Below are 51,692 nucleotides of genomic sequence, written 5' to 3' on the forward strand. Positions count from 1 at the left end.
CGCTGTGTTGGTCCCAACCTACGTGAGGGTGATGGGATTTGGATGTTGGGAATCGCTGCGCTCGTCCCAACCTACGTGACCGCATGCCTGGATGTAGGTTGGGTTGAGCAACGCGATACCCAACACAAGCCTTCATATTGACCCGATCCCACAGCAATGCATCTGACTTTCACTCCGCACCGCTGACTGTGCTAGATTGATTCACACCTGATCGGATCAATCAGGATAGCGAAATTGAGGGTATGTGAATGTCGGTTAAGGCATTAAAAACGTTGTGTGCCATTGTGCAGCAAGGCAGCTTTGCGGCGGCGGGTGATAAGCTGGGACTGACGCAAGCCGCAGTGAGTATCCAGATCCGTCAGTTGGAGGAGCAGCTAGGTGCGCGCTTGTTTGACCGTGTGGGACGCAATCAGGTGCTCAACCATGATGGTCGCAAGGTGTTGGAGCGGGCGGAACAGATACTCACCCTGTACGACCAGTTGGGTGACGGTTTGGGTGCTGCGGGGCAGTTCAATGGTGAGTTGCTGCTCGGCGCTGTTTTCAGCGTACAAACAGGCGTCTTAGGGCCGGTGTTGGCGCGGCTTCGTGACCGTTATCCGCTGCTGAAGATCAAAGTGCTGCGTGGTATGTCGATCGATCTGGCGCAGCGGGTTGAAAGTGGTGAGCTGGATGCGGTGTTGATCACTGAACCCCAACACAGTATCCCACCGGATTATGAATGGGCGACGTTAGACTGTGAGCCTTTTTACGTCGTTGCCCATAAAGATATCCCTGTACAGTCGGATGCGGAAATGCTGAGGCGCTACCCGTTTATCCGGCTTGATCCCCGTGCGTGGGCCGGCAGTATGATTGATAGTGAGCTGCGTCGTCGGGGGATTGCTCCTGATGAAATGATGGAGCTGGATTCCTTGCAGGCTGCATTGATGATGGTCGAACAGAAGCTGGGGCTGACAATCATGGCGGTCGGTAACCATCGACTAGAGTATTTGAGAGAACGTTTTTGTCTGGTGCCCTTTGGCGATCCGGTCATTCACCGCAATGTCGGCTTGTATCAACGGCGTGATCATGGCCGTAAGGCATTGGCTCAGGTGTTAATTGAAGAATTTCTTAAGCTTTAATATATAAATATTTTTTAAGTTATCTATCAAAAAAGATAAATTTTTTTGTTGTTTCTCCACGCGTAAGCTAAGCGGTAGTTGCATTGGGAGAACATCATGCCTGTCGCTATCGAAGCGTTAATTCCTATTATTCTGACCGTCCTGATCGGTTACCTGGCTCGTCAGCATTTTGGTGTGGGGGAGTCGGTATGGAGTGGGTTGGAGAAACTGACCTATTTTCTGTTCGCCCCCTGTTTGCTGGTGGTCTCACTGGCCAACAAGCCGTTATCGGATCTCGCCTGGGGTGAAGTGCTTGTCACACTCGTATCCGTTTTGCTCTTTTGCAGTCTGCTTATCGTGATCTGGCAAAAGTTTGTCCGTCCCGTTGATCTGCCGTCGTTTACCTCGATGTTTCAGGGTGGGGTGCGCTTTAACAGTTTTATTGCATTGGCGCTGGTGGACAATTTGTTTGGTGATGAAGGCTTGATGGTCGGTGCGTTAGCAACGGTGGTGATTGTTGTATCGGTGAACATTTTAAGTGTGTCGGCTTTTTCTGTAGCAAACCGCACTGATGGCGGCTGGCGTAAGCTGCCGTATCAGTTGGTGACGAATCCGCTGATTATCGGATGCTTTATTGGATTATCACTCAATTTGAGCGGAGTAGGGCTGGCGCCTGCATTTGATAACTTGATGACGATGCTGGGTAAATCAGCGTTGCCAATGGCTTTGCTATCGGTGGGGGCTGCGCTAAGGTTGGGTGATCTGCGCAGCAGTGCCGATATGATCGCGTTTACATCGGTGGTGCAGTTTATCGCCAAACCTATTGCGGCCTTATTGGTGGGACAGTGGTTGGGGCTGGAAGGTCTAACTGCGGTAGTGGTGGTGATTTTTATGGCGGTCCCCACTGCGCCGTCTGCTTATGTGTTGGCACGTCAGTTGGGCGGCAACCATCAGGCAATGGCGTCGATTATTACCGTACAAACAGTGTTGGCGTTCTTTACACTGCCACTGACATTGGGTTTGCTGTTGCCAACCTGAGAGACAATAAAAAGGCCGCTGAACCATTTAGTTAGGCGGCCTTACTCGTCCTAGAGCGAAACCTACTGGGCTTCGGTGTCATATTGCTCTGGTTTCTTCGCTTTTTTGTGTTTATACATCGACCGGTCAGCTTCTTCGATCAGGGTATCCAGCGAAATTGGGTGGTTGCCGTGGCGACAGCAATATCCATAGCTGATGCCACTATCACTTAAAATATCGCTCTCCGAGCATAGGCGATTGAACTCGTTTTCTAAGCGTTGGCAGAGTACTTGAAGGTGATCATGAGTATCTGTCAGCAACATCACTACAAATTCGTCACCACCCAAACGGGCGATGATATCGTTTTCTCGACAGCAGTTTTTCATTGCTTGTGCCAGTGTAGAGATACAGACATCACCAGCCTGATGTCCATGTTCATCGTTTAGCGCCTTCAAATTATCGATATCAAGGTAAGCAATCCCGATACTCAGGCCAAAGCGTTTGGCATCTTTGATCCGCTGAGCCCCCAGTACTTTCAAGCCGCGCCGGTTGCTGACGCCGGTCATTTCGTCGGTGAGCGCCAGTGTTTTGATCTCTTCATACGCAAACATCATGCGCAGATCAGCGTCGATCATGTCGCGAAACTGTTCCAGCAGCTCTATCTGATTGGATTGATAGTCGCTGCTTTTTGTATCGATAACGCAAATTGTGCCGAAAAGCGTGCCATCTGGCCAAGTAATCGGCATACCCAAGTAGGAACGCACCGGGCCATCCTTTACCGGGTCTGCATCTTTCCATTTGTCTTCATTGGGTGCATCTCTCACATAGAGGCCTTCGCCTGTTTCTATGATGGTCCGGCAAAAACTCTTCATCTCCCAAGGCCATGACGAATCGCGCTGTAAAAAGTTGCCTTCATTGAGGCTGGCAACCACCGCATTAAATTCCTGCTGTCGAAATTGCACGATGGTGCCGCAGGCTGAGTCAAAGAGCTGTGACATCAGATCTACAGTGCGCTGCCACTTACTTATATCAATAGATGGGTGAAGGTGTCTGGAGAGGCAAGTTTGCGTATCTATCATCACATGCAGCCTGTTCTATAAAGTACGCCGCGTATTTAAAAATGGAGGGCGCCCTTTGTTCGAGTGAATCTTGTTAGACGGTACCAATATGTTCTTGGTGTAAACGCCAAAGCACCACAATCCCTCGTAATACTTCTTCTAAATCATACAGATTCAGAAATAATCATCTGTTTTATCAAACGTCTCTTTGGTTTAGCCGATCTCTTGTTAACTGGCAAATGCCGATTAAACCTGTTTCATCCTGAATAGATATTGAATGCTTCAAGTCAATCTAGCAGTTGTTACCCATAATGGGCAAATTGACGTGTAGGTCACACGTGATTTAAGCAAGATATCTTGCTTGCAGAGTCTTCAGATCTGTACACTTTTGGTTTTTCAGGGCGGATATTCAGCGGAGAGATACACGATGGCAGCAGCGATAGGTGATATGCAGTTTATGGAAGACAGCGAAGATCAGGCACAGTTTCTAACGCAGGTGTTGTCCGAGGATCAACTGACGGCCAGCAGTAAACGTTATGTTGTCTGGTCATCCGTGATGGCTGCCCGGGATAAAGCGTTAACAGACTTTGCTGCCCAATTAACCGATGCAGTACCTGATGCTGAAAAGCGAGATATACGTTTTGCCCTGAGCCGAATGGCGGTGACTAATCCGTATTTCTTTAGCCGTAATTTCGCGCAAGTGAATGCAGGTGGTTCGCTGGATGTACTGCATATGCGGGATTTTCAGAGTATACAGGTGCATGACGAGATCGGTTATCACTACGCATGTATAGCAATCTCAATGGTGAACGGTGGTTACAATTGCTTCCGCAGTCACGTGTCCAGTTTGCAGCAACTGGGTGAGTCGGATGAGGCGATAGATCAGGCGATGCGAATCACATCTGCATTGATGGCAGTACGTCAGGCGACGTTTACTCAGGAGCAGTGGGGCGTTTAACGCCTTTGTCTTATGAAGCGCAAGAGATTGAGTATTCCATAAAGGATATTCAACGCCGCGCTTCAAGGATCTATCAGCAGTAAGCCCAAGGTGTGTTGCTGGACTTGGCATAAACGGTGCTTAGTCGCCCCATGAAAAGAAACAGCTAATTCCCAGCACGCCCCATACCGTTACGCAGATCCAGTACAAACCTGGCTGAACGTCACGATATACGAAGTCCCACAACAGCGTGTAACCCGCATAAATATCCCAGGCAACCCACCCCAGTAATAACACACCCACGGTAAACCAGAACGATCTCATTAAACGACTCTCTTGTTTATTGTCAGTGTTGGTAGTTTATTATCAAATATTATTTATTGTCAATATTGATCATAAACTAATAACGGTCGCCCCGATGTTTACTCTGAGAGCCTTTTGAAAAACTGTTACGTAAGTAAATGCTTAAGGTAAGTTCAATACGTTTGAATTTAACAACCTATCAGTCAGTCCATAATGGATCGCATGTACTTGATCCTCGCTTTACAGCTACAAACCTTATGAGGTGGCAGATGAATAATAAAAATGATGACCTGTCTTTATGCGGATTGTCACAAGACCAGTTAGATGCTCACTGGATGCCATTTACCGGCAACCGTGATTTTAAGCAAGACCCGCGCATGATTGTTTCCGCAGAGGGTAATTATTACACCGCTGCGGACGGTCGTAAGATTTTTGATGGCCTGTGTGGTCTATGGACCTGTGGTGCTGGTCACAGCCGCCCGGAAATTACCGAAGCGGTCAGCAAGCAGGTTAAAGAGCTGGATTACTCGCCAGCGTTCCAGTTTGGTCACCCAAAATCTTTCGAATTGGCCCACCGCATTACGGAGTTTATGCCGCAAGGTTTAAACCGTGTGTTCTTCACCGGTTCCGGTTCTGAATCGGTTGAAACTGCGTTGAAGATTGCCCGTGCGTACTGGCGCAAGAAAGGTCAGGGCAGCAAAACGCGCCTGATCGGTCGCGCTAAGGGGTATCACGGTGTGAACTACGGCGGTATCAGTGTGGGTGGTATTGGTCCTAACCGTGCTATTTACGGACCGGGCATCGATGCAATCCATCTGCCGCACACCCTGTTGCCAGAGAATAAGTTCGTGCAGGGTATGCCGGAAACCGGCGTGTATCTGGCCGATGATCTGGAAGATCTGATCGCCACCCACGATGCCTCAAATATCGCGGCAGTGATCGTAGAGCCAATGGCCGGTTCTGCGGGTGTGATTCCGCCACCGGTGGGTTATCTGAAGCGTTTGCGTGAACTGTGCGACAAGCACAACATTCTGCTGATCTTTGATGAGGTGATCACTGCATTTGGTCGTGTGGGTTCTAAGACCGGCGCTGAAGAGTTTGGTGTGACCCCGGATCTGATGACCATTGCAAAACAGATGACCAACGGTGTGATTCCGATGGGTGCAACCATCGCCAAGCAGGAAATTTACGACACCTTCATGGAAACCGGTGGTCCGGATTACATGCTGGAGTTGCCACACGGTTATACCTATTCCGCGCATCCTGTTGCGTGTGCGGCGGGTCTGGCATCGCTGGATATTCTGGAAAACGACAAGCTGATCGAGCGTGTGAACGCGGTATCGCCTCAGTTCCAGGAGATGTTGCACAGCCTGAAAGGTACGAAATACGTATCGGATATTCGTAACTACGGTTTGGCCGGCGCATTAAGCATCGAAGCCGCACCGGGTGAGCCAGCACTGCGTCCCTATCAGATTGCGATGAAGTGTTGGGAGAAAGGTTTCTATGTTCGTTATGGCGGCGACACCATTCAGCTGGGTCTGCCGTTCACCGTTGAGATTGAAGAGATCGACAGCCTGATTAATGCGCTGGGCGACTCCATCAACGAACTGGATTAATTAAATAACGTACTGACGCATCACCGTCAGCCTGCTGGTCTCTTTTTGCGAATAGGGGCCAGCACACAATAAGAAAGCTCGAGGAAACATTATGACTATGATTGGCCACCTGATCGACGGCGCAATGCGCGATGACGCAGCCCGCATGCAGGACGTATACAACCCATCTACCGGTGCTGTGAGCAAGCAGGTTGCGCTGGCATCCGTTGAAACTGTAGAAGAAGCGATTGCGGCTGCAGAACGTGCGTTCCCGGCTTGGCGTGACACGCCGCCAGCGAAACGTGCGCAGGTGATGTTCCGTTTTAAAGCCCTGCTGGATGCGAATAAAGACAAGATCTGCGAGATGATCGGCGAAGAACACGGCAAGATCTCTCACGATGCTGCGGGTGAACTGCTGCGTGGTATCGAAAATGTTGAGTACGCATGTGGTGCGCCAGAACTGCTGAAAGGTGAGCACAGCCGTAATGTAGGTCCGGGTATCGATTCCTGGAGTGAGTTCCAGCCACTGGGTGTGGTTGCAGGCATTACGCCGTTCAACTTCCCGGCTATGGTGCCGCTTTGGATGTACCCAATGGCGATCGTATGCGGTAACACCTTCGTGCTGAAACCGTCTGAGCGTGATCCATCTTCAACCCTGTTTATTGCGCAGTTGTTGCAGGAAGCGGGTTTGCCAAACGGTGTTATCAATGTCGTAAACGGCGACAAAGAAGCGGTTGATGTGCTGCTGAGCGACGATCGTGTTAAAGCGGTGAGCTTCGTTGGTTCTACGCCAATTGCGGAATACATCTACAGCACGGCGAATGCTAACGGCAAACGTTGTCAGGCACTGGGTGGCGCTAAAAACCACGCGATCGTTATGCCGGATGCGGATATGGATAACGCTGTTAACCAGTTGCTGGGTGCTGCGTTTGGTTCCTCCGGTGAGCGTTGCATGGCGCTGTCTGTAGCAGTTGCTGTTGGTGATGAAGCTGCTGACACGCTGGTTGCGAAAATGCGTGAAGCTATGCAGCCGCTGAAAGTGGGTGCGTACAGCAACCGCGAGAACGACTTTGGTCCTGTGATCACTCGTGCACACCAGCAGAAAGTTAACGGTTACATCGACAGCGCAGAAGCTGACGGCGCGACGGTTGTCGTTGATGGTCGTAACCCTCAAGTTGAAGGCTATGAAGACGGTTTCTTCGTCGGTGCTACCTTGATCGACGGTGTCACTTCTGAGATGCAGAGCTATCAGGAAGAGATCTTTGGCCCTGTATTGCAGGTTGTCCGTGCGAACAGCATGGAAGAAGCGATGCAGCTGATTAACGATCACGAATACGGCAACGGTACCTGCATCTTCACCCGTGACGGCGAAGCGGCGCGTTACTTCTCTGATCACATTCAGGTTGGCATGGTCGGCATCAACGTACCGCTGCCAGTGCCAGTGTCTTACCACAGCTTCGGTGGTTGGAAGCGTTCTTTGTTTGGTGACCTGCATGCTTACGGTCCTGATGCGGTACGTTTCTACACCAAGCGTAAAACAATCACCCAGCGCTGGCCTTCCAGCGGTGTGCGTGAAGGGGTTTCTTTCGCATTCCCAAGCTAAGGGAGTACGAATAACCCTGTGAATTGGGTAAGTTGGGATACGCGATAGCGGTTCCTAACGCATTACCCAATGTGTGTTGGGCTGGGTTGAGTGAGCCTTGCCTAACACACGATGCACCACCCGATCTGACGTTTCACCGTTTTCTTTTTGGCGCATTGGGAGTCATGCGTTAAGGAGAGCTCTTCCGGGACCTCGTTGGTGATGAGGCACTTATGCTCTGTGCCTTCTTCACACCCCGTTTTGCAGACCTTGATTTGGATTGAGGTCTGCTTTTTTTGTTTAGGCGAGATGAAACATCTAAAGATGTCATCATGTATGGAGTGACTGGCCGTATTCCGGCTTAGTACTCCGCTTGCTTACATATCCACGCTTTAAATCTCACAAAAGCCTCTGATTCCGCACGTTGTTTAGACCACACCAGATAGTATGAGAATCGAGACGGTTTGTTCTGGTCGCAGGCAACCGCGAGCTGGTTATTGGCGATCTCCTGCTCGATCATCGATTTATCAACCAGTATAAACAGGTCGCTCAATGAGCATGCCTCAATTGCCTGTGCTGCGGTTTGTACCTTCATGACACAGATACGCCGGTCAGTGCGAATATCTGCCTGGGCAAACCACGCTTTCCAACGATCAGTATGTGCGACTGCATCTACCAGAGGTTTCTGAATCAGTTCTGCTGGTGAGAGTGTTCCCCCTAATTTCTCCAACAAACTGGTACGGCAGACGACGACCGGATGTTCGTTAAAGAGTTTCAAGCTGTTCACCTCCGGCCATGAGCCGTCGCCCTGACGAATCACACAATCCAGATTACTGCTATCGACATTGACTAAGTCCGTTGTGGCTTGAATGGAAAGTTCGATATCGGGATGTTGAGTCTGAAGCTGATCCAGTCTTGGCATTAGCCAGCGTGTTGCAAACATCGGCACTGAGCTGATTTGAACAGTTGGCTTCGGCGGCATTAATGCGTGTTCGGATGCTTGAAAGAGTTCATGCAGTGGGCGATTAATCGATTGGAAGAGTTGCTGTCCCTCTGTGGTAAGGCGTACTTGCTTATCTAGGCGCTCAAAGAGTTTGTAGTCCAGCTGCTGTTCCAGTTTTCGGATCTGATGGCTCACCGCAGACGGTGTGATATGCAGCTGTTCGGCGGCAAGCTGAAAGCTCTCTACACGTGCAGCGCAAGCGAAGGTGTTAAGGCTGTTAAGGGGGATTGTAAAATGCATCAGATGATTTTAACTCACTTGTGAGGCGAGAATATACCTTTTGTTAGCCGCTGGAAATCACCTTAATCTCCTGCCGAAACGGATTTAATCAAATTGAGGTTGTATGATGGAGAATCAGGAGTTTAAGGAAAAATTAACTGAAAATGGCCATGTTGATACTAACTATTATCTGAGTAAGGCGCGGCTTTTACGTGGGCAGGCGTTGATAGATGTACTGAATTGGACACGAATAAAATTCATCCGTTTGTTTCGCGCTTCTGCAGATTAGTGTGCGTCCATGTTAATCAGCCACTTCTGCGATGGAGGCCCGATCAGTGCCATAAACACAGTACTGTCCTTTACCCGCTCTTTTGGCTTGATACATCGCGGAATCTGCATTCTGGAGAATGGCCTTGATGTTCCGGTCGTTATTATCGGATAACGCCACACCAATACTGGTTGATACTTGAACGCTGTCTATACCGTTCGGTAGAGAAATAGGTTCAGCGATACCGTTAATTATTCGCAAGAACAGTTCGCGTAGCCGCTCACCATTGCTAAATCCGGGGAGTAACAAAACGAACTCATCACCACCCACTCTCGCGGCGGTATCTGACTCCCGAAGAAAGGATTGAAGCCTCTTTGCGACGGTCTTTAAAACTAAGTCTCCAACATGGTGACCGTAACAGTCGTTGATCTCTTTGAACTCATCCAGATCCAGAACGCAAATGGCTGAGAAGCTATCCAATCGGTGTTCTGTAGAGAGGGCGATCTTAAGGCGATCATTCAGTAGCAATCGGTTAGGAAGGCCAGTCAGTGCATCAAAGTATGCCAGTTCATCCAGGACTTTTTGTCTTTCGACGAGTTTGGCATTTAAGGCGGATAAGGTTTTCGCGTGCCGTGAAGATTTAGCCATGAGCACCACGATCATCAGAGTGAGAGCAATCAATGCGGCTAACAGTAACCAGGGGTGCTGACTCCTGTTAGCGGACAAAAATTCAGGTGACGCATGAAGTTCAAGTATCCACGTGCGGCCTGGAACATGAAGGGGAAAACTGGCTTTGACTGATGGTGGGCTGGTGTCGTCTGCATTGGGTGAGGTTGTATCGGCCGCTACCGTGCCCGCACCTAATCGGGGATAGATCTGAATGGGCTTTTCGGTAGAGACATCAAACAGCTTCATACCGATATCTCTTGTGCTTAACGCATCCTGTAACTTGAGCAATAGGATTTCCGGTCGCAGCATTAGGATGATGTAACCTTTTAGTGCGTTCCAGCGTTCTGTCTGTGTGTTGATGGGCTTTTCGTTGTTGTAGATAGGATGGTACATGGCGACCGCAAGTGGTCCATCAGGGTCCTGAACGATAGGGAAGGGCTGTGTGGTGTCTTTGGTACCATTCTTTGCTGCATCGCGGATGGTAATGGTATTAAAGGGGCGCGCTAATGGATCAAGGCCAACCGCTTTACGATTCGGTTCTAAAGGTTCTGCGTAAAAAATGGGGAAGTATTCCTGACGACTAGGGGCTCGTACAACTGTATCAGCCTCTTCAGATACATCGAATATTCCTAGTGGAGCCAGGCCCAATGAAGTCAGTCTGGCCTCGTAGTGCGTCCGTTGGGTGTCAGGTATGCGAGGTGCCCAATGAACGGCAGTAATTTCCGGATGTTTCTCCAGTACGGTATTTGCGAATTGTCGGTATTCCTCTCGAGAAGGTTGTGTCCGTGCCTCAAACAGGCCAGCGAACGAGGTTGATAGCATGGTTGATTGTTCAATCAGTCCCTGAACTCTCAGGCTTTGGGTTTGAGCGTATTGTGCGAAGTCGGCACGGATGCGTTCATCTTCGTAGGACCGACTAACGTGGAATGCACTTTGCGATAGCAGGATACCGAGTATGAAGACAAAAATTGCAGGTAGGAAGATTGCAGCGCCAAGAGGCTGGCATCCTTTCTCATTCTCTTGCTCAGTCAATTTATTTAACACCACTGCATTCCCAAAGTTGTCACACAATACATAGATATCAGTGCGTCTTGTTCTTTATCGTTTAATAATGAACTTGATTTAATGTAGACGAGATAAATGGGTTAAGCGCAATTAAACTGTAAAAAACATTAGTATCAATGGGATGTGATTGCTTTTTGTGTGTGGGGGGAGGCTTTTTTTCTATGGTCTCAAACGGTGTTTTTATTTTTTTTGTTTGAAAATATGTTGGGATACGATGATCTTAGCTTCCGTAAGAAGCGTTGGTGGGTTCTACTGCCAGGGAAAAAGGCGCCGTTGTATCAGAACAACGACGCAAAGGATGTCGCGGTAAAGCGATCTCAGCGGAGAGGTAGTGCGGTTAGTAACCGAGCAATAACTTCGGCAGGAACAGGGACAGTTCTGGGACAAACGTCACCAGGAATACCATCGGCAAGTGGCCAAAGCAGAGGAACTTCAATGTAGGGGTGATATAACGGTCGAGTGACAGTTTGCTGACCCCTCCTGCCATATAGAGCATCGGCGCACAGGGTGGCGAAACGTTACCCAAACCCAGGTTAACCCCCACAACGGCTGCAAAGTGGATCGGATCAATACCCAGTTCGTTGATGATTGGCAGGAAGATAATGGCTGCTAGAACGCTGCCGGAAATATCATCAACGATCATGCCGATCAGTAACAGCAGCAGATTGATCAGCAACAGAAGCACGTACTTGTTGTCTGAGATTTCGAGCAGGGCCAGCGCAAGATCACGTGGTACTTGCTCCAGAATCATCGCGCGACTCATGATGAACAGGAAAAACAACACTGCCATAATTGAACCGGTCATGGTGACTGCACGTACGGTTACTGCTCCCAGACTGCTCAGTGACATGCCTTTGTAAATAAACAAGCCCACAGGAATCGCGTAAATTACCGCAATGGCCGCAGCTTCTGTTGGCGTAGCGATACCACTATAGATGGCACCCAGAATGATCAGAGGCATCAACAATGCAAAGGCTGCGTGGCAACCGGTTGTAGCTACGCCTTTTGCCGCTTGTGCAAATGGTAGTGGTGCATCGACCTGAATATCTGGATTATTGCGCAGGAACCAGATGTTCAGACCACAATACAGCAGCGTAAGCAGAATGCCGGGAACAATGGTGGACAGGAATGCTGCACCAACGGACAAGCCGCCCGTAATCGAAAATACGATCATTGGAATGCTCGGTGGAATCAGCAAAGCCAGTACGGATGAACAAGCGACTAATGCCGTTGCGTGGCCTGCAGGATAGCCCTCGCGAACCATGCGCGGAATCATAATTTGACCGACCGCTGCGATCGCCGCAGAAGAGCTGCCTGAGATTGCGCCGAACAGTGCACAGGTCAGTACGGTGACGGCGCCAAGTCCGCCTTTGATGCGTCCGACAATAGAGTTAACGAAGTTCAGTAATCGTTCTGAGATTCCGCCTTCTGCCATTAACAGGCCGGCAAAGATAAACAGGGGCAGCGCCAGTAGCGCAAAACTGCTGGCGGTCTTAAAGCCATGAGGGATCAGGAATGAGATGTTGTTGCCTGTGGTGAACGCAAACATCACGGCGCCGATGCCAAAGGCAAAAGCCACCGGAATTTCGATCAGGATCAGGATGACAACAACGAGCATTGCGACAAGAAATAATGTCATTGCACAGCCTCCTTGGTGTTTAGTGATTTTCTAGCGCGATGTTTGCGGCGCAGATCGCGGAATTCATTGATTGTTTCGAGCAGGAAGTAGCCCACCATCATCGCAAAACCGACAATCATGCTGGTGCTCCATAAGCCACGTGGCCAGCGCAGGTTGATACTCAGGCGACCCCGGTCCAGCTCTTTAATCGCGTATTTACAGGCGAAATAGCCAAAAATACAGGCGGCGATCATGCAGGTAATCGAACCGATAAAGCGGATTATGTTGACCTTGTAAGGGTCTTTCACGATCAGGCTGACGATACCGCCGTGAATGTGTTCACGTTCACGGGTGGCATATCCCATACCAAGGAAATAGATCCAGACCGCAAGCAGGATGGAGGCTTCTTCAATGCCGGTAAAGGGCGACTCAAGCACATAGCGCATGATGACCTGAGAGAACATCAGGAAGGCCAGCCCCAGGCCTGCCAGCATCATCATAGAGCGGAACATCCAGTTAAGGATTCGCTCGAAACGAATCAGATAGCCGTCAACTTTGTTATTGGGTTGTTCTGGAATCGCGTGTAAGTGGGGAGGAATAGGGTGTTTACTCAGATCTGGATCATAATCGTAGATCTTGGTGTCACCCACGGATTTAACAGGTGTGAAAAGCTTGTCTTGTTGCATGGTACTGATCCTGAAAAGAGTATCCGGGAGGGGTATCGCCCTTCGGGCCCTTGCTGTCCCGATATTGGGGGTCAGGACAGCGAGGAGGGCGATACCAAAACGGTTAGAACAGGTCAGTTCTTACTTGATGCCCGCAATGTCGCGCATCATGGTCATGATTTCAGGACCTACGATGCCTTCCATGAACGGCCATTCGTTGGCGTACAATGCTTGCTTGGCGTTGTTCATCTGTTCTGGGTTCAGCTCAACGACTTTGATGCCAGCGCCGCGTACTTTATTCAGGAAGCCTTCATCGATCGCTTGTGCTTCGTCCCAGATTTTATTCAGGGTGACATCGGCCGCGGCCAGTACTTTCGCACGCTCATCCGCTGGTAGATCTTCCAACCAGGATTTGTTTACCACCCAGAATGCGTGTTCGAAGTAGTCGCGGGTCAGGATGTATGCAGACAGTACGTCGCGCATCTGCCAGATTTCCACGGATGGGCCAAAAGAACGGCCATCAACGGTACCCAGCTGCAGAGCGGTGTACAGCTCAGAGAATGGCATTGGAACTGCGGTGAAGCCCCAGTTTTTGAAACGCTCAATGCCGATTGGCACCGGTGGTACGCGCATCTTGATGCCTTGGGCATCAACCGGGAAGTTGGTTGGGATGCGGTCAACACCTTTACGGATTGCAACGGAGCCGAAACCGGTTGGGATTGTACCCAGTACCACCAGATCCAGGTCATCCATAATCTCGTTGTATACGTCGGTCATTTTGCCGTTAGGGCCGTACACTTTGCGTGCATCATCCCAGTTATCGACAACATAACCCAACCAGGACAAGTCGAGGCGAGGATCATATTCAGATGCACCGAAGCTCATGCTCATCGGTACAACACCTTCCATGCTCTGCTCGAAAATAGACGCCCAGTCACCCAGATCACCACCCGGATGGTAGTCAACGCTCATGGTAGAGCCTTGCTTCGCCAGTTGGTCGGTGAACGTTTCGGATGCCAGATGGAAGATATGATCAGTCGGGTAGGCGTGTGCGAGCATGAACTCGTCACCAGCCTGAGCAGACTGCATGGTTGGAAGTGTCAGCGCTGCGGTGATGACGCATGCAGACAGTGTAGATTTAATGGTGCTTTTGATTGTCATAGTGACCTCTAATATTTTTTGTTGTGGTCATTCTTATCACCCTCGGTGCAAGTCCGTTGATAAACAGATCTGAAGGCGTGAGATTGATTCTGGCCTATGACATTGTTTCGTTAAATTTGAAATAATTTTAACCAAGTTAAGTGATTGGTTAACTTAATGGGATTGAAGTGTAAGTAGTGTAAAGAGGGGTAAGTGAGAGGGTTTGTTGGGAATCGCTTTGCTCGTCCCAACCTACACAAATCTTAAGCACTACCACCCGTAGGTTGGGACGAGCGCGAGCGATTCCCGACGTTACCGCTCACCGAAACAAGTGGTGTCGATCTCGCCGCTTGCTGCCCAATCGTTATCGATCCACCCCCGCTGGATATAGCGATGAATGCTCGAATACGGCCATTCCGAAGGATTTCCAACATACCCGTGCTTCACCGGATTGAAATGGATGTAATCCATATGTCGTTCTAAATCATCATTGTTGCGGATGAGGTGCTCCCAATATCGACGCTGCCACACACCACGTTCACCCCTTGATTGACGGCTCTGCGATATCACTTCTGACTTGGGTAGCTTGCGGGAAAACGATGTTTTGATCATTCGCCATCGAGAGGCATAGGCGCTGTCATTGGTGGGCAATGTCCAGATCGCATGAAGATGATCAGGCAGCACAACCATCGCATCAATACGAAAAGGGTGCCGCTGTTTTACAGACGCCACGCAATCGCGTAACAGATCGATGTGATCTGTCAGCAAAGTGTCCTTGCGGTTGTTGATATTTACGGTGAAGAAATAGGTGCCGCCAGCTTGTGACGCACGTCGATACAGCATCATTAACATCCTTGTTAATTGGCTTGATTGATAAATGCTGAGTGTAGCTTCTTTTGGCTCTGTGTTGGGAATCGCTTTGCTCGTCCCAACCTACACAATTACCACCCGTAGGTTGGGACGAGCGTTAGCGATTCCCAACAAAAACAGGTGTACTAGCTTTCACCCATCAGGTGCTCAAGATAGGTTTCTAACACGAGATTGGAGCGGGCGCCTTTGCGGGTGATGACGGAGAAGTCAGTTTCGTAGTGGTGTTTGTCAGGATCGATGGCGCGCATTTTTCCAGCCGCGACCCACTGGTGCGCAAGATGCTCCGGCAAGTAGCCGAGGTACTGACCGGTGAGGATCAAGAAAGCGATCCCTTCGCGGTCGGTGGCGGTGGCGGTGGCTTTGAGCTGCTGGTGGCAGGCTTTAATCAGTGCGGTTTGCGCATAGGCGGGGACAACCGCGTCCCATGCACTCAAGTCTATTTCGCTGTCGTCCACGTCAAACAATGGATGGTTGTGGGAGCAATAGAGTTTAGAGCGTTCTTCGTATAACGGGTGATAGTTCAGGCCCGCCAGCGCGCGTAGAGTTGGAACAATGCCCACATGCAGTCTGCCATCCAGAACGCCCAGCTCGATGTCATTAGGCGGGATCATACGGATATTGATGATCACTTCCGGGCCTTGCTGTTTCAGTTCGGACAATGCGTTGGTGATCAGCATCTTGGGCATGGTGACCAGGTTGTCCGTGATGCCGATGTTCAGTTCACCTTTGAGCTGCGTGTGCAGGGTGTTCACCTGCGTGCGAAAGTCCTCGATTGATGAGAGCAGCTGCAGGCTGTAGTTGTAGATCTGTTGCCCCTCTTCTGTCAGCGAAAACCCCGAGCGTCCACGTTGGCAGAGGCGAAATCCCAACCGGCTTTCCAAGTCTGACATGGCGATGCTGATGGCCGCACGGCTGATATTCAGTTCAACCTCGGCGGCAGAGAAGCCGCCGCACTCGACCACCACTTTGTAGATACGCAGCATGCGCAGATCTACATCGCTGATCTGCCCCTTGAATTCACTTTTCTTAGCCATGTCGATGGTGTGCTCAATCTAATATGTTTAGCAAATGCTTATGTAATAGATGTTCATTTATACATTGTATGAACATAGAGCGCCGTCGTTTCGCTGTCAACTGCGAGTAGAGTGGGTTATTCACCCCACGCCAGCATCTGCTCTGGATGATCAATTACACCCTCAATACGTTTGCGTAGCAGTTCGGCGAATTCGACGGTGATCATCGATGCCGGCGTATCTGCCGGGAACATCAAGCCAATCCGCAGGAATACATCGGGCTGAAAACGGCGGAAGACGACCTTTCCAGGCTGCGCGTAGGTGGTATAGCTGTAGGCAGATAGCGGATCGAGTACTGACACGCCCAGCCCACGCTCGACAAATTTCAGCGCAGGAATAAAGAAGCGAGTTTGCAAACGTACATTCATACGATGCCCGCTGGCTTCGAACAACTGCATCAGATCGTGAAAGATCATGTGATCCGGGTGCAGGGTGATCATCGATTGACCGTCCAGCATCTCAGGGGTAATCACCTCGTTGCCCGCCAGCGGGTGATCGGCGGGGAGGGCGCAGAGGCAAGGGAGTTCGAACATCTGGTTTTTACCGATCTGGGATTGATGCTTCGTCATCTCAGCGATACCCAGATCGTACTGATTGGACGCGATCCACTCGACAACCGCGTCAGAGGTGCGGGTTTGCAGCGAGGCCTGAACCTTGGGGTGGTCTTCCAGAAAGTCTGCCAATATATCGGGGACGAAGAAGTTGGATGGGCCAGGCATACAACCAATTCGCAGGAAACCGTACTGTTTGTTCTGGATGTCCTGCACCGTTTGGCTGACGTCCTGAATACGGTTAAAAATTGCTTCAACCTCTTTGTACAGATAGTTAGCTTCAGGAGTCGGGTAAAGACGTTTCTTATGACGTTCAAACAGCTGAAAACCGATCTCACTTTCCAATGAACTGATCATCATGCTGACCGCCGGTTGGGTTCGGAATAGCTGTTTCGCAGCCTGTGAAACCGAGCCGGTGAGCATAACTGCTCGAAATGCTTCCATCTGTTTAAGGTTCATGATGATGCCTTGGTATATTAGTTTTGCTGATGAGTAGAGAAAAAAAATAGATCCAAGTTATGTTATATGCGTACGGTGCAAAGAGATCAATACTTGATAGCATCCCGTAACCAACGTTGTATCGGCATAGAGGTGCGTGGATGGAAGAGGTATGCAGAGTCACGTCCGTGCAATGAGGGGAGGTGCGCTGTAATACGTTGACAGGTATGGTCTGTAAGGAAGAGAGAGGTGGTTTAAGCGTGGTTCAGCGGCAACCCGGATGCGTGAGCAGAGCCGGGAGCCGATGTTCATACAGGGCGTTTACTTCTTGCTAACGCGCGCTGCTTCATCTTTGTAGATGCCGTAAGTGACTTTCAGGTCTTTGATCCAATCAGGACCGTGACGGAAGTCTACCAGTGCACCGATGTTTTCGTATGCTGCCAGTACCTTAGGATCTTTCATTACGTTCGCAGTTGCCGCGGTCAGTTTATCGACCACTTCCTGAGATACGCCTTTAGGGGCGAATACGCCAGACCAGCCACCGAAGCTACCTTTGATACCGTAGTCTGCGAAGGTTGGAACACCAGGGAACGCGTCCATTTTCTGGTTGATCACCAGTGCGCGGGCACGGTCAGCTTTTACGTGAGGGCCAAACGCGGGTGGGAAGGATACTGCAGAATCGATGTGACCCCCGACAACAGAGACCATGGAATCCGCAGCGCCTTTCGCGTGCACGTATTTAACTTTGTAGCCTGCCTGATTGGCGATGATGGTCGCCATGATTGTGCCGGAAGAGGATGCACCCCAAGAACCCTGAGTGATTGTCTTGCTCTTAGCACCCGCTACAAACTCGTTGAAGTCCTGATACGGGCTGTCTTTAGCCACGACTACAGCCAGCGGTACAGAGGTGAACTTTACAACCGGGGTAAAGGTATCAAAGTTGTACGGCGTGTTGGTGAAGTTTGGTGTCACCAGCATGTTACTCAGGCCCGCATTGATCAGCGTGTAGCCGTCATTTTTAGCGCGCGCAACAAACGATGTACCGACCACGCCACCGCCACCGGTTTTGTTGATCACAACAACAGGTACACCCAGCTCTTTTTCCATTGCGTCGGCCCAGATACGGGTTGTCAGGTCGGAGTCACCGCCTGCGCCCCATGGCACGATCACTTTGATTGGTTTGTCTGGGTATGCAGCCAGTGCTGCACCAGAAGCCAGAGATACGGCGAGTGCGCCAGCGATGGATAGCAGGGTTTTTTTAGTGCTTTTCATACGTACTTCCTTCGATTTATTTTTATTTACGTTTAACAGTCTTCTCAGGACGTTGGACCTAGGAGTTGGGACGTCGCGGTCCTGAGAAGAAAATCAGTGTTGTCCGGCTCAGGCTGTTTTCTCTTTCACTGGAGCTGGGATTTTTGATGCTTTTCTTTTTGAACGCATGCTAGAGAAGACAAAGAATGCGGACAGTGCGATAAACACCCATGAGAACGGTGAAGCAAAGAATTGGTAATAATCGTCGCCAACGATGGCAAATGCCTGATCCAGGTTCTGTTCAAGGAATGGGGTGAGGATAAAGCCGATGATAAATACCGCCGGGTTCAGTCCTACCATGCGCATGCCGTAGCCCAGAACAGTGAAGGCGATCAGTACCAGAATGTCATTCATGTTCTGGCCCGCGGTGAAGGCGCCGGTGAAGGCAAACACAGTCACACACGGGAAGATGAAATAGCGCTTCAGAGAAGCCATATTTACGAAGAACTTGAATCCGGAACGTGCAATCACCAGCAGGAACAGATCTGTGATCAGGAAGCCTGCAAAGATCGCGTAGATGGTTTCCGTGTGTTCGAAGAAGATCATCGGACCCGGTGTTAGACCGTGGATCAGGAACGCACCCATCAACAGTGCGGCAACATCATCACCCGGAATACTCAGGGTCAGCATCGGAATCATGCTGGAGCCACAGACTGCGTTGTTAGCGGATTCTGCCGCTGCGATACCTTCAGTAGAGCCTTTGCCGTACTCGTTAGGTTTCTTAGAGGTACGTTTTGCTTCGCCGTAAGCGATGAACGCTGCAGTACTGGAACCCAAACCGGGCAGTGCACCTATAAAGGTACCGATACCACTGGATTTCAGGATGGTGCGGAACACACCGCGGAACTCTTTAAAGCTGATGCGGTTGTCAGCCGGATTGGGCGAATGGGTGATCGCCAGCTCGTGATGGGGCACCTTGCGCCGGCGAATCACATTGATCACTTCTGGCATGACCAGGATACCGATCAACATTGGCGTGAACGTAAAGCCACCGATCAGCTCATCAACGCCGAATGTAAAGCGGGATGTACCGGTAATGGAATCCATACCCACCATGGCGAACAACATACCCAGACAGCAGGACAGTAAACCGCGTGGAATGGATTCACCCGCCATCGAGCCGATCACGGTGAAGGCAAACAGCAGCAGGAATACTTTTTCAATCGGGCCTGCCTGTAGCGAGATCGCAGAGATTGGTGCCGCCACCAGAATCAGTACCAGCGTTGCAATCATCTCACCGGAGACCGAAGCAAACAGGGACATATCCAGTGCTTTGCCGGCTTTGCCTGATTTCGTCAGTGCATGACCGTCCTGAGCGGTCAGGAACGATGCGGCCGCTCCCGGTGTGTTGATCAGGATGGCTGAGATAGAGCCGCCATAAATACCGGCTTTATACACGGCCAGCAACATGGTGATACCGATGATCGGATCGACATAAAAGGTCATTGGCAGCATGATGGCGATGGCCATGATGCAGGAGATACCTGGGATTGCACCAAACGTAATGCCGATGAAAACACCCGCAATAATGCCCAGAATCGGGCCGATTGCGAGGATAGACGAGAAACCGCTAAGAATATTATCAAACATCTGAATATCTCCCCTTACAGCGTCCAGGTTGGCAGGTAAACCCGCAGAAATTCTCTGGATCCGTAATAGATCAGAACGGGGGTGATAACAGACATGGTAATGATCGGTATCCAGCTACGGCCACCTAGAAGTACGGCGACAGCGAGCATGACAAAGGGAGTCGTAACCATGAATCCGAGGTGCGGGACGGCAAGCCAGTAGGCGATGAAGATGCCGATGTATATAAAGATACCGCGGAAACCGTCTGTCACAATCAGTTCTGGGCCTTCAAGCTCCGCACCCTTGGAGAGTTTGCTGAATGACTGGATAGCGATAGTCGCAGCGAAGATGAGCATAAGGCCAGCAACCACGCGGGGCAGAAACATAATGCCCAAGTCACTTTCCGCACCACCTTCTACAAGGTTGTCGTTGGTTAGGATGATCACCGAAACGATGATCAAGAACGTCGATACAACGACGTCTATTTTTCTTCTATCCATTGTAATACCTAAGTATTTCTTATTTTTATTCGACCTGCGCTTGCCGTTCACACGGTGCCTCTAGCGGGCGGTCAATTCATTTACGGCCATTGAACTGTTGACGCCATAGGTCGCTGATTCATTCAGTGTAAATAAACTGAATATAGATACAATTCTAAAAAATATTTGATTATATAAGTTTTGCTTATGTTTTTAGGTCGTCTCTATCTTGTCTATATACAAGTCTAGAACGGGATAGAAAAACGAGAAGGGTGGGGCTATTCGAGAAAATTGCGGTGTTCAGATGACATTGTGAGGTGTTGTGTCAGTTCAGGGTGTCTTTAAAAGAAAATGAGGTTTGTTGTCCTTACTGACTCTGCATACCGATAACGCTGCTTGCATTGAAGTCAATTCGTGGATTCGGTGAGAGATCCCCGGCGGGATATCTTTGAATATAAGGAAAATTGATGAAATCTTAAATAAATACGATTTGTGATTATATTTTCTGAGGCAAATAATAATTGCATCAAGGCTCTGACCTGAATTGTTTTAGACATCAGGCTGAATATAAAAATAAAAGAAGCTCCTTAATCTGCGCATCGTGTCTGCTCGCAACGTGAAATAAATCACGGTGTTCACTTTGCATCTTGATCCCTTCTCTTATCTCGTTCAGCCATCCCACTGTCTGCAAATTATTCATGTCTGTATTTCCGTATAAGTCTTACGGGGCAGGCAGGTTCACTGTTTTGATGATTCAGGCTGCCGATTGACCAGTTACACACTGATGTGTTCATGCAAAAGACGAAAACATGAGACGAAAACAGGGACGAACTGGTCCGTTGGCTCAAATCCAACGCGGGTAGCCAGCTGAAGAAAACTGATGACAAGTGAGTATGAAATGATCCAACGCCAACATTCCAATCAACGTATGAGTCAGCTGGTGAGCTTTGCCAACATCGTCTGGACCGCCGGGCAGGTTGCAAAAGACCCGTCTGAAGATATGGCGGGACAAACTCGTCAGATTCTGGCACAAATCGATGCATTGCTGGCTGATGCCGGAAGCGACAAAAGCCATCTAATCAGTGCCAATATCTGGGTCTCTGATATTCGCCAGTTTGCCCAGATGAATGAGGTCTGGGATGCGTGGGTCGACAGTGAAAATGCACCGGTACGTGCGTGTGTTGAATCCCGTCTGGCCCGCCCTGAGCTTCTGGTAGAAATTCAGGTTGTGGCTGCAAAAGCTTAAGTTACTGAGGCGTGGTGAACCCACCACGTAGCGAATATGCAAAGTTCACATATTGCGATTATCGGTGCTGGGGTGGTGGGGCTGTCCACTGCGCTTAGCCTGCAAAAGGCGGGATATAAAGTCACTGTCATCGACAAGGAAGCGCCGGGTATGGGTGCGTCCTTCGGTAATGCCGGGTTGTTTGCTGATTATGCCCGCTTACCATTCGCCAAATTTGCGATGATGTGCAAGATGCCGGGTATGTTGCTGGACAAAACCAGTCCGCTCTCCATGCAAGGCAGTTATCTTCCATCCCTGATGCCCTATGGCTGGGGATTCTTCAAGGCCTGTTTCCCTGCGAAGTATGTACAGGGCAAGGCCGCATTAAAAGCATTACAGGAACATACCCAGCAAGCGGATCGGGATCTGTTGGCGCTGACGGGCGCGGCGGATCTTATTAAGTCCGAAGGTTGTCTGGGACTGTTTGCAACAGAAGACGGTTTTGCTACCGCGCAGCAAGGCGATCTGAAAGAGCGTCGGGAGCAGGGGGTTAATCTCCAGTTTCTGAACGCTAAGCAGGTGCGTGACTTAGAGCCTGATCTTGCAGGTTTTCACGCCGGTGGCGTTTTTTATCCCGACACTCGCTTTACGGTCAGTCCGTTGGAGCTGAGCCGTCGTTATGCGCATCACTTTACCGCCAATGGCGGGATCATTGCGCAAGATGAAGTATTGGCAGTGAAGCCTAAAGATGACGGCGTTGATCTGCGTTTGTCTCAGCATTCTGTTAGTTTTGATCGTGTGGTGATCTGCACGGGTGTGGCATCTAAAGCGCTGCTCGCGCCGTTGGGCGTGAAAGTGCCGCTGGTAAGCGAGCGTGGGTATCATCTGACGTTGGATATTGGCGATAAACAGCTCAGTCGTCCGGTCGGGTGGTTGGATAAAGCGGTGTTTTTGACCCCGATGGCCGATGGTGTGCGTCTCGCTGGTACGGCGGAGTTTGCGTCTGCGGATGCGCCACTGAACCCGCAGCGCGCTGAAACCATGTTAGAGCATGCCAAAGTGATGCTGGATGATACACCAGAGATCAAATCGACCTGGGTGGGCAGTCGTCCATCAACGCCGGATTCCTTGCCGGTGATTGGTCCGTTAGAACAGCATCCTAGGGTCAGTGTTGGATTTGGGCATGGGCATCTGGGTTTGACCTTCGGTGCGATTACTGGCCAGTTGATTGCTGAAAGTATTCAGGGGCAGACACCTTCGGTTGATCTGACTCCATTTTCCGCCGCACGTTTTAGCTGATACGCGGCGGCCAGAGAACAAAACAAAGGTATATTTATGATTATTAAAGGCGGCATCAATATTTGTGGGCTCAATGTAGGCGTGATCTCACTGGAATCCTACTTCCCGAAACCTGATGGCCATATCAAGCATCCGGCAAGCTTCGAGTTCCCTGTTTTCTATAAAACGGTGCAGGGCGCGACGATTGACCGCTTAATCCGTGAACGTGACCCTGAGCTGCTGAAACCCTTTATCGAAGCGGCGCAAGAACTGGAGCGTGAAGGCGTGAAAGCGATCACGGGCAGCTGCGGTTTTCTGGCGCTGCATCAGAAAGAGATCGCCGATGCTGTGGATGTTCCGGTCTTTATGTCCAGCCTGATTCAGGTGCCGCTGGTCTCCCGTATGTTGAAGCGTGACCAGAAAGTTGGTGTCGTTGTTGCCAACAGTGATGCTCTGTCCGAGGATCATTTGAAAGGTGTCGGTATCGCTGATGAGCCGATCGTGGTGGCGGGCATGCAGGAGCAAAAGCAGTTTGCGGAAGTGATTCTGCGTGGTGAGACCAATGATCTGGATATGGACCTGTTCGAAGAGGAACTGTGTTCAGTGGTTCAGAATATGCTGGATCAGAACCCGGATGTGGGTGCGGTGGTACTGGAGTGTACGGATCTGTCCCATTTTGCGCCAAAACTACAGGCTCGATTTGGATTGCCAATCTTTGATCTGAGTAGTCTGACCCGTATGGTCGCTGCGACCGTGGATCGTCAGATCGCCTGATTTATTTGTTGTGATACAGCGCAGTCGATGACTGCGCGCGAGGCCCACTCTAAAGCCGGTTCAGACTGCACTCTGAACCGGCTTTTTTGTGTTGGCGGGCTTAAAGGCAATTGATTAGTGTTATTGAAGCAGAGTGGGTGTCGGATTCAGCAAATAGATGCCAAAGAAAATCCAGGTTACGATCACCAGCCAATACAAGACTGGATCTCTATGTTTACTGAGATTCTCAAAAAAGTGTGTCTGGCCGCTTCGGATATCGGGTATGACCCATGCCAGCAATATGATCCCCAACACCCACGGGAGATTGAACCAGAACGATATGTGCATCGCACCGATTGCAGATATTGCTTTCCACTTTATGTTGTTCACACGTGCCTCCGGTGTGGCATCACATATAGGAAGAGTTAATCCAGCCCAGGTTTCGTGCTTTCGTAAAGCGGCGTTTTAGGCCACGTCCAAGAGAGTTATAGTGTTCGTGGAACCAGTTCAGCCCGTCTTCCAGTTCATGAGCGGTCATCTGATTGGGTACAAACACTGCGTTTGTGCCGTCATAGCGTGACCAGTCCTGATGCAATATGCGATTCTGCTCGTTCAATTGGTTATACAGCAAAGTACCTGGGTACGGAGTGACGATCACTGAATGGCAAACATCCAGTTCGACATCGTCTACAAACGCTAATGTCTCTTCAAATATGTCAGGGGAATGTTCGTCAAAACCAAAGAGCATAGCCGAGTCCACTGCAATACCGTACTCGTGCAGTTTACGGATATAGTCTTTTGTCCTGTCTACCCGAATGAACCCCTTTCCTGCCGCTTTAAGTGCTGCATGGGATGGCGTCTCTATGCCGGATAAAAGGTAGAACAGTCCGCTTTCAGCTGCGGCCTCCAGAAGGTCGTCGTGTTCCGCAATGTTGATGGTTGCTTCCGCGAGCCATTGAATGTTCAGCGGCTTCAGGGCTTCAAATAATTCGAAAGCAAATTCCCGGTCAGCTACCAAATTGTCTGCGTGTAGCTCAATGTATTCGAGCCCGGAGCTACGAATTTCGTCAACAATCTGCCCGACGGGGCGTGTACGGAATTCGTGAAAGAAGCGATGCACGGTGCAGTAACTGCAATGAAACTTACAGCCCCTGGATACGACCACAGATCCCAGCCCTTGATAGGGGGCTAAATCCATATACTCATGCGGATAGCGATGAAGTTTCGCAAGATCTGAAGGGCTGGATTGTTCGTATTTCGCCTGCAATCTACCCTGTTCGAAATCATCCAGCAGATGGGGCCAAATGGCCTCTGCTTCCCCGATCAGCACCGCATCACTGTGTATCAGTGCTTCGTCAGGCAAAAATGATGCATGGAGGCCGCCAAATACGACGCTGATATTTTGCGCGCGATAGCGATCGGCCAACTCATAGCCCCGCATTGCATCGGGCGTTGACATAAATATAGCGACCAGATCGCTCTCCAGCTTGATAGGAGCCGGCTTGTCAGAGGTTTCGTCGATGATGTCTAACTCAATATATTCAGGTGTGGCTGCGGCAAGGGAATAGACGCTTTGTGGCGGGGCGCCCATGTATGCTTTGTAGTCTTTAAATGCTCCTGATGCGGAGGCTTTTATTAAAGTCACCTTCATTGCTAAATCTCTCTGTACCAAGACTAGAGCCGTGTCTTAAATGGATTGCTCTAAATGCTGTCAACATTGACAATTTAAGGTGAAGTTATATAAATTGTCAAAAATGACAACTTATATATTGATCTACAGCAGGGTTTTGAGAGGGCGTGGTGTTGAATAACAGAAAGGTGGATCTGCGTACTTTAATCAGGCGTAACCGCAGGCGAGTGTCTGCAACCTGGTGTCTTGTTTTAGTCGAAAACTTCCTGTTGGCATCCATTCCCCTGTTTATCGGATTTACCATTGACGGTCTTCAAGAGGGAAATATTGATGACCTGATCTCGCTCTTTGTTGTACTGATGTTGTTGACGCTGATTTCGGTGGCGCGACGTGTCTATGACACGCGGGTATATGGGGCCATGAAAGTTGTGTTGGGCTTGGAAGTGGATAGCCTTAATCACGCGTTGCCATTGTCGGTACGCAGTGCTCGCCTGGACATGTCGCGGGAGTTGGTCGACTTCCTAGAGCATCAGGTGCCGCAGCTCATCACAAGCATGACTCAGATAATCGTGTCGCTGGTGGTGTTAACGTCGTTTGGGGGAGATCTTGCTTTATCCGCTTTGGGAGTCACGGTGGTGATGTTATTGCTATATAGCTGTTTTCATCGCACGTTCTATCGACTCAACCAAGCGCTAAATGCTCAGGTTGAACGTCAGGTGTCCCTGTTGGAGCGAAGCAGTCGCTTTTACCTGTCATTACCTAAACATTTGTCATTGCTGCGCCGCTGGGAGGTGAAGCAGTCTGATACTGAAGCGGTTCTTTATGGCCTGATATTCGCGGCAATATCGGTATTTATCGTAGGGAACTTGTGGCTGGCAGCACGGCTTGATGGCTTGACCGTAGGAACAATTTTTTCAATTGTTACCTATTCATGGGAATACATTGGTGCGGCTCTGATATTACCTGAAGCGCTGCAGGGTTTTACACGGTTGAATGAAATCACGGCACGAATCAACAATTCGCAAAATGTACTTCAGTAAATAAACGTACACCTCAATAGAAACGCTGAAGGTATGCCTGGATGTTTCTGGAAATTTCACTATGAATGAAATATCAGGTGATCTTATACATTGTTCAAAATTCTTTAATTGACCTATTTTGGTGCATGCGGATAATGCCGCCTTCTCTCCATATCGCTGAAGTGTGTTTCGCAATCCATGCAACCATCAAATCTGCCACAAAATGGTCTTTTCTGGACCTTGTCTGCCTACACTGTTTGGGGGCTGATGCCCTTGTTCTATCAGCATCTCAAAGGTGTTGAGGCGATGGAGATCTTTGCCCTGCGTGTGCTGTGGTCGGTTCCTCTCATGGCGTTGCTTTTGTGGCTGACGGTCACCCCTGTGCGGGTGTTCAAGATGTTGATGGAGCCTAAGACGTTTTTTTGGCTATTTCTCTCTACGGCCTGTATCTCTACGAGTTGGTACCTGAATACGTGGGGGGCGACCCATGGGCAGGTCTTAATGGTTAGTCTTGCGTTCTTTCTTACTCCGCTGATCAGTATTTTGATTGGTGTGTTTTACCTCCGCGAGCGGTTAACCCCCTTGCAAAAGTTGGCGCTGATTCTGTGTGCGTCTGGTTTTATCTATGCATGCCTTAACCTTGATACGTTTCCGTGGATTACTGTCGGTATCGCGCTGGCATTTGGTTGTTATGGTGTGATCAAAAAGCAGGTGAAGATCGATACATTGAACGGGCTGAGTGCGGAAGTGATCCTGATGATTCCGTTTGCCTTGTTTTACCTGATCGGTACAGCAGGTGAAACCCACTGGGAAGCGGGAGAGGGCGATGTGCGTTTGCTGTTGGCTCTGACTGCACCTATGACGATCTTGCCGCTAGGCTTGTTTGCTTTTGGCGTGGTGCGTATGAAAAACCTGTCGTCGGTCGCCATTCTGCAATATATCGAACCCACCTTGTACTTCTTGCTTGCGGTATTCGTATTTGGCGAAGCGATTGATGCCGAACGTCTCACCACCTTTGGCCTCGTCTGGGCAGGGTTTATCGTATTCTCTGTTGACGCGTTGAAACGTGCAAAAGTGGCTAAAGCAGTGGGTACCCTTGAGCTGGATAAACCCAATATTTAGCGTTTGGCAGCTCATCTAAAAAATGACATCTGGTGTTGCAGGGCGTGCGTATATGCATTGCTGATACGGCCTGCAATGCCGGAAATGTTATCCCTCCCTCTCATCCATTACTCTCATCCGTCGCTCTGAATGATTGGGTGTGTCCAAAAAATTATCCTGTTTTGCTGCCCATTGGTCGAAATCGTCCTTTATAAGTGAAAACCATGACTTAGACTAAAGGAAGTAGGTACTATTACTTACTGTATTTGTATGTACCTAATAACAATAGTCACTAGAGCAAAGGGCGATAAGGATGCTGGAAAAGCGCGAGTTTTATATCAATGGGCAGTGGGTTTCACCTGTTCGTACAAATGACTTCGAGGTGATTAATCCGTCGACAGAAGAGTCGTGCGCAGTGATCTCTCTGGGTGCCAAGGAAGATACTGATGCCGCTGTGGCCGCAGCGCGCAACGCCTTTGAAAGTTGGAGTCAGACCAGCAAAGAAGAACGTATGGCGTTACTGGAAAAGCTCTACGCCATTTACAAAACACGTTCGGGTGAGATGGCTGAAGCTATTTCAACAGAGATGGGTGCGCCGATGGCGCTGGCAAAAACGGCCCAATGGGGTGCGGGTGCCGGGCATATCAAGAACCTGATGCGTGCATTGAAGAACTTCGAGTTTGAGCAGCCATTGGGCGATCACGCGCCTAATAACCATATCCTGTATGAGCCGGTAGGCGTTTGCGGTTTGATTACGCCGTGGAACTGGCCGATGAATCAGGTGGCATTGAAGGTGATTGCAGCGATGGCTGCGGGTTGCACGATGGTGCTCAAACCATCTGAAGTGTCTCCTCTATCCTCCTTGCTGTTTGCTGAAATGATCCATGAGGCAGGTTTTCCGGCAGGTGTATTTAACCTTGTGAATGGTGATGGTGTTGGGGTGGGCTCTGAGCTATCCGGTCACCCTGATGTTGATATGATCTCGTTTACGGGTTCCACCCGTGCAGGTGTGGCGATCTCCAAAAATGCAGCGGACACGGTAAAGCGTGTGAGCCTGGAGCTGGGCGGTAAAGGTGCGAATATCGTCTTTGCTGATGCCGATGAAAAAGCTGTAGTGCGCGGTGTACGCCATTGCTTTAATAACACCGGACAGTCCTGTAATGCGCCAACGCGGATGCTGGTTGAACGCTCTATTTATGATCAAGCGGTGGCGACGGCGGCGGATGTGGCAGCGAAGACCAGTGTTGATCTCGCGTCAATTGAGGGGCGTCATATCGGTCCAGTGGTCTCTGGTCTGCAGTATGAGAAGATTCAGGGAATGATTGATAAAGGTATCGCAGAGGGTGCGCGTCTGGTCGCGGGTGGCCCCGGCAAACCTGAAGGATTGGAAAAGGGCTACTTTGTGCGGCCAACCGTGTTCGCTGATGTGAATAATGAGATGGCGATTGCGCGTGAAGAGATCTTTGGTCCAGTGCTGTCTATCATCCCGTTTGATAGCGAAGAAGAAGCGGTCCAGATTGCGAACGATACCCTCTACGGACTGACCAATTATATCCAGACGCAGGATGGCGACAAAGCAAACCGTATCGCGCGTCAGTTGCGTTCCGGCATGGTCCAGATTAATGGTGAGATGTTGGGAGCGGGGGCGCCGTTCGGTGGTTATAAACAATCAGGTAACGGTCGCGAAGGTGGCACTTGGGGTCTAGAGGAATTTCTTGAAGTTAAAGTGGTAACCGGTTGGTTATAAAGAAAAAATAGTAATTAGAGGCGCCGATTTATGGCGCCTTTTTTGTGTCTGTGTACTTTATGTCTGGATGTGTTTTGTAGGGCTGCCTTTAGGCTGCCGGTAGGCTGAAGCCTACCCTACATAGTTCGATGAATAGATTTGTCAAAATATCCTGCCTAATGCATTGGTTTGGGGCCAACCTTAACTCCCTGTTTAGGCCAGTCCCCCTCTGGTACCACCGTTTTCCATGCTGGTCCCATCTGCGCCCGCGGTCTGGTCGTTGTCTGGAAACAGCCCCCCCCATAGCATGAATATCAGAGCTATAACTTCGTGAGGCTGTCCTAGTGGTTTAGGACAAACCGACGCTCGTCGCGGTATATAAAAACTGCGTCAGTGATACGGCACTGATGCAACGGTGGATAATAAATATGACAAGCCAAGCCAATGTAATTCCGGTTCAGTCTGGCCTTCCTGAGTTTGAAGATCGGGACAACCAAGAGACCAAATATACGACCTGTTATATGTGCGCCTGTCGCTGTGGTATCAAAGTCACAGTAGAGGACAACAAGGTCCGTTTCATTCAGGGTAACCCCAACCATCCAATCAATAAGGGTGTTCTCTGCGCCAAAGGTAACTCAGGCATTATGAAGCAGTACTCTCCGGCGAAGCTTAGCTCGCCGTTGCTGCGTAAGCCGGGAACCGAACGTGGTGCAGGTGAGTTCGAAGAGATCTCCTGGGATCAGGCGCTGGATATGCTTGAAAAGCGCCTGTCTCACATCCGTGCAACCGACCCTAAAAAGCTGGCGTACTTCACCGGCCGTGACCAGATGCAGGCTCTGACCGGCATGTGGGCGAGCCAGTTCGGTACGATCAACTGGGCTGCACACGGTGGCTTCTGCTCCGTGAACATGGCGGCGGGTGGTTTGTACACCATGGGCCACGCGTTCTGGGAATTTGGCGATCCGGATTGGGATAACACCAAATACTTCATGATGTGGGGTGTGGCGGAAGACCACAGCTCCAACCCGATCAAGTTGGGTCTGAAGAAGCTCAAAGAGCGCGGTGCTAAGTTTGTTGCTGTGAACCCTGTTCGTACCGGCTATCAGGCGATTGCCGATGAGTGGGTTGCGATCCGTCCGGGTACTGATGCAGTGCTGGCGCTGTCGATGGTTCACGTACTGCTGAAAAATAAGCTGGTGGACGAAGAGTTCCTGATTCGCTACACCAACTCACCTCAGCTGGTCGTGAATACTCCGGGACAGAAGGGTGATGGTCTGTTCTACCGCGGTGAAAGCGGTGAGATCCAAGTGTGGGATCTGGTAAAAGAAGAGTATGTTGACGCGAACCTGCCTGACATCAATCCAGCCCTGTTTGGTGAGTTCACCATGCCGGATGGCACGCCTGTCCGCACCGCCATGACTATCATGATTGATAAGTACATGGATGAGCAGTACGCACCGGAAAATGCCGCGAAAGAGTGTGGTGTTTCCGCTGAAGATATCGAACGCATGGCGCTGGAAATGGCGCACGTCGCGTTCAAAGAAACCATTACTATCGATGTAGAGTGGACCGACTGGGCTGGCCGCAAGCAGGACAAGTTCATTGGTCGTCCGGTATCCATGCACGCAATGCGTGGTATCTCCGCACACTCCAACGGATTCCAGACCTGTCGCGCAATTCACTTGCTGCAGGTTCTACTGGGCACGATTGACTGCCCTGGGGGCCACCTGGCGAAGCCACCGTTCCCTAAACATGTTCCACCGGGTATCAAACCAGCCAAAGAGATGGCGCCGAATACACCACTGAAATCGCCACCTCTGGGCTTCCCAACGTGTCCTGAAGATCTGGCGATTGATGCGGATGGTAATCCACTGCGTATCGATAAAGCCTACAGCTGGGATGCTCCGGTTTCTTGTCACGGTCTGATGCACATGGTGATCAGCAATGCAGTGAAGGGTGATCCGTATGAGATCGATACCCTGATGCTATTCATGGCCAACATGGCATGGAACTCCAGCATGAACACGGCTCAGACGATGGACATGCTGTGTGAGAAGAAAGAGGACGGTGAGTACAAGATCCCGTTCATCGTCTGCTCCGATGCATTCAACTCCGAGATGGTGGCTTACTCTGATCTGGTACTGCCAGATACCACGTATCTTGAGCGTTACGACACCATCTCCATGCTTGACCGTCCAATCTCCGAGCCGCATGCGGCATGTGACTCTGTACGTATCCCAGTGGTACAGCCGGATCGCAACGTGATGAGCTGGCAGGAAGTGATGGTAGAGATGGCAGGACGCTTAGGCTTCCCGGCATTTAGCAAACCTGAAGGTGGCCGTAAGTACGAAGGCTATAAAGACTTCATCGTTAACTTCGAAAAAGAACCGGGTATCGGTTTCCTGGCGGGTTATCGCGGTAAAGACGGTGACAAGTCTCTGCGCGGTGAGCCTAACCCACGTCAGTGGGAAGCCTACGAAGAGAACGAAGGTTTCTTCGAGATGCATCTCGAACCGAACCAGCGTTACATGCGTCACGCCAACAAAGACTATCTGGAGCTTGCAAAAGAAGCCGCATGGGTCGGCTCGACCAACCAGATTGTTATCGAGCTGTACTCTGAGAAGATTCAGACGTTCCGTTTGGCGGGACAGGGCTTGTACGACGGTCCGATGCCAACCGAAGAGCACCACAAAGAGCGTCTGGTGAAATACTTCGATCCACTGCCAACGTACTACATGCCACTGGAAGAGCAGCGTATCGATCGCGAGGAATACCCATTCCACGCCGTCAACCAGCGTCCAATGTTCATGTATCACAGCTGGGATAGCCAGAACGCGTGGTTGCGTCAGATCATGTCGCAGAACTACCTGTTCATGAACCGTGTCGCTGCCGAGAAGATGGGTATCGATGACCTGTCTTGGGTATGGGTTGAATCCCATAACGGCAAAATCCGTGTGCAGATCAAGCATATGGAAGGCACCAACGAGCAGACGGTCTGGACCTGGAACGCCATTGCGAAGCGTGGCGGTGCATGGGGTCTGTCCGACGATGCGAACGAAGCGACCGATGCGTTCCTGATGAACCATCTGATCTCCGAACTGTTGCCGCAGAAAGGTGACAATGAGGACCGTGTAACAAACTCTGACCCGATCACCGGTCAGGCAGCATGGTATGACCTGCGTGTGAAAATCACACCAGCGGCACCGGGTGAAACAGGCGCATGGCCAAGCTTCAGCGCGCTGAAGTCACAGCCAAACGCGAAGCCGTCACCGGATATGTTGAGCTACACGTCCCACGAAAACGTCAACCTGAACCGCCCGATGTCAGACATCCTGACCCGTGGCGAGAAGTAACAGCAGACGGAGAATAAAAAGATGAAATTAGGTCTGGTTGTTGATCTCGATACTTGTGTGGGCTGCCACGGTTGCGCCACCGCCTGTAAGCAATGGAATACGTCCGGCACCATCGGTCCGTTGTCGGATGAAAATCCGTACGGCAAAGATCCGAACGGTGCATGGCTGAACCGTATCCGCACCTATGAGGTGGACGATACGCCAAACAGCAAAACCGTCAACATGCCGATGTCATGTATGCACTGTGATAATGCTGCATGTGTCACCGTCTGCCCGACAGGTGCGTCTTATAAGCGTGAAGAAGACGGTATCGTTCTGGTCGATCAGGATAAATGCATGGGCTGTAACTTATGCTCATGGGCGTGTCCATACGGTGCGCGTGAACTCGATCCACAAGAAGGCACAATGAAGAAGTGTACTCTCTGTGTGGACCGTATTTACGATGAAAAATTGCCGGAAGACGAGCGTAAGCCAGCATGTGTTATGACCTGCCCGACGAAGTCCCGTGTATTCGGTGACTTTGATGATCCAAACTCTGAAGTCAGCCAGCTGGTACGTGATCGTGCCGGTAAACAGCTGATGCCAGAGCTGGGTTACGAGCCTGTAAATACCTACTTGCCGCCGCGTAATAAGCCGGTTGTAGAGATGTATGAAACCACTTCTCTGAAAGATACGGTGAAGGGTTGGGTCAATAAGGTTATCGCTCGCTGATAATGGCTGCGGGTGATCGCGCAGGCTCCTGCGTTGATCACCTTTGCAATCCGCTATCGCAGATTGGTATTCGAAAACAACAATAAAGTTTTGTCGGTTAGTAGCACCGACAAGCCGGGCCGCCTCCACTGGCCCGGCACCCTTATAACGGAGACGTTACTATGCATCCGGCTTTTTCAGTACTCGTATTCACCGTGATGTCAGGGGCAGGTTACGGCCTGATTACTCTGATGATCCTGGGGCACCTGTTTGGTTTGCCTCAGCTGCAGGACAGCACCGTTTTGTTGACGGGGGGCGGTTTGGCCTTTGCGTTGATCAGCGGTGGTTTGCTGTCATCCACGCTTCACTTGGCTAATCCTAAGAATGCATGGCGTTCTTTCAGCCGTTTTAAAACATCCTGGTTGTCTCGCGAAGCCGTATTTGCTGTCCTGTTCTACCCATTCCTACTGGGTTATCTGGCAAATATCTGGGCGAATGGTACAGAAGTAACTGGTATCGCTCAGCTTGCAGGCTTCGGCGCTGCGGCGTTGGCAATGGTGACGCTGTTCTGCACCAGTATGATTTACGCAAGCCTTAAAACCATCCGTCAGTGGAACTCATCCTTGACCCCGGTAAACTATATCGCGCTGGGCCTGATGTCAGGTTCTCTGCTGTTGGCTGCGGTGCAGTCTGCGGTGACCGGTGACCTGTCCTCAACATTGCACACTATTGCGATGGGATTGGTTGTTCTGGGTGCGGTCGTGAAGGTTATTTACCTGTTCTGGATTGGTAAGCCTGCAGGCAGCACAATTAATACAGCAACAGGCTTTACGCAGGCGAGTGTGCGTTTGTTGGATCAGGGCCATACGTCTAACGGCTTCCTGAACAATGAATTTGGTTACACCGTTGAAGCGAACAAGTTAGTCCGTCTGCGTGTGTTGATGGTAGCAATCGCTTTCGTCCTGCCATTCCTGCTATTGCTGACCAGCAGCGCAGGTCTGTTAGTACTGGCAGCGATTCTGACCATTATTGGTCTGTTGGTAGAACGCTGGTTGTTCTTCGCAGAAGCGCGTCACGTTGTACGTTTGTTCCATGGTGACCAGCGCGTCTAAAATACGGCTGTAATGCAAAGCGCTGGAGAGGGTAATATGACGTTTTTACCTAACCCGGCGCTTTTTACGTTTTGGTCTGCACACTGGCCTGTTATAGAGTTTTGGTACAGTGGGCAGCGCAGGAAGGAGATGTATTTTGAACTTTGAAACCCGCAATCCGGCGACAGGTGAACTGATTGAACAGTTCGATTTCCTGACCGACGACCAGTTAGATCAGCGTCTGTATAGTGCTGAGCAAGCAGCAGAAGCCTGGCGCTTCAGTAGCTTCGCAGAACGATCCAAGCTGATGCATGCTTTGGGTAATCTGATCACCGAACGTCGCCAACAATTGGCCGAGACTATCTCTCTGGAGATGGGCAAGTTGCTGACTGAAGCGCTGGGTGAAGTCGATAAATGCGCACTGGCCTGTGGCTACTATGCCGACAACGCAGAAGCGATGTTGCAGGATGATCTGATCGAAACCCCTGCGCAACGCAGTTTGGTTGCCTATGAGCCACTGGGTGTGATTTTGGCGATCATGCCATGGAACTTCCCATTGTGGCAGGTCTTCCGTTGTCTGGTGCCAGCGATGATGGCGGGTAACGGTATTGTGTTGAAGCACGCACCGAATGTGCCGCGTTGTGCGAAGCTGGTCGAAACACTGCTACGTGATGCGGGCGCACCTGAAGGTCTCGTCTCTGAGCTGACGATCTCTGTTGATCAGGCAGCCAAAGTCATTGCCGATCATCGTATTAATGGTGTTGCATTCACCGGAAGCGAAGGCGCAGGTCGAAAGATCGGTGCGATGGCCGGTCAGCACTTGAAGAAAGCAGTGCTCGAGCTGGGTGGATCAGATCCTTTGATCGTTTTAGATGATGCCGATCTGGAGGCTGCACTTGATGTTGCGATGCGTGCGCGCTTTAGCAATGCAGGTCAGATCTGTATTGCTTCTAAGCGTTTTCTGGTCGTGCCAAGCCGCATCACAGAATTCACTGAGCTGTTGGTGGAGCGTACCCAAGCGCTGAAAACCGGTGATCCGCTGAATCCTGAAACCACACTGGCGCCAATGGCGCGGGCTGATCTGCGGGATCAGGTACATCAGCAGGTCCAGACGACCATCGCTGAGGGGGCGCGTGCTTTGACGGGTTGTCATATTCTCGAAGGGGAAGGTTACTACTACGCGCCATCCGTACTGGATAACGTGAAGCTGGGTATGACCGCTTTTAACGAAGAGATCTTTGGGCCTGTGGCATCAATCGTTGCCGTACGTAACGAGGCTGATGCCGTGGCGCAGGCCAACGCAACCCGTTTCGGTCTGGGCGCCAGTGTCTGGACTCAGGATGTGGAGAAGGGTGAAGCGATCCTGCGTCAATTGGATGTGGGCGCTGGATTTGTGAATGCGCAGGTTGCGAGTGATATCCGTATGCCGTTCGGTGGCACTAAAGCGTCCGGTCTGGGACGTGAGTTGGGTGTAAACGGTATCCGTGAGTTCTGTAACAGTAAATCCGTTTGGATCGCTTAAGCGGCTGAGTTTATGGCTAACGGATATCCAAACCCAAGTGAAAGCCTGATGACCTGGGATATCTTTCAGCATCAGGAGCAGCTGATGATGCGTAAAACCAAAACGCCTTCTGCGGGCACTCACTGCACCGCAGAAATTGAAGCGACGGTATCACACGCATCAACCGAGCACCCGGTGAGAGACCGGTAATTTCCGCTTAACGCTCTCTAACCGCAAAGGCCATCAAATCAGGTGGTTTTTGCGGTTTCTATTTAAAGATGAAGTCGTATAAGATACACGCCATTATTAGGCGTGTAAGTTGCACCATTATTGAAAATGGAGTTTTCATTTGAATCAGCATAATTACGATCTTTCTGTGTATCGTGAGGCTTTGGATAAGTCGAATAAAGTCAAATCACTGCTCATTACGAGTACTGTATTTATATGTGCAATGAGTTTGATAATCGAACTGATTGGTCTTTCAGGACACCGTTACGAAGAATACTTATCTGCATTGGCTGTTCTTGTAGTTGCTTTTTGGGTTTACTGGTATTTGCAAATAAAGCCGTCAAATAGGTCGGTTGATATTTTGCAAAAATCATCAGAAATTTATTATACGCTTGAGGATAAGCTTAGAATTATAAAAGAAATTGAGGACGCGGTTTTATTGTTTAAAAAGCCGGATGCCTCATTGGAAGATGTTTCAAAGTTTATTGCTGGTAAGTTAAACGTGTTTCCTCGTAATCACGAGTTAAGAAAATTTGATGTTAGTCGTTTGAATCACGAAACTAGCTTGGAATTGTTTAAAATATCTCTTAGTACGTTTAAAGCAGATATTCAAGAGAAAGTTTCACGTAAGAAAGTCAATATTCCAGAAGAATTTGAAAAAATTGATGAGCTAGAAAATTCAACTGATCGCTTAGTTAAACTAAATAATATCGCCACATCAAGGCTTAAAGAAGAGGTTGAGGCTCTCTCTAAGAGAGCAAATGTTTATATTGTTATTGGATCTGTGATAACTATAGGGTCTGGAGTTCTTCTATACGGCGCTATACAGGACATGATTGGTTCTTCTTCAGGGCTTTCTAGCCCAAGCCATGATGTTACTCTTGGGGCTAATGAGATTTTGTCGATTTCTACTAGGCTATCAATTGTTGTGTTTGCAGAAGTTTTTGCATTTTATTATTTGAGGTTATATCGAGAGATAATGGCAAATATAAAATATTATCAAAATGAAATAACCAATATAGAGATGAAAATATTGGCTCTACATGCAGTAGAAAGCGGGAATTGTACTGAGTCATTGAAGGTTTTGTCAGAAGAACTTGCGAAAACTGAAAGAAATTTTGTAATTGATAAAGGAAAGACAACGATAGATTTAGAACGAACTAGGTTGGATTCAGATGTAGTGACCAAATCTCTAGAAAGTTTTACCAAGGTAATTAAAGGGGTTAAGTCATAGATATGACGTGGACAACTGTTGGTTGACTAAGAAGCTATGAAACCGCGCGATCTATATGATTTGGACTATGAAAAGAGACCTCAGAATCTGCTTTATCGGTGACTCGTTTGTTAACGGCACGGGTGATGAAACCACGTTGGGCTGGACAGGGCGGATCAGCGCTCAGCTTGAACGAGATAGGGAGGGTCTTGAAGTGACCCATTACAATCTGGGGATTCGCCGTAACACTTCTGAAGATATCCTGAAGCGCTGGAGAGAAGAGAGTTCACAGCGCCTTGAGGGCGACTTTGAAAAGCTGCTCGTTTTTTCGTTTGGTGTGAATGACACGGTGATCGAGAACGGTAACCAACGGGTGTCAAAGCCGCGCTGCCTGAAAAACGCGCATGCGATCCTGTCGTCTGCCGCATCCGAGAGTCGGGTATTGATGATTGGTCCGCCGCCGATCGCGGATTCAGAACAAAACACACGCATCAGGGATCTTGATGCTTCGTTAGCCCTGCTGTGCCAAAGCATTTCAGTGCCCTATCTATCGGTGGTGAGCGAATTGATTGATGACCCGATATGGATGCAAGAAGTCGCATCCAATGATGGTGCTCATCCCAGGTCTGCAGGTTATACGAGATTGGCGAGTTTCATCTCGGCATGGGAAGAATGGGACGGCTATTGAATTGCGTCCCCTAACATTATGCGAAGGCAGCGCTCTTCAGTCGCGTGTTGGTGAGCGCGTTAGTCATCTCAGCCGACGAAAGAAGCAGGGTATCTGGCAATGATCTGTGTTTTTAGCGTGGCGCAGTTTCATTCTTACTCAGACACTTCAGATATTGACCTGGCGTCAGGCCCACTACGCGCTTGAACTCCCGGCTCATGTGCGCTTGATCGAAATATCCCGCGTTGATCGCTTCGTCACTCAAACGGATATCGTGTGATTGATTTCTCAGGCTGGAACGTACGGTATTTATCCGCACTATACGATGATACTGCTTCGGGCTTATTCCGACCCACTGTTTAAACACTCGTTCTAGCTGGCGTTGGCCGAGGTCGACGTGATGAGGCAGGTTAGCTATCGGGTCTTGAGGTTGTTGCTCCAGCCAATTCAATGCGGCAGTAAGATCGGGTTGAATGCTCAGTGAGTGCGTCAGATGATGCAGCAACCAATCATCCAGTAACAGCGTCCGCTCTGATGGGTGCTGCGCTTTGGCGAGCTGATCATATATGTGATTTAACGTTAGCCGCAGGGTTAACTGGGAGTGAGGTTCAATCGGTTCTGGAAAATCGGTAAGCGGTTGCTGAAAAAAAGGATACCCCATGCCGGGATGAAAACGGATGCCGAGTGCATCAACATGAGAGCCAAGGTGAAGGGGCATAGAGCGCGTATTGGGGCCATTGACAACGCAGCACTGATTAGTGAGGGTCTCACCCATCAATATGCTGTCACCAAAATTGAAAGTGATGCCACAACCGGTGTCCGCAGGCAGATACTCAGTTTTAGGAGAGGTGCCTGCGGTGCCGGAAATAAACCAATAGTCTTTGACAAACGGGTGCAGCGCGGCGGCTGGCTTATGCAGCGTTAAGTTAATGTGGGACAGTGTGGCGACCGTGTTGCCCATCGTTTTATGACTCTCTATAGGAGATGCCAGTCTAGCATCGACTGACATCTGGCCTTAGCATCCATTCTAGAACGCTATGTTTCCTGCTTTGTAATGACCCGCTTCAGTACGAAAGCTTCTGGCGATACGGTTCCAGCTGTTGATCGTGGTGATAGCCAATGTCAGGTCGACCAGTGCAACTTCGCTGAAATGCTCTCTGGTTTCACCGTATAAGGTGTCATCAATATTGTTCCCTGCGATGAGCGTATTGGCTTCCGCCCACGCGAGAGCTGCACGTTCTTTATCTGAGTAATAAGGCGTCTCACGCCACGCATTTAATCCATAGAGGCGTTGTTCAGTTTCACCGGCTGCCCGCGCTTCTTTGGTGTGCATATCGATACAAAAGGCACAGCCGTTGATCTGTGAAACGCGAAGCTTAATCAGGTCCAAAAAGGGTCTTTTTAAAGCTATCGCGCTCTTGGTAGCAGCGTGCGATGTAGCGTTCCAGGTTGTACATGGTTTCCATTGCTTCGGGCGCGTATTGAGCGTAGTTGATGCGTTCAGTCATCGGGGAATCTCTCCATTAAGATTAACTGGTCATCACTTTAATGCTGGTCACGAGGCCCGTATTGTATATTTTCGACATCAACACGCGGTGAGCTCCGAAACCTAAAGCGGGGTGCAGAGCATCCGTTATCTGCACCCTGATGAGACGATCCAGAGAATAACCTTTCTGGTTAGATTACGATGAGCAGCTGCGTGTTTCTGCGTCTCCGCTATTTCGTTTTTCGCGCAGGGCTTGAGTGGTGATCTGCCATGCAGATGAAAGGAATAAGCCTGCCATAATGCCTGCGACAATCAGATCAGGCCATGCACTGTCTGAGTACCAAACCCCCGACGCAGCGACCAATACAATCAGGTTGCCGATGGCATCGTTACGACTGCAAAGCCAAACGGACCGGACATTGGCGTCACCGTCTTTATAGCGCATCAATAACAGCACGCTGATCAGGTTGGCGGCGAATGCGGCGACTGCAATCGTGCCCATTGTGAACGGTTCGGGGCTGTTCATCACGAAGATGCGATAGATCGTACTGCCGACCACCCACAGAGACATCAACGTCAGCGTGAAGCCTTTAAACAGTGCGGCGTTACTGCGGATGCTTACGGCTTTACCAATCGCCCAAAGGCTAATGCCGTAGCTGAGCGTGTCGCCGATAAAATCAAGTGCATCTGCCTGAAGGGCTTGGGATTGCGCAAGAATACCCGCCACCATCTCTACGCCAAACATAGTGCCGTTGATCACGATGATCAGCCACAAAATGCGTTTGTATGCCGGATCTAATCCGGTGAATTCAGTATTGCCGCAGCAGTGTTGTGCCATCGGTCTACTCCCTAATGAGTTCCATATTTGATAGGGAAAGCTTAAAGTCTCTAGTAACTAGAGGTTCAATAGGCACAGATAAAAAATGTCGAATTATTATTCCATTGGGCAACTATCCAAGCTGTCGGATTGCAAAGTGACGACCATTCGATGGTATGAAGACAAGGGGTTGTTGCCACCCGCAGGGCGTACCGAAGGTAATCAGCGGCGTTATACAGACAAGCATCTGACGACACTGCGCTTTATCCGGCATGCACGCGCATTGGGGTTTGATCTTGCGGCTATTGAGAAACTTAAGCAGTTAAACGGCTGTTGTTATGGTGATCATGTTGAAGCAGATAAAATTGCTCAGCATCATCTGACCGATGTCCGTGACAAAATCCAGCGGTTACAGGCATTGGAGACGGAGTTGGTGACGATGATCGAAGGGTGTCACTATGAGGAAAGCCACCAGTGTCGGATTCTGGAGGTCTTGGCGGATCATGGTCAGTGCGAAGGTGATCACCGTGGATAGAATGCGTATTGGCAAACGCCAAAGAAAAGGGGAGCGTTGCTGCTCCCCGGGGTGAGATGAGTTCTCAGACCTGATCGATGTGATCAGATCTCTTTATGAGGACCAAACACTTCAAAGTGGATGTTCTCCGCAGGTACGCCCCAGCCTTTCAGGGTGTCACTGACCATCGACATGTAACCCAGCGGGCCGCAGAAATAGTAATGAGCGTCAGGCAGCTCAATTTGCTTGCGTACAGCATTCAAGTCAGTCAGACCGGAGAACTGGTGGCCGGAGCAAGTATCCGTCGGTTGATCATAGAACAGAACCTGTTCGACGTTGTCATGCTTGGTCGCTATCTCAGAAACGTGTTCACCAAACGCATGTACCTTGCCGTTCACGGCACTGTGTACGTAGCGAATCTCACGTTGGCTGCTACTCGCGATCAGGCTATTCAGCATGCTTAGCATCGGTGTCTGACCAACGCCACCACTGAGCAATACCACCGGATTTTCAGCGCGGGTGTCGAGGAAGAAATCGCCACTCGGAGGGCTTAACTGTACGGTATCTCCCACCTGTACTGTGTCGTGAAGATGGTTGGAGATCTGTCCGTTATCTTCTCGTTTTACCGAGATGCGATATTGCTTGCCGTTCGGCGCATCTGAGAGGCTGTATTGACGAATACAGCGGTTCTCAGAGTCTTGCGGGTTCAGGTAGATGCCAATGTACTGACCGGGAATGAAATCCGCAACAGTGCCACCATCAGCAGGCTCGAAATAGAAGGATGTGATCAGCTCGCTTTCCAGTACCTTGCCGACAACCTTGAAGTCGCGGGTGCCGCGCCAGCCGCCCTGACTGTTTTCGTTTTCGCGATAAATGCCTTCTTCCACCTCGATGAAGATATCAGCGAGCAATCCGTATGCTTCTGTCCATGCCTTAACAACATCATCGGTGACAGCGTCCCCCAGTACATGAGCGACTGCACCCAGCAGGTGTTTTCCGACGATAGGGTAGTGCTCAGGAAGGATATTGAAGCTGGCGTGTTTGTGAGCAATACGCTGCACGGCCGCTGTTAGTACACCCAGATTGTCGATGTTGGCCGCATACGCGTAAACCGCGTTAGCCAGCGCCGCTTGTTGGCGCCCTGTCTTTTGGTTTGCTGCGTTAAAGATATCCAGCAGCTCAGGGTTTTCCTTAAACATCTGCTGATAGAAGTGCTGAGTGATCTCTTCGCCATGTTGTGCGAGAACAGGTGCGGTGGATTTTACGATGCTGATTGTTTGTGCAGAAAGGCTCATCGTGTTCTATATCTCTAAATTAAATATTAACGTGCATTTGATATACATCAATTGAGACGGTGCATTCTATATACATCTTTAGCATTTGACTATGGAAAAATTTGATTGGCGCGTATTGGTTAGGAATGGGACAGAGACTGCATTACAAAAATTACGTAACACTATGATTTGTTTTACTAAATTATGAATTTTTGACGGCCGGGGTTGCGCTTGAAAGTTGGCATATCGTGATTGAAGAGTACGTTGTTATTGCAAAGAGAGTGGTTTTCTTTCCATTTGGGACGATGTTAAGTTTCAATCTGGAGGGCTACGAGAGTGGGTAGTGTATGGATAGAGGTTATCGGGGATCGGTGGTGATTTAGAAGATCAGCAAGTTTACATCCGTGTTTGATCGTTAATGTTCATACATGATGATCTCAGGCTATAAGGCGGGTTTGGTCATCACTTTTATGTTTGAATGTCTGTACAAGAACTCCGGGGAAAATGTATAGTGACCATACTTTATAAGTGGGGTTGATGTTGCGATGAGATTCTCTCGTATAACACACGCTTTCTTCTCTGGATTTCTATTGTGTCTGATGGCGCTATCTGCGCATGGGAACGATAAAATCATTCTCACCGTAACGCACGGAGAGGCTTCAGAACAGTACAGCCTAAAGCAGCTCGATGCTTTTCCTCAGCACGTTTACGAAACAAAAACCCCGTGGACAAGCCGACACTCATTCAGTGGACCTTTGTTAAAGGACGTTATGTATAAATCCGGCCTCGTCAGTCCGAGGGCTATCACAGCGCGTGCTCTGAATGATTACATCGTAGATATCGATTTGATACTAATGGAAAAGTATCCGGTGCTTTTAGCGACACGCATGGATGGAAACCCGATGCGCATTCGCAACAAAGGCCCGATCTGGATTCTATTTCCTTTGGATCAGTTCCCTGAGTTAAACACGATGGAAGTTCACGGCCAGATGGTTTGGCAGCTTGAAAAATTAGAGAGCCCCTAATTGAAGTTTACTAAGGTCCGTAAGGACTATGCGCTGATCAGTATTGCGGTCATGGTGTTTGCGCTGAGTTCTGCATTTAGCCTCTTTAAAATCAATGTTGCTTCGGTCACTTTATCCGATGAATACCCTTTGGCTGTCTGGACCATCAGCCAGTTGGAAACTGAGCATCGGGAACTGATTCATCGCCTCGAGCTGTATTCCGTCGGTGAAGCGAACAAAGATGCAGTACTTGAGAGCTTCGATATTCTTTGGAATCGCGCTGACATCGTATTGCAGGGATACGAAGCACATTTTGCCCGCCAATCGTTGGGGGCAACTGAAATTACCCAGCAGCTGTTAAATACGCTGATTCAGTTTGATGAGCGAATGCAGGCGCTGCCTGATATTGGCAACAAGCAGATTACACAGGATGTTTACGATGCGCTGGTGGCGTTTAGTGAGCCTTTGCATGTGATGAATATTCGTAGCTTTCACGAGCGTGATACGGTGTACGGATTAGATGCTCTGACGGATACGTTAAGTGCGGCCAGTGCAGCGTTCTTCGGTCTGATCATGAGTGGGTTATTGTTGGTTGTGATGTTAGTGCGCCAGTTTCGAACCAGTCATCATAATGCTAATCACGATGCTATGACGGGTCTGGCAAACAGACGTTTCTTTATGGAGCACCTAAACCAACTAATCTTTCAGGCTGAACGCTATGATCAGCGTTTTGCGGTATATCTGATTGATCTTGATGGGTTCAAGCCCATTAACGATATGCACGGTCATATGTTTGGTGACAAAGTACTCACAGTCTTTGGGCACAGTCTACTACAAAGCTTGCGTAAGTCAGACCTAGCTGCTCGATTGGGCGGCGATGAGTTTGCCGCTATTCAGTACCCGGTTAGGTCGCCTAGTGAGATACCGGCACTCACTGAGCGGTTGAGAAGAGGGCTGGTTGAATCAATTCCCAATGGATGTTCTGCGGTTAGCGTTGAACATAGTGTGGGGGTCGCGATCTATCCTGAAGATGGTCGTAATGCTGAGCAGCTGCTTCATGCGGCTGATATGCGAATGTATGCAGAGAAAACGCAGTCAAAGCGCTTAGCTAAGGCTCAAGCAGCACCTCAATCAATCGGTGTCTGAGTACGATGTTCGCAAGTAGGCTGGTTCCTAATCTGTAATCAATCTCACGGGATTTTGTTGTAAGGCCCAGCACGTATGCAGGGTTTTTTGCTGTCGCTGAACCTTCTTTGATTGTTGAGTCTGGTTACTCAATAGGGAGGTGGCCGGTTTTGACCCAGATGATCGTTTCCTCCTCAACAAACGGGAAGTGTTCGCTCATATGGGGACTGCGGAGCCAGCTTCTCGCAGGATATTGCCCAAACTCATCACAGAACGTACCGGACAAGACCAATATCTCTTCGCCGCCAAAGTGCTTGTGAGGCAGGAAGCGTTCACCCGCAGGCCACTTCACCAGCGCGGTATGTTCATGTTCGAAGCTATGCAAAGGCATAACTTCTAAATTTCCCTGACCCGGTAGCCATGATGCCGACCTCGTGTCGATCCGTACGGTTTTCTGGTCATCTAATGAAAACTGATGCAGTTTTACAAAGAGCGTGCAGCCATTTTCACTGAACGGTGCATGGGTGCTGCCATGCGGGTTGCGAATATAGGTCCCCGCAGGATAATCACCGTGCTCGTCAGAAAATACCCCTTCGAGAACCAAAATCTCTTCGCCATAAGGGTGCGGGTGGCTGTTGAAGCGTGCACCTTTTTCGTAGCGGACAATGCTGGTGGCGTGCCCCGATTCAGCATCGGCACGTGCCAGTGGTTTACGTTCGACGCCCTTAGCAGGGCTGGGGAGCCATGCCATTGAGTGGGTCTCGATTACAACCCGTTGTGAGAAGTCCATATTCAACATCGTTTAATTTCTCCCAGCCATTACGCCACCATCCACGTCCCATACAGTGCCGGTGACCCAGCTGCTTTTATCATCCAGCAGAAAGTCGATCACAGCCGCTACATCATCCGGCGAGCCGATGCGGCCGATGGGGTGGAACTCATCAAACGTAGACAATACTGCATCTACTTCGTTCGGGTCGATAAAGGATTCATAAATTGGTGTTTTAACCACGGCTGGAGCCACGGCATTAACACGGATATTGTGGTCCGCCAGCTCCATCGCCATATGCTGGGTCAGTGCGTGAAGCCCGGCTTTTGCCATGGAATATGCGGATGAAGGTGTGGCCTTAATCGCTTGTTTAGCCCACATTGAGCCAATGTTTACGATGGCCCCGGCACCGTGAGATACCATGTTGCGGGCAACAGCTTGGGAAATGAAAAATGCCGCACGGTTAAGACTCATGTATTTGTCATAGTCGTCAGAGCTGTGTTCGAGAAACGCTGTTGGCGTGAACTTACCTGCTGCATTAACCAGGTATTTTACGTGTGTGGTGTGGTCGCTTACAAAGTCTATGATACGTTGTACGTCTTCGGGCAGGTATAGGTCTGCTTGTAGCGTATCCGCTTGTTCTCGGAAAGCGAGGCTGTTTTTTGCGGTATTGAGTTTATCAGTTGAGCTGCCAATCAACACAGTGTGAATGCCGCGTTTGTTAAGGAGTTTGGCTGTCGCGAGTCCCATGCCGCTGGAACCACCAATAATGAGTGCTATCGTTTGGTTGAGGTCTCTCATTCGGTAATTTCCTGTGTTTGATGTATGGTGTGATTGAAGCTTAAGGAGTGCAGTAGCTCTTTGAAAAGTAAGTACAAATTGGTTGGGTAGGTACTTTTTGGTACATCTTTATGAAAAGTCAGGAAAAAGTTTTTTCTAGAAAATCAGCACCAGAACGTAGTGCGCGGATGGTGGAAACTATCTATGGCTGTAAATGGTCGTTAACGGTGTATCAGTTGCTTGCGAACGGAATTAATCGACCGGGTGAAATGGTGCGTAGTGTGGAAGGGTTGAGCACCAAGGTGTTGAATGAGTGTCTGCGAAAAAACATCCAGTTTGGCATTCTTGAACGTCAAACATTCAATGAGATACCGCCGCGTGTTGAATACCATGTGACGGAGTTTGGCGGAAAATTCCTGCGCATTATTGACGCGCTGGAAGCGTTGCAAGATGAGATTGACGATGATGAATAGGGAAGTCGCCGTAAGAAATTTCTAGTAGCGGGATATTGCCCCCGTTATGTTTGTTCCGCTGATATTAACCGGTTTCTAAGAGCAAAATAGATGATAACAAGACGCCGCTTTCTGCAATACACATCCCTTTTGACGGGTGGATCTTTTATGGGACGCGCACAAGGAAGATCCCTGAATAGCGATGCGCGAGGTGACTGGTATATGCCGGACGAGAGTACGCCTCATAAACGGACGTGGATGTGTTTTATGGCGAGCTACGATATTTGGAGTGAGAGACAAGTACCTGAAGTTCAGCGCAATTTGGCGACAATTGCTAAAACCATCGCAAAATATGAACCGGTATCTCTGCTTGTGAGTCGTGAGGATTACGCTATCGCTGTAGAGCTATTGGGTGGCTTAGATAATCACGTTCATCCCATTACGCTGATTGAATTCACCCTGAATGACTTGTGGATGAGGGATACAGGCCCCGCTTTTGTCGTGAATGACCGCGGAGGATTGGCGGCGGTGGACTTCAACTTTAATGGTTGGGGAGAAAAACAGGACTATGAGTTTGATGCCAAAGTGGCAGGTTTTGTCGCACAGCAAGCAGGAGCGCGTACCATCGAATCGAGCCTGATTCTCGAAGGTGGCTGTTTCGAATTGGATGGGCAGGGTACTGCGATCATGACAGAAAGCTGCATACTCAACGACAATCGGAATCCCGGCCAGTCGAAAGCCGATGCAGAGCGTGAGTTAAAAGCGTTGCTGGGGTTGGACAAAATTATTTGGCTGAAGGGCATTAAAGGTAAGGACATTACCGATGGTCATACAGATTTCTACGCACGCTTTGCTAAGCCCGGTGTGGTCGTTGTCGGTCGAGAGATGGATGGTGATTCTTATGATTACAAGATCACGCGAGAGAACATAGAGATTCTGGAGGCATCCACTGATGCTCAGGGAAATTCATTGGAGATTATCGTGTTGGATACACCATGGGACATTAACACGCGATACGGCACAGAATATTTTGCGGCAGGTTATGTTGGGTATTACGTCTGTAATGGAGCAATAATCATGCAGAAGTTTGGTGATAAACAGGCGGATAGCGCGGCAAAACGTCAATTACAAAGGGCGTTTCCCAACCATCGTATAGAACAACTCGCCGTAGATGGTATCGCCAGCGGGGGCGGCAGTATTCACTGCGCGACTCAGCAAGAGCCACGCGTTTAAGCTCCGCGCCTGAGTGTGAGAATCGGACCCCTTGTCGCAACAGGGGGGCAAAGAAGACGGACGTTGGGTCTCCGTCGGATGTGTGTCGTCCTCAGGTCATCAGGGCCGTGACTCGTTTGGCTACCTCTTGCCCTAATAGATTATGCTCAGGTGTATCCAGATGGACACCGTCGAACCGGCTTAATGTGATGTGCTCTGACGCACGGATGTAAGGAACATCCAGTGTCTCCAGTACGTTAATATAGCGTGCTTCCGCGCCATGTCCGCGTGTGTACCCCGAAAATTTATCGGCCATAGTATTCAGCGGTTCAACGATATCTGGCGGAACGATGGCCAGAATTTGAGCTGGACGTTTCATAGGTTCAGGTTTCAGTGTCTGCAGCCTGCTAATCAGCTTTTCGTACCCCGCAGCGCTTTCGATTGCGTTGGCACCGATCACATCCTGAAAATCGTTGATACCCAGCATGACAACGATCAGATCAATCGGGGAGTGAGATTCCAGAATCATCTGGATGTATTCCAGCCCATTGCGCTTAGGGCGATTGGGATCGTCAAAGTGTGTTGTGCGTCCATTGAGGCATTCTTCAATCACACTGATCTCAGGCCCCAATCGTTGCTGCATGATACCCGGCCAGCGTAGTGCGCGTGGTTGGCGATTGCGGCTGCCGGGAATGATCCCCCATGACATCGAGTCGCCATAAACTAAGATATTCAACGTTCAAACTCCTTTTCTGTAGAACTGATCAGATGCGGTATTGCTCAGCGATATCGTCGAGCCAGTCCATACCCGTACCGATGCTGTCGCTAAGTGTGCTGTAACCGTTTTCAACCTGTAACGGTTCAACGAGGAGCGGATTCCACCAATCGCAGTACTCTACCCAATGAGCGGTTGGCGTGATGCTGAGTAGTTGGCTGCTTATTTCGGGCCAGAGATGGCTGGATACAGGGATGTTTTTGCTCGCTGCCATCGCTGCCCCGCGTAGCCATCCGCTAACACCGCCGACTTTCATGACATCGAGCATCACAAAATCAGAGGCATTGTTGTCGAGTGCGTGCTGCAGATCCTGTGTGCCCCACCAATTCTCGCCGCTTTGAATCGGGGTATCAGACTGGGTACAGATGGCAGCATGGCCGCTGTAATCATGGGCGAGGGTAGGTTCTTCAATCCAGGTGAGTCCCGCATCATTCAGGTGTTTCACCCGTTCTATCGCTTCAACGGGGGAAAGGCACTGATTGTAATCCACCATCACGGCGACATCCGGGCCAACGGTATTGCGGATTGCGCGAATGACCTTGAGGTCTTCACTGACGTCTGGATAGCCAATTTTAGCCTTGATCCCCTTAAATCCGCGTTTGACCCAAGTTTCTGCGCTTTTGGCGGAGCCGTGCTCGCCGTCGTAACCAACGCCACCATAAACGGGAACTGCTTTAGCAGTGCCTCCGAGCAGTTGCACCAGATTGGTTTGATGGACGCGTGTATGTGCATCCCACAGAGCCATATCAATTGCGGCCAATGCCATACCGATCAGACCCTGTGTGCCCAGTAAGCGGAAGCGACCACTAAGTTGCGGTTCCAGCTGTGTTGGTGCCAGAGACTGGTTTTCAATAAGCGCAGACATATTGTTGATCAGATCTGCAAGAGGCTTGAGTGCAATGGGTGTGTAGGTGAATACGATGCTGCGCCCGATGATACCCGCATCGGTATATATCTCTGTGAGCACTAAGGGCGATTCAGACACCGCACCACTAGCGGTACGATGGGGTTCAAGCATCGGTAAACGAATAGCTGAAACGTTAAGGCCGGTGATTTTAGGTTGATGGCTACCAGTCATGTGTGTACTGCTCCGTGTTCATATGTGACCTGAGATGCAGAGTAAGCAGCGGAGAGTAAAGGGGTCAATCACATCAGGAGAAGTGGTCTGACCGTCGTGAGTACATAGAGGGTGGCAGACATAGAAATGGCCCTATACAGGGCCATTTGAGAGAGGTTGGAGCGTGTAAAATCAGACGATACGATTTAGGTCTTCTCGCAGTTCACGTAGCTTCGCAGCCATGATCTGCTCAAGGCGGTCTAGTTCATTCACCAGGGCCAGGCGACGATCATGATTGTTCTGGTTTTTATTCAGTGCATTCAGTTCTTCTACCGCTGCCAGCAGTACTGGATCGCTGCCGTCGTTATCGCGGCTTTGAGATGCTGCCTGCGTGTCGGCAGCGACCACTTTGTTTCGTTCAAAAGAAAAAGTACTGCTGTCGGGCAGGGCGGAGCCTTCAGGGCGCTTAAAGTAAACTTTCAGCACCTCCTGCTCATCCTGGCGACTCAATTTGTAGTGGCTGATGATGTTTGTATCTGTCAGGCCCATCGCACTCAGGGTGTTAAATTCAGACATTGCTCTTCCTACTTTTTCTTATATTGATAACGCATGATGATCGACTTTTAGCATAGTGAACGGTGCTGGAAGCTGTAGGGCCAGTTGGTTGCTGATGATGCGGCCAGTTTTGGTTCTAGCGTTAATATTTTTCTGGCACTAATCCCGAAACGGCGCACTGCTTATAGTGAAATGATCAAGTCAGCACCGTATTGAGGGAATAAACGGATGTTTGGCTGTGGTTATGGAGCCGGCCCCAACCGGAAACTGTACAGACTATAAAAAGACGCAGGAGTCACTAATGGCGACTAAGACCCACGTTCAGATCGAACTACAAGCTGAAACTCTGGAACTGTTTGATCGTTACCACAAATACACCGGTACAACGCCTGAGCTATACATCACCGAACTGGTTGAGAAAACACTGCCAACCGTTTCTGCCATGGTAGATGCGATGGATGAAGCGAGTGAAAGCCCGGAAGGTGCTGATGTGATGGAAATTTTTGGACGCAAGATGGCTGAGGCCGCCTTGCAGCAGAAACAGGAAGCGAAGGAAGCTCCGCTGACTGTTTGAGACGGACTCGTCTCTCCCTTAGAGTCGTTACTCTTTCTTTGCTCTGGTAACGCGCTTTTAGAGCCACATCCCCATGTGGCTCTTTTTTTTGCCTACCCGTCTTGATTATTCCTGTCCTGATTATCTATCAGCGATTGCCCGTCATTGTCTCTGTAGTTGTGATCGTGTTCTGGTCTTTTCGCGTGCTTTGATCTGTGTTGATCTAAGACGTTCGAGATCGTCGCTAGATGAACTAAAGCCGTCCGGTTAAAGTGCCAATAAATAGCAGCTCAATATGAATGGGTAGAACACACGCCAATACGAGGGCAGCAGGCGGAGGGATGATTAGCCACGTTCAGCTATGGCCGTCATACTGAGTTGTGAGAGTGCTCTACAGGGGGAGATGAATGCTGTATGCGTTTGTTGAGAGGCACAAAAAAGGCGACGCCTTGTAAAAGGGGTCGCCTTGATGTCCAGAGCTGGACCGTACCCTGATTATGCAGATGCAATCATCAGGGTACTCAAAGTTACTTCAGCTTAGCTGAACTGGTTAGAGGTGTTTTTCGCACCGCCAGCTTTCAGCGCGTTCTCGCCTGCGAAGTATTCTTTGTGGTCGTCGCCCATGTCGGAACCAGACATGTTCTGGTGTTTAACACATGCGATGCCCTGACGGATCTCTTTACGCTGTACGCCTTCAACGTAACCCAGCATACCCTGCTCACCGAAGTACTCTTTCGCCAGGTTGTCTACAGACAGGGCGGTAGTGTGGTAAGTCGGCAGTGTGATCAGGTGGTGGAATACGTTCGCTTCACGTGCAGTATCAGCCTGGAATGTCTTAACACGAGCGTCAGCTGCAGCAGACAGTTCAGAATCATCGTATTCAGCAGACATCAGGTTGCTACGGTCGTAAGCAGAAACGTCTTTGCCTTCAGCTTCCCAAGTATCAAACGTCTGCTGACGGAAGTTCAGCGTCCAGTTGAAAGATGGGGAGTTGTTGTAAACCAGTTTCGCATCTGGGTGAACTTTACGAACGTCGTCCATCATGCCCTTGATTTCGTGGACAGTAGGAACAGCAGTTTCGATCCACAGCAGGTCAGCGCCGGCATTGATCGCTTCGATGCAGTCGAATACGCAACGCTCGTGGCCAGTACCCGGACGGAACTGGTACAGACCAGAAGGCAGACGCTTAGGACGAACCAGCTTGCCGCCGCGGTTGAAGACAACATCGCCTTCAGCCATGTCAGCTACGTCGATCTCTTCAACGTCCAGGAAGGAGTTGTATACGTCACCCTGGTCGCCTGGCTCTTTAACTACAGC

The 51,692-nt window shown here is 49.8% G+C and carries 49 protein-coding genes; 24 read left to right on the plus strand and 25 right to left on the minus strand.

Translation table 11 applies throughout. The annotated features are described in order from the left end of the window. Positions 1 to 248: 248 nt before the first annotated feature. Together IOQ59_RS19760 and IOQ59_RS19765 are read left to right on the plus strand one after the other, a co-directional pair. Positions 249 to 1,118 carry a LysR family transcriptional regulator gene (locus tag IOQ59_RS19760; RefSeq protein WP_193955201.1) on the plus strand — a complete coding sequence of 290 codons (870 nt, stop codon included), beginning with the start codon at positions 249 to 251 and terminating at the stop codon, positions 1,116 to 1,118. A gap of 96 nt (positions 1,119 to 1,214) precedes the next feature. Beyond that, entirely contained in the window at positions 1,215 to 2,135 is a 921-nt protein-coding gene (locus tag IOQ59_RS19765) for an AEC family transporter (protein WP_193955202.1), read from the plus strand. Positions 2,136 to 2,197: 62 nt separating this feature from the next. On the opposite strand, the gene IOQ59_RS19770 is transcribed toward IOQ59_RS19765, so the two are convergent. Then, a complete protein-coding gene (locus IOQ59_RS19770; protein ID WP_193955203.1) occupies positions 2,198 to 3,193 on the minus strand; it encodes a sensor domain-containing diguanylate cyclase in 996 nt (331 codons plus the stop codon). 406 nt (positions 3,194 to 3,599) lie between these two features. Here IOQ59_RS19770 and IOQ59_RS19775 point away from each other — a divergent pair, with 406 nt between their 5' ends. After that, positions 3,600 to 4,130: a hypothetical protein gene (locus IOQ59_RS19775; RefSeq protein ID WP_193955204.1), complete on the plus strand. Its 531-nt coding sequence runs from the start codon at positions 3,600 to 3,602 to the stop codon at positions 4,128 to 4,130. A 120-nt stretch (positions 4,131 to 4,250) separates the two neighbouring features. Here IOQ59_RS19775 and IOQ59_RS19780 read toward each other — a convergent pair whose 3' ends face one another. After that, the gene (locus IOQ59_RS19780) at positions 4,251 to 4,433 is read right to left on the minus strand and encodes a hypothetical protein (protein WP_193955205.1); all 183 of its coding nucleotides are present in this window, start codon (positions 4,431 to 4,433) and stop codon (positions 4,251 to 4,253) included. 248 nt (positions 4,434 to 4,681) lie between these two features. On the opposite strand from IOQ59_RS19780, the gene aptA reads away from it, so the two are divergent. Both aptA and IOQ59_RS19790 read left to right on the plus strand, forming a co-directional pair. Next, entirely contained in the window at positions 4,682 to 6,028 is a 1,347-nt protein-coding gene (aptA, locus tag IOQ59_RS19785; protein WP_193955206.1) for an omega-aminotransferase AptA, read from the plus strand. A gap of 91 nt (positions 6,029 to 6,119) precedes the next feature. Next, entirely contained in the window at positions 6,120 to 7,610 is a 1,491-nt protein-coding gene (locus IOQ59_RS19790) for a CoA-acylating methylmalonate-semialdehyde dehydrogenase (RefSeq protein WP_193955207.1), read from the plus strand. 340 nt (positions 7,611 to 7,950) lie between these two features. On the opposite strand, the gene IOQ59_RS19795 is transcribed toward IOQ59_RS19790, so the two are convergent. The 11 genes from IOQ59_RS19795 to IOQ59_RS19845 form a co-directional block, all read right to left on the minus strand. Continuing rightward, positions 7,951 to 8,832 (minus strand): LysR substrate-binding domain-containing protein, encoded by an 882-nt coding sequence (locus IOQ59_RS19795; RefSeq protein ID WP_193955208.1) that lies wholly within the window; start codon positions 8,830 to 8,832, stop codon positions 7,951 to 7,953. A 280-nt stretch (positions 8,833 to 9,112) separates the two neighbouring features. After that, positions 9,113 to 10,792 carry a sensor domain-containing diguanylate cyclase gene (locus tag IOQ59_RS19800; RefSeq protein ID WP_193955209.1) on the minus strand — a complete coding sequence of 560 codons (1,680 nt, stop codon included), beginning with the start codon at positions 10,790 to 10,792 and terminating at the stop codon, positions 9,113 to 9,115. A 358-nt stretch (positions 10,793 to 11,150) separates the two neighbouring features. Further along, positions 11,151 to 12,452 carry a TRAP transporter large permease gene (locus IOQ59_RS19805; protein WP_193955210.1) on the minus strand — a complete coding sequence of 434 codons (1,302 nt, stop codon included), beginning with the start codon at positions 12,450 to 12,452 and terminating at the stop codon, positions 11,151 to 11,153. Next, positions 12,449 to 13,117 carry a TRAP transporter small permease gene (locus IOQ59_RS19810; RefSeq protein ID WP_193955211.1) on the minus strand — a complete coding sequence of 223 codons (669 nt, stop codon included), beginning with the start codon at positions 13,115 to 13,117 and terminating at the stop codon, positions 12,449 to 12,451. The genes IOQ59_RS19805 and IOQ59_RS19810 overlap by 4 nt, the downstream gene beginning before the upstream one ends. 120 nt (positions 13,118 to 13,237) lie before the next feature. Beyond that, positions 13,238 to 14,257 carry a TRAP transporter substrate-binding protein DctP gene (dctP, locus tag IOQ59_RS19815; protein WP_193955212.1) on the minus strand — a complete coding sequence of 340 codons (1,020 nt, stop codon included), beginning with the start codon at positions 14,255 to 14,257 and terminating at the stop codon, positions 13,238 to 13,240. A 291-nt stretch (positions 14,258 to 14,548) separates the two neighbouring features. Then, positions 14,549 to 15,082, minus strand: coding sequence for an REP-associated tyrosine transposase (locus IOQ59_RS19820; RefSeq protein WP_193955213.1), 534 nt, complete (start codon positions 15,080 to 15,082; stop codon positions 14,549 to 14,551). Positions 15,083 to 15,231: 149 nt separating this feature from the next. Next, positions 15,232 to 16,140 (minus strand): LysR family transcriptional regulator, encoded by a 909-nt coding sequence (locus IOQ59_RS19825; RefSeq protein WP_193955214.1) that lies wholly within the window; start codon positions 16,138 to 16,140, stop codon positions 15,232 to 15,234. 116 nt (positions 16,141 to 16,256) lie between these two features. Next, a complete protein-coding gene (locus IOQ59_RS19830) occupies positions 16,257 to 17,189 on the minus strand; it encodes a LysR family transcriptional regulator (protein WP_193955215.1) in 933 nt (310 codons plus the stop codon). Between the two features lie 300 nt (positions 17,190 to 17,489). Further along, a complete protein-coding gene (locus IOQ59_RS19835) occupies positions 17,490 to 18,440 on the minus strand; it encodes a Bug family tripartite tricarboxylate transporter substrate binding protein (RefSeq protein ID WP_193955216.1) in 951 nt (316 codons plus the stop codon). 108 nt (positions 18,441 to 18,548) lie between these two features. Then, positions 18,549 to 20,069, minus strand: coding sequence for a tripartite tricarboxylate transporter permease (locus IOQ59_RS19840; protein ID WP_193955217.1), 1,521 nt, complete (start codon positions 20,067 to 20,069; stop codon positions 18,549 to 18,551). 14 nt (positions 20,070 to 20,083) lie between these two features. Then, positions 20,084 to 20,548, minus strand: coding sequence for a tripartite tricarboxylate transporter TctB family protein (locus IOQ59_RS19845; RefSeq protein WP_193955218.1), 465 nt, complete (start codon positions 20,546 to 20,548; stop codon positions 20,084 to 20,086). Between the two features lie 877 nt (positions 20,549 to 21,425). Here IOQ59_RS19845 and IOQ59_RS19850 point away from each other — a divergent pair. The 3 genes from IOQ59_RS19850 to IOQ59_RS19860 are packed head-to-tail and all read left to right on the plus strand — an operon-like array spanning position 21,426 to position 23,804. Continuing rightward, positions 21,426 to 21,773, plus strand: a complete 348-nt coding sequence (locus tag IOQ59_RS19850) for a RidA family protein (protein ID WP_193955247.1) — start codon at positions 21,426 to 21,428, stop codon at positions 21,771 to 21,773. A 36-nt stretch (positions 21,774 to 21,809) separates the two neighbouring features. Beyond that, the gene (locus tag IOQ59_RS19855; protein ID WP_193955219.1) at positions 21,810 to 23,051 is read left to right on the plus strand and encodes an NAD(P)/FAD-dependent oxidoreductase; all 1,242 of its coding nucleotides are present in this window, start codon (positions 21,810 to 21,812) and stop codon (positions 23,049 to 23,051) included. Positions 23,052 to 23,087: 36 nt separating this feature from the next. Next, positions 23,088 to 23,804: an aspartate/glutamate racemase family protein gene (locus tag IOQ59_RS19860; protein WP_193955220.1), complete on the plus strand. Its 717-nt coding sequence runs from the start codon at positions 23,088 to 23,090 to the stop codon at positions 23,802 to 23,804. Positions 23,805 to 24,192: 388 nt separating this feature from the next. Here the strand turns inward: IOQ59_RS19860 and IOQ59_RS19865 are convergent, their stop codons facing one another. After that, positions 24,193 to 25,434 carry a B12-binding domain-containing radical SAM protein gene (locus IOQ59_RS19865; RefSeq protein WP_193955221.1) on the minus strand — a complete coding sequence of 414 codons (1,242 nt, stop codon included), beginning with the start codon at positions 25,432 to 25,434 and terminating at the stop codon, positions 24,193 to 24,195. Between the two features lie 152 nt (positions 25,435 to 25,586). Here IOQ59_RS19865 and IOQ59_RS19870 point away from each other — a divergent pair, with 152 nt between their 5' ends. From IOQ59_RS19870 to IOQ59_RS19915, 10 genes are all read left to right on the plus strand, one after another. Continuing rightward, entirely contained in the window at positions 25,587 to 26,453 is an 867-nt protein-coding gene (locus IOQ59_RS19870) for an ABC transporter six-transmembrane domain-containing protein (protein WP_193955222.1), read from the plus strand. Between the two features lie 177 nt (positions 26,454 to 26,630). Continuing rightward, positions 26,631 to 27,554 (plus strand): EamA family transporter RarD, encoded by a 924-nt coding sequence (gene rarD / locus IOQ59_RS19875; RefSeq protein WP_193955223.1) that lies wholly within the window; start codon positions 26,631 to 26,633, stop codon positions 27,552 to 27,554. A 292-nt stretch (positions 27,555 to 27,846) separates the two neighbouring features. Beyond that, on the plus strand, positions 27,847 to 29,280 hold the full coding sequence (locus IOQ59_RS19880; protein ID WP_193955224.1) for an aldehyde dehydrogenase family protein: 1,434 nt from the start codon (positions 27,847 to 27,849) through the stop codon (positions 29,278 to 29,280). A 407-nt stretch (positions 29,281 to 29,687) separates the two neighbouring features. After that, positions 29,688 to 32,612 (plus strand): molybdopterin oxidoreductase family protein, encoded by a 2,925-nt coding sequence (locus IOQ59_RS19885; RefSeq protein ID WP_193955225.1) that lies wholly within the window; start codon positions 29,688 to 29,690, stop codon positions 32,610 to 32,612. A 21-nt stretch (positions 32,613 to 32,633) separates the two neighbouring features. Beyond that, positions 32,634 to 33,323, plus strand: coding sequence for a 4Fe-4S dicluster domain-containing protein (locus IOQ59_RS19890; protein WP_193955226.1), 690 nt, complete (start codon positions 32,634 to 32,636; stop codon positions 33,321 to 33,323). 161 nt (positions 33,324 to 33,484) lie between these two features. After that, positions 33,485 to 34,414, plus strand: a complete 930-nt coding sequence (locus IOQ59_RS19895) for a dimethyl sulfoxide reductase anchor subunit family protein (RefSeq protein ID WP_193955227.1) — start codon at positions 33,485 to 33,487, stop codon at positions 34,412 to 34,414. A gap of 136 nt (positions 34,415 to 34,550) precedes the next feature. Next, positions 34,551 to 35,915: an NAD-dependent succinate-semialdehyde dehydrogenase gene (locus tag IOQ59_RS19900; RefSeq protein WP_193955228.1), complete on the plus strand. Its 1,365-nt coding sequence runs from the start codon at positions 34,551 to 34,553 to the stop codon at positions 35,913 to 35,915. Between the two features lie 12 nt (positions 35,916 to 35,927). Next, positions 35,928 to 36,104 carry a hypothetical protein gene (locus IOQ59_RS19905; protein WP_193955229.1) on the plus strand — a complete coding sequence of 59 codons (177 nt, stop codon included), beginning with the start codon at positions 35,928 to 35,930 and terminating at the stop codon, positions 36,102 to 36,104. Between the two features lie 139 nt (positions 36,105 to 36,243). Next, the gene (locus tag IOQ59_RS19910; protein WP_193955230.1) at positions 36,244 to 37,356 is read left to right on the plus strand and encodes a hypothetical protein; all 1,113 of its coding nucleotides are present in this window, start codon (positions 36,244 to 36,246) and stop codon (positions 37,354 to 37,356) included. A 67-nt stretch (positions 37,357 to 37,423) separates the two neighbouring features. Continuing rightward, the gene (locus IOQ59_RS19915) at positions 37,424 to 38,023 is read left to right on the plus strand and encodes a GDSL-type esterase/lipase family protein (protein ID WP_193955231.1); all 600 of its coding nucleotides are present in this window, start codon (positions 37,424 to 37,426) and stop codon (positions 38,021 to 38,023) included. Between the two features lie 112 nt (positions 38,024 to 38,135). Here IOQ59_RS19915 and IOQ59_RS19920 read toward each other — a convergent pair whose 3' ends face one another. The 4 genes from IOQ59_RS19920 to IOQ59_RS19930 form a co-directional block, all read right to left on the minus strand. After that, positions 38,136 to 39,011 (minus strand): AraC family transcriptional regulator, encoded by an 876-nt coding sequence (locus tag IOQ59_RS19920; RefSeq protein WP_193955232.1) that lies wholly within the window; start codon positions 39,009 to 39,011, stop codon positions 38,136 to 38,138. 18 nt (positions 39,012 to 39,029) lie between these two features. Next, on the minus strand, positions 39,030 to 39,392 hold the full coding sequence (locus tag IOQ59_RS19925; RefSeq protein ID WP_228051043.1) for a carboxymuconolactone decarboxylase family protein: 363 nt from the start codon (positions 39,390 to 39,392) through the stop codon (positions 39,030 to 39,032). Then, positions 39,379 to 39,510: a hypothetical protein gene (locus IOQ59_RS21430; protein ID WP_255512577.1), complete on the minus strand. Its 132-nt coding sequence runs from the start codon at positions 39,508 to 39,510 to the stop codon at positions 39,379 to 39,381. Before IOQ59_RS21430 ends, IOQ59_RS19925 begins: the two co-directional genes overlap by 14 nt. A gap of 174 nt (positions 39,511 to 39,684) precedes the next feature. Further along, positions 39,685 to 40,326, minus strand: a complete 642-nt coding sequence (locus IOQ59_RS19930; protein ID WP_193955233.1) for a cation efflux transmembrane domain-containing protein — start codon at positions 40,324 to 40,326, stop codon at positions 39,685 to 39,687. 85 nt (positions 40,327 to 40,411) lie between these two features. Between IOQ59_RS19930 and IOQ59_RS19935 the strand changes: the two genes are divergently transcribed. Beyond that, complete coding sequence (locus IOQ59_RS19935) at positions 40,412 to 40,840, plus strand: MerR family transcriptional regulator (RefSeq protein WP_193955234.1); 429 nt, start codon at positions 40,412 to 40,414, stop codon at positions 40,838 to 40,840. Positions 40,841 to 40,923: 83 nt separating this feature from the next. On the opposite strand, the gene hmpA is transcribed toward IOQ59_RS19935, so the two are convergent. Next, a complete protein-coding gene (hmpA, locus tag IOQ59_RS19940) occupies positions 40,924 to 42,114 on the minus strand; it encodes an NO-inducible flavohemoprotein (protein ID WP_193955235.1) in 1,191 nt (396 codons plus the stop codon). A gap of 578 nt (positions 42,115 to 42,692) precedes the next feature. On the opposite strand from hmpA, the gene IOQ59_RS19945 reads away from it, so the two are divergent. Together IOQ59_RS19945 and IOQ59_RS19950 are read left to right on the plus strand one after the other, a co-directional pair. Then, positions 42,693 to 43,118, plus strand: a complete 426-nt coding sequence (locus tag IOQ59_RS19945) for a putative pterin-binding protein (RefSeq protein WP_193955236.1) — start codon at positions 42,693 to 42,695, stop codon at positions 43,116 to 43,118. Next, positions 43,119 to 44,243, plus strand: coding sequence for a GGDEF domain-containing protein (locus tag IOQ59_RS19950; protein WP_193955237.1), 1,125 nt, complete (start codon positions 43,119 to 43,121; stop codon positions 44,241 to 44,243). It begins immediately after the preceding gene. A gap of 124 nt (positions 44,244 to 44,367) precedes the next feature. Here IOQ59_RS19950 and IOQ59_RS19955 read toward each other — a convergent pair whose 3' ends face one another. After that, complete coding sequence (locus IOQ59_RS19955; protein WP_193955238.1) at positions 44,368 to 45,021, minus strand: cupin domain-containing protein; 654 nt, start codon at positions 45,019 to 45,021, stop codon at positions 44,368 to 44,370. 3 nt (positions 45,022 to 45,024) lie between these two features. Continuing rightward, on the minus strand, positions 45,025 to 45,792 hold the full coding sequence (locus IOQ59_RS19960) for an SDR family NAD(P)-dependent oxidoreductase (protein WP_193955239.1): 768 nt from the start codon (positions 45,790 to 45,792) through the stop codon (positions 45,025 to 45,027). 110 nt (positions 45,793 to 45,902) lie between these two features. Here IOQ59_RS19960 and IOQ59_RS19965 point away from each other — a divergent pair, with 110 nt between their 5' ends. Both IOQ59_RS19965 and IOQ59_RS19970 read left to right on the plus strand, forming a co-directional pair. Next, on the plus strand, positions 45,903 to 46,244 hold the full coding sequence (locus IOQ59_RS19965) for a winged helix-turn-helix transcriptional regulator (protein ID WP_193955240.1): 342 nt from the start codon (positions 45,903 to 45,905) through the stop codon (positions 46,242 to 46,244). 147 nt (positions 46,245 to 46,391) lie between these two features. Further along, positions 46,392 to 47,456, plus strand: a complete 1,065-nt coding sequence (locus IOQ59_RS19970) for an agmatine deiminase family protein (protein WP_255512578.1) — start codon at positions 46,392 to 46,394, stop codon at positions 47,454 to 47,456. A 91-nt stretch (positions 47,457 to 47,547) separates the two neighbouring features. Here IOQ59_RS19970 and IOQ59_RS19975 read toward each other — a convergent pair whose 3' ends face one another. From IOQ59_RS19975 to IOQ59_RS19985, 3 genes are all read right to left on the minus strand, one after another. Beyond that, the gene (locus IOQ59_RS19975; protein WP_193955242.1) at positions 47,548 to 48,171 is read right to left on the minus strand and encodes a GDSL-type esterase/lipase family protein; all 624 of its coding nucleotides are present in this window, start codon (positions 48,169 to 48,171) and stop codon (positions 47,548 to 47,550) included. Positions 48,172 to 48,199: 28 nt separating this feature from the next. After that, positions 48,200 to 49,288, minus strand: coding sequence for an enolase C-terminal domain-like protein (locus tag IOQ59_RS19980; RefSeq protein WP_193955243.1), 1,089 nt, complete (start codon positions 49,286 to 49,288; stop codon positions 48,200 to 48,202). A 171-nt stretch (positions 49,289 to 49,459) separates the two neighbouring features. Beyond that, positions 49,460 to 49,843, minus strand: a complete 384-nt coding sequence (locus IOQ59_RS19985) for a DUF3461 family protein (RefSeq protein ID WP_193955244.1) — start codon at positions 49,841 to 49,843, stop codon at positions 49,460 to 49,462. A gap of 280 nt (positions 49,844 to 50,123) precedes the next feature. Between IOQ59_RS19985 and IOQ59_RS19990 the strand changes: the two genes are divergently transcribed. After that, the gene (locus IOQ59_RS19990) at positions 50,124 to 50,396 is read left to right on the plus strand and encodes a hypothetical protein (protein WP_193955245.1); all 273 of its coding nucleotides are present in this window, start codon (positions 50,124 to 50,126) and stop codon (positions 50,394 to 50,396) included. A 516-nt stretch (positions 50,397 to 50,912) separates the two neighbouring features. Here IOQ59_RS19990 and IOQ59_RS19995 read toward each other — a convergent pair. Further along, on the minus strand, positions 50,913 to 51,692 hold a 780-nt coding region (locus IOQ59_RS19995; RefSeq protein ID WP_193955246.1), incomplete at its 5' end, for an isocitrate lyase.

This window comes from Pontibacterium sinense (assembly GCF_015209595.1).
Lineage (GTDB): Bacteria > Pseudomonadota > Gammaproteobacteria > Pseudomonadales > Balneatricaceae > Pontibacterium > Pontibacterium sinense.

Bases quoted from the DNA above. Each gene is read 5' to 3' on its own strand.
- IOQ59_RS19825 (WP_193955214.1), bottom strand. From the start codon at position 16,140: ATGGCTAAGAAAAGTGAATTCAAGGGGCAGATCAGCGATGTAGATCTG.
- IOQ59_RS19850 (WP_193955247.1), top strand. From the start codon at position 21,426: ATGATCCAACGCCAACATTCCAATCAACGTATGAGTCAGCTGGTGAGC.
- IOQ59_RS19775 (WP_193955204.1), top strand. From the start codon at position 3,600: ATGGCAGCAGCGATAGGTGATATGCAGTTTATGGAAGACAGCGAAGAT.
- IOQ59_RS19805 (WP_193955210.1), bottom strand. From the start codon at position 12,452: ATGACATTATTTCTTGTCGCAATGCTCGTTGTTGTCATCCTGATCCTG.
- IOQ59_RS19840 (WP_193955217.1), bottom strand. From the start codon at position 20,069: ATGTTTGATAATATTCTTAGCGGTTTCTCGTCTATCCTCGCAATCGGC.
- aptA (WP_193955206.1), top strand. From the start codon at position 4,682: ATGAATAATAAAAATGATGACCTGTCTTTATGCGGATTGTCACAAGAC.
- IOQ59_RS19985 (WP_193955244.1), bottom strand. From the start codon at position 49,843: ATGTCTGAATTTAACACCCTGAGTGCGATGGGCCTGACAGATACAAAC.
- IOQ59_RS19865 (WP_193955221.1), bottom strand. From the start codon at position 25,434: ATGAAGGTGACTTTAATAAAAGCCTCCGCATCAGGAGCATTTAAAGAC.
- IOQ59_RS19880 (WP_193955224.1), top strand. From the start codon at position 27,847: ATGCTGGAAAAGCGCGAGTTTTATATCAATGGGCAGTGGGTTTCACCT.
- rarD (WP_193955223.1), top strand. From the start codon at position 26,631: ATGCAACCATCAAATCTGCCACAAAATGGTCTTTTCTGGACCTTGTCT.
- IOQ59_RS19885 (WP_193955225.1), top strand. From the start codon at position 29,688: ATGACAAGCCAAGCCAATGTAATTCCGGTTCAGTCTGGCCTTCCTGAG.
- IOQ59_RS19790 (WP_193955207.1), top strand. From the start codon at position 6,120: ATGACTATGATTGGCCACCTGATCGACGGCGCAATGCGCGATGACGCA.
- IOQ59_RS19990 (WP_193955245.1), top strand. From the start codon at position 50,124: ATGGCGACTAAGACCCACGTTCAGATCGAACTACAAGCTGAAACTCTG.
- IOQ59_RS19980 (WP_193955243.1), bottom strand. From the start codon at position 49,288: ATGACTGGTAGCCATCAACCTAAAATCACCGGCCTTAACGTTTCAGCT.
- IOQ59_RS19795 (WP_193955208.1), bottom strand. From the start codon at position 8,832: ATGCATTTTACAATCCCCCTTAACAGCCTTAACACCTTCGCTTGCGCT.
- IOQ59_RS21430 (WP_255512577.1), bottom strand. From the start codon at position 39,510: ATGACTGAACGCATCAACTACGCTCAATACGCGCCCGAAGCAATGGAA.
- IOQ59_RS19835 (WP_193955216.1), bottom strand. From the start codon at position 18,440: ATGAAAAGCACTAAAAAAACCCTGCTATCCATCGCTGGCGCACTCGCC.
- IOQ59_RS19765 (WP_193955202.1), top strand. From the start codon at position 1,215: ATGCCTGTCGCTATCGAAGCGTTAATTCCTATTATTCTGACCGTCCTG.
- dctP (WP_193955212.1), bottom strand. From the start codon at position 14,257: ATGACAATCAAAAGCACCATTAAATCTACACTGTCTGCATGCGTCATC.
- IOQ59_RS19810 (WP_193955211.1), bottom strand. From the start codon at position 13,117: ATGCAACAAGACAAGCTTTTCACACCTGTTAAATCCGTGGGTGACACC.
- IOQ59_RS19890 (WP_193955226.1), top strand. From the start codon at position 32,634: ATGAAATTAGGTCTGGTTGTTGATCTCGATACTTGTGTGGGCTGCCAC.
- IOQ59_RS19945 (WP_193955236.1), top strand. From the start codon at position 42,693: ATGGCGCTATCTGCGCATGGGAACGATAAAATCATTCTCACCGTAACG.
- IOQ59_RS19970 (WP_255512578.1), top strand. From the start codon at position 46,392: ATGGGACGCGCACAAGGAAGATCCCTGAATAGCGATGCGCGAGGTGAC.
- IOQ59_RS19965 (WP_193955240.1), top strand. From the start codon at position 45,903: ATGAAAAGTCAGGAAAAAGTTTTTTCTAGAAAATCAGCACCAGAACGT.
- IOQ59_RS19780 (WP_193955205.1), bottom strand. From the start codon at position 4,433: ATGAGATCGTTCTGGTTTACCGTGGGTGTGTTATTACTGGGGTGGGTT.
- IOQ59_RS19955 (WP_193955238.1), bottom strand. From the start codon at position 45,021: ATGTTGAATATGGACTTCTCACAACGGGTTGTAATCGAGACCCACTCA.
- IOQ59_RS19905 (WP_193955229.1), top strand. From the start codon at position 35,928: ATGGCTAACGGATATCCAAACCCAAGTGAAAGCCTGATGACCTGGGAT.
- IOQ59_RS19760 (WP_193955201.1), top strand. From the start codon at position 249: ATGTCGGTTAAGGCATTAAAAACGTTGTGTGCCATTGTGCAGCAAGGC.
- IOQ59_RS19960 (WP_193955239.1), bottom strand. From the start codon at position 45,792: ATGAGAGACCTCAACCAAACGATAGCACTCATTATTGGTGGTTCCAGC.
- IOQ59_RS19830 (WP_193955215.1), bottom strand. From the start codon at position 17,189: ATGAACCTTAAACAGATGGAAGCATTTCGAGCAGTTATGCTCACCGGC.
- IOQ59_RS19845 (WP_193955218.1), bottom strand. From the start codon at position 20,548: ATGGATAGAAGAAAAATAGACGTCGTTGTATCGACGTTCTTGATCATC.
- IOQ59_RS19915 (WP_193955231.1), top strand. From the start codon at position 37,424: ATGAAAAGAGACCTCAGAATCTGCTTTATCGGTGACTCGTTTGTTAAC.
- IOQ59_RS19820 (WP_193955213.1), bottom strand. From the start codon at position 15,082: ATGATGCTGTATCGACGTGCGTCACAAGCTGGCGGCACCTATTTCTTC.
- IOQ59_RS19895 (WP_193955227.1), top strand. From the start codon at position 33,485: ATGCATCCGGCTTTTTCAGTACTCGTATTCACCGTGATGTCAGGGGCA.
- IOQ59_RS19855 (WP_193955219.1), top strand. From the start codon at position 21,810: ATGCAAAGTTCACATATTGCGATTATCGGTGCTGGGGTGGTGGGGCTG.
- IOQ59_RS19860 (WP_193955220.1), top strand. From the start codon at position 23,088: ATGATTATTAAAGGCGGCATCAATATTTGTGGGCTCAATGTAGGCGTG.
- hmpA (WP_193955235.1), bottom strand. From the start codon at position 42,114: ATGAGCCTTTCTGCACAAACAATCAGCATCGTAAAATCCACCGCACCT.
- IOQ59_RS19920 (WP_193955232.1), bottom strand. From the start codon at position 39,011: ATGTCAGTCGATGCTAGACTGGCATCTCCTATAGAGAGTCATAAAACG.
- IOQ59_RS19770 (WP_193955203.1), bottom strand. From the start codon at position 3,193: ATGATAGATACGCAAACTTGCCTCTCCAGACACCTTCACCCATCTATT.
- IOQ59_RS19930 (WP_193955233.1), bottom strand. From the start codon at position 40,326: ATGGCACAACACTGCTGCGGCAATACTGAATTCACCGGATTAGATCCG.
- IOQ59_RS19935 (WP_193955234.1), top strand. From the start codon at position 40,412: ATGTCGAATTATTATTCCATTGGGCAACTATCCAAGCTGTCGGATTGC.